This window comes from Micrococcus lylae NBRC 15355 (assembly GCF_001570885.1).
Classification (GTDB): Bacteria; Actinomycetota; Actinomycetes; order Actinomycetales; family Micrococcaceae; genus Micrococcus; species Micrococcus lylae.
Genome location: NZ_BCSN01000016.1, coordinates 1 through 52,882, shown reverse-complemented (window position 1 = coordinate 52,882; position 52,882 = coordinate 1). Strand labels below are relative to the sequence as shown.

Below are 52,882 nucleotides of genomic sequence, written 5' to 3'. Positions count from 1 at the left end.
GCAGCAGGGAGGCCACGGCGATCACCGCGCCCACCGCACCGGCCGTGTAGAAGCCGGCCACCGGGGAGAAGGCCTCGATCGCGGCACCGCAGAGCGGGGCGCCTGCCGCCGAGCCGGCCGTCATGCAGGAACCGTAGAAGCCCATCGCCTCACCGCGGCGCTCCTCCGGCACCAGCCGGGACAGGCGGCCCGATGCCGCCGCCAGCGTGGGCGCGGTGAGCAGGCCGGACGGGATGGACAGCAGCGCCAGGGACCACAGATCCCAGGCCAGGGCCATCGGCAGGGAGGCCAGGGCGAACAGGCCCATCAGGACGGTCGGGGAGACGTCCCGATGCGTGGCTCCGTAGAACACCCCGCCCACCGCGGAGGCACCGCACCACAGGGCGAAGACCACACCCACCGAGGCGGCCTGCCCCGCGTGCTGCAGCGTGGCCATGATGGACACCTCGGTGCCGATCAGGCAGAAGCCGGCGCCCACGGCCACCAGCAGCGTGGCCACCGAGGCCCGGTTCATCCACCCGAACGAGTTCCGGCGCCACTGCCGCAGGCGCTCGGCGCGCCCGGTCCGGCGGGTCCGGGCATCCGGAGACACCGGCCCGGAGCCGTCCGCCTTGATCACCGGCAGGGCACCGGTCACGGCCGGGATGGCGGAGGTGACCACCGGGATCGCGCCGGTGGCCAGGTCCGCCGCCGCCACGTCCAGGTGCATGGGGGCGCCGGTGACCGCCTGGGCCACCGCCTGCTCACGGTCTTCTTCCTCCGTATAGGCGTCCTCGCGCTGCGGGCCGGCCTCCAGCTGCCAGGAGCGGGTCGGCGGGTTGAACCACATCAGCAGGGCGCCGCCCACCGCGCCGGACAGGCCCACGACCACCAGGCCCAGCGACGAGTTGCCGGTGGCCGCGATGATGCCGCCGAGCGTCGGGCCGATGATGAACACGCCCTCGGTGATGATCGAGTCCAGGGCGAACGCCGTCTGCCGGTCCCGGCCCTTGGCCAGCACGCCCAGCCCCTGCCGCACCACGGAGAACACCGGAACGGTGAGCACGCCGCCGAGGAAGACGCCGGCAAGGATGAACGGGAACGGCAGATACGCCACCACCGGCCAGATCAGCGCCTCACCGATCACCGAGGGGATCAGGGCGCGGCGCAGGCCCTTGTTGTCGATCACCCGGCCGCGCCAGGGGGCGCCCACCGCGATGCCCAGCGTCATGGCCGCGACCACGAAGCCGGCGGTGCCGTACCCCAGGCCCATCGTCGCCGCGACGTGGAAGGTCAGGATCACGCCCGCCGCACTGTGCGGGAAGCGCGCGATGAACCCCACGCCCAGCAGGTTCCGGATGCGCGAGTCCTTGAGAAGCCGAAAGTAGGCGCCGAAGTCCACCCGCGGCAGTCTAGTCCCGCCGGCGCGGTCAGCCGCCCGGGCGGGCCTGCCGGCGTCACGGTGCGGTCAGGGCGCCTACACGCCCCGGCCGAACCGACGACGACGTCCGCTCGCCTCCGTCTAGCTGCTCGACTGGTCCTTCGCCCGCATCAGGTCCAGGCCCAGGACGGTGCCGACCACGGCGCAGCGCACGATGGGCGGCATGGACGGGTCCAGCGTCACCTCGTAGCGGGAGTGCCCCATGAGTCCGCGGGACAGACCCGCCCAGCGCCGCTCGACGGCGGCGATCTGCACCCCGCGGGCGTGGACCTGGTAGGCCTTTCCCCAGGCGTTGCCGACGATCTCGAACTCGGTGCCGTCCACCACCTGGCAGCTCACCTTGGTGCTGAAGAACGCGTGCTCCCGGCGCAGGCGGGCCAGCGGCAGGCCCTCGGCGTCCACCATGGACATCCGGTCCCGGCCCCACGTGACCACGTCCTCGAAGCCGAACAGCGTGCGGCCGGTCTCCGCGTCCTCGATCACGAAGGACCGGTTGCCCATGAAGAAGCGGCTCGCGCCGGAGCCGGTGGTGCGCACCCGCAGCACCGGCCGCTCCTGGGCATCGGTGACCTCGAAGTCGTTGGACATGAAGGAGGTCGTCTGCTGCATGTGCAGCACGTCCGTGTGCGCCAGCCGTCCGGCGAAGAACCCAGAGTCCATGGACACCAGTGTGCCGCGCGGGCAGGCGGCAGGTCGAGCGGCCCGGGCGGTCCCGACTCACCGGGCCGCTGCCCGGCCTGATGTCCCGCCCCGCCCCGCCCCGTCCCGCTCCGCCGGTGAGGAAGGTCACGGCTGCGGTGGACGCGGCCGGGACGACCTCCTCCGGTCTGCCGGACCAGAACATCGTCGGTTCCCTCCTGATGTTCGTGTTCACCGTCGCCCACATCCTGCCCATGCTGGGCCTGGCCGTGCGTCGGCTGCACGATGCGAACATGAGCGGCTGGCTGGTCCTGCTGGGTCTGATCCCGGCCGTGGGATGGATCGTCATGATCGTGCTGTTGGTCATGCCGCCCAAGCCCGAGGGCGCCCGCTACGACTCCTGACCGACGTCCCGGGGGCGGTCCGGCCGTGCCCGTCGGCTCAGTTGTGCCCGTCGGAGCCCGAGCCGGCAGGGGCGTCCACCACTGACAGCATCCGCACCGGGGTGGCCAGCAGCTGGGCCACCCCGTGCGGAGCCTCCCCGTCGAAGTAGAGCGAGTCCCCGGTGCGCAGGTGATACCGGTGGTCGCCGTGGGCGTAGACCAGCGCGCCGGCCAGCACATGGATGAACTCGCTGCCCGGATGCTGGAACGTCTCTGAGATGTCAGCGCCCTCGGCGAAGGTGATCAGGGCCGGACGCATCGACTTGGTCCGGTGCGGCAGGGCCCCGAGGGTGCGGTACTCCACGCCCGAGGCGGAGCCGGAGCGGACCACCACGGCCCCCTCGGCTGCGGCGGTGTGCACCGCCTGGTGCTTGCGGTCCAGGCCTCGGAACAGCTCGGTGACCGGGATGCCCAGGCCGGTGGCCAGCAGGTCCAGGGTCTTCAGGGAGCAGGAGGTGGCGGCCCGCTCGATCTTGGAGATCATCGCCTTGGACAGGCCCGTCACACTGGCCAGCTCGGTGGCGGTCATCCCCAGCGCGGTGCGGTAGAACTTCACCTGGTCGCCGATGGAACGCTCCAGACGCCCGCCCACCGGCTCCTCCGGATCCTCCCCCACAGAGGAGTCCGCGGGGATCGCCGGGGCGGGATCCGCCGCAGGCGGCGCCGCCGTCGTCCCCTGCTGCCTGCCCTCAACGGGGGGCACCCGTCCGCCCAGAGGCACGGCGGCGGTCTCGGACAGCGGATCCGGCTCGCCGGGAGCCGGGGCGGAGGGAACCTGGGCAGTCATGGACAGCATTGTGCCCCATCCCGCCGGCCACGGGCCGAGCGGCACCGCCGGTCCACGTCACAGCCACGGCGCGGCGGACCTCCGGGGCGTGTCCTTCCGTGGTCCAGTGGTCCTGCGGAGCGGTGGTCAGCGGGTGCCGGGGATCCAGTCGGTGCCGGCCAGCGGGACCTTCGCCATGGCGGAGGCCTCCAGGGTCAGGGCCACCATGTCCTCCGGCTCGAGGTGGCGCAGGTCCGACTTGCCGCAGGCCCGGGCGATGGTCTGGGCCTCCATGGTCATCACCCGCAGCAGGTTCTCCACCCGCCGACCGCCCTCCACCGGGTCCAGCCGGGCGGAGAGCTCCGGATCCTGGGTGGAGATGCCGGCCGGGTCTCGGCCGTCCTGGAAGTCGTCGTAGTAGCCCGGGGCAGACCCCAGGGCGGCGTACTCGTCCCGGTAGCGGGGGCTGTTGTCTCCCAGGGCGATCAGCGCGGCGGTTCCGATGGACACCGCATCGGCGCCCAGGGCCATGGCCTTGGCGACGTCGGCGCCGTTGCGGATCCCGCCGGAGACCACCAGCTGGACCCTCCGGTGCATGCCCATGTCCTTCAGGGCACGGACGGCCTCGGGCACGGCCGCCAGGATCGGGATGCCGACGTGCTCGATGAACACCTCCTGGGTGGCGGCGGTGCCGCCCTGCATGCCGTCCAGGACCACGACGTCCGCCCCGGCCTTCACCGCCAGGGAGGTGTCGTAGTAGGGGCGGGTGGCGCCGACCTTCACGAACACCGGCTTCTCCCAGTCGGTGATCTCACGCAGCTCGCCGATCTTGATCTCCAGGTCGTCCGGGCCGGTCCAGTCCGGATGTCGGGAGGCCGAGCGCTGGTCGATGCCCTGCGGCAGGGTGCGCATCTCGGCCACCCGCTGGGTGATCTTCTGGCCCAGCAGCATGCCGCCACCGCCGGGCTTGGCGCCCTGGCCCACGACCACCTCAATGGCGTCGGCCCGCCGCAGGTCGTCCGGGTTCATGCCGTAGCGGGAGGGCAGCAGCTGGTAGACGAGGGTGTCGGAGTGGTCGCGCTCCTCATCGGTCATGCCGCCGTCGCCGGTGGTGGTGGAGGTGCCCACGGCCGAGGCTCCGGTGCCCAGGGCCTCCTTGGCGTTGGCGGACAGCGCGCCGAAGCTCATGCCGGCGATGGTGATCGGGATGTCCAGATGCAGCGGGGTCTTCGCGTGCCGGTCCCCCAGCACCACGTCGGTGGCGCACTTCTCCCGGTAGCCCTCCAGGGGATAGCGGGAGACGGAGGCTCCCAGGAAGAGCAGGTCGTCGAAGTGCGGGACCCGCCGCTTGGCACCCCATCCTCGGATGTCGTAGACACCGGTCTCGGCGGCACGCTGGATGGCGTGGATGGTGGCGCGGTCGAAGGTGGCCGACTCGCGCAGGCCATGGTCGCCGGGCCCGGGCACGGCGTCCGCGCGGACCTGGGCTGCGGTCTGGTTCTGCTGGGGCATGAGGGGTGTCCTCTCCGTGACGTCCCTGTACGGGGACAGGCGGGTGTGTCTGCTCGGGCGGGGCATCCGGGCCGCAGCGGGCGGCCCAGCCGGAACGGGCTCAGTAGGCCTTCGAGTTGTCGGCGGTGAAGTGGTAGAGCCGCCGAGCCGAGCCGTAGCGGCGGAACTCCTCCGGGGACTCGGTGCGCCCGGCCGCCTGCAGCAGCCCGGCGAGCTCCCGGCGGTGCTCGTCCCGCATCTGCTTCTCCACGCAGTCGGTGCCCAGCGAGGCCACCGACCCCTTCACGTAGAGGCGGGCCTCGTAGATCGAGTCGCCGAGGGACTCCCCGGCGTCGCCGCAGACCACCATTCGGCCGGCCTGGGCCATGAAGGCGGACATGTGGCCCACGCTGCCGCCGACGACGATGTCCACCCCCTTCATGGAGATCCCGCAGCGGGCGGAGGCGTTGCCGTCGATGACCACGAGCCCGCCCCGGCCGGTCGCGGCGGCGGACTGGGAGGCATCCCCGTGGACGTGGACACGGCCGGACATGATGTTCTCCGCCAGGCCCTGCCCGGCGCTGCCGGAGACGGTGAGGGTGGCGTGCTTGTTCATGCCGCCGAAGTAGTAGCCGACGTGGCCCTCGACGTCGACCCGCACCTCGCGGTCCACGCCGACGGCGATGGAATGCAGTCCACGCGGATGGGTCACGGTCCAGCGGGTGGCAGTGGCGGCGGGGTCGTGCAGGGCGGCGTTGAGCTCGCGGACGGACTGCTCGGCCAGGTCGACACTCACGTGCTCGGCGGCGTCGGCCTCGGCGGGATGCCGCGGTGCGGCGGTCGGGAGGGTGCTCATGCGGGGATCACTCCTGGAGGGGGTCTCGGATCGGGCGCGGCGGGGCAGTGCGTTCGGGACGGACATGTCCGACCCGGAGGTCACCAGGTGTAGACGCGGCCGGGCTCGGGTTCGAACACGCGGGCGGACTCGATGCCGGGCAGCTCGGACAGCGCCCGGAACTCGGAGGCCACCGCGACCCAGTCGTCGGTCTCGGCCACCACGCAGGGCTTGCAGGCGATGGGATCACGCACCACGGCCATCCCGTCCCGAGTGGTCACCACCAGGGTGTAGAAGCCGTCGAACACCTCGCCCAGGCGCAGCAGGGCGGTCTCGAGGTCCGCGCCCTCCTCCAGCTGGGACGCCACATACCGGGCAGCCACCTCGGAGTCGTTGTCCGAGCCGAAGCGCACTCCGTGGCGCTCCAGCTCGTCGCGCACGGTGAGGTGGTTGGAGAAGGAGCCGTTGTGCACCAGGCAGAGATCGTCCGCGACGGAGTAGGGGTGGGAGCCGGCGGCCGTCACCGCGGACTCGGTGGCCATGCGGGTGTGGGTGACGCCGCGGGTCCCGGACATCGCCTCCAGGCCGTGGGCGGAGGCGACCTCACGAGGATTGCCCACGCCCTTCATGACGGCCACATGGGAGCCCTGGCCGATCACCGAGGCCTCCGGGGCGAGCTCCTCCAGGGCCTGCAGCAGGGCGTCGGTGGACGCCTGGGAACGGACCAGGGTGGTGTGCCCCACGGCCTCCACGGTGGTCTCAGCGCCCTCGAGCCGCTCCGTCAGGCGGTCGGCGAGCTCAGCGGCCGGCAGCGGCAGATCGATGCCCAGCAGTGAGACCAGGCTGGCCGCACCCTGCATGGTCTGAGGATCGTCGTAGACGGCGAGTCCGGCGGAGTCCGGGCCACGCTCGATCAGGTCACAGGTCATGGAGTGCAGCAGGGTTCCCAGCTGCGGGCCCATCTCGGGATTCTTGATCTGCAGGGCGGCGATCCCGCACATCGGCGGTCTCCTCTCTCACGGTGGTCACTGTGTCGGCTCCGGCGCGGGTGCCGGTCCTGTGCCCCGGGGCCGGGCCGTCGCCGGCCCCGGGGGCGAAGCAGTCTCAGGACGAGGTCAGATCTGGGTGAGGTAGGTCTCGACCTCCCAGTCGCTGACCCGGTTGTGCCAGGTGAAGAACTCCGTCTCCTTCAGACTCGCGTAGTACTCGCCGATCTCCCGGTCACCGGAGAGGCAGCCCAGGATGGTCTCGTCGGCGCGGAGGGCGTCCACGGCATGGAGCAGGGTCATCGGCAGGCGCTTGGCGCCAGCGGAGTTGCCGCCCGGCTCGGCGGGGTCGCCCGGGTCCAGGCTGCGGTCGATGCCGTCCAGGCCGGCCTCCAGGGCGGAGGCCATCATCAGGTACGGGTTGCCGGCGCCGTCGCCGGTGCGCAGCTCTACTCGGTTGCCCTCCGGCACGCGGATGGACTGGGTGCGGTCGTTGCCGCCGTAGGTGGACATCTGCGGGGCGTAGGTGGCGCCGGAGACGGTGGTGGTGGCGTTGGCCCGTTTGTAGGAGTTGACGGTGGGCGCCAGGAAGACCTGCAGCGCCGGACCGTGCTCCAGCAGTCCGCCGATGAACCCGTAGGCGGTCTCGGACAGGCCCAGCCCGCGGTCGTCCTCGGCATCCGGGAACAGCGGGGTGCCACCGTCCCAGAGGGAGAGGTGCATGTGCAGGCCGGACCCGGCGCGCTCGGTGAACGGCTTGGGCATGAAGGAGGCGACGTAGCCCTCCCGGTGGGCGATCATCGAGATGATGTAGCGAGCCGCGATCACCCGGTCCGCAGTGGTCAGCGCGTCGGCGTACTTGAAGTTCTGCTCGAACTGGCCGGCGCTGTCCTCGTGGTCGTTGGCGTAGTTGTCCCAGCCCAGCTCGTTCATGGCGGCGGCCACGGTGGTGAGGTGGTCGAACATGCGGGTGACGCCGCGGGCGTCGTAGCAGGGGTTCGGGGAGGTGTCCTCGTCGTCGCCGGTGGCGATGCCGCCGTCCTCGGTGCGGCGCAGGATGAAGTACTCCAGCTCCGCGCCGACCATCGCGGTCATGTCCCTCGCCGCCAGACGGGCCAGGGTGTTGCGCAGGATCACGCGAGGGGCATAGGGCCACGGACGGCCCTCCACGTGCGGATCGCACTGGACCATGGCCAGGCCCTCCTGCAGGAAGTGCAGCGGCATCCAGGAGTCCGGGTCCGGCAGGACCAGCAGGTCCGGGTCCTGCGGGCCCTGTCCGATGTTGCCGGCGGCGAAGCCGGAGAACCCCATGCCGCCGGCCTCCAGCTCCTCGGCGGCGGAGACGGGCACCAGCTTGGAGCAGGCACGGCCGGTCATGTCCACGAAGGTGGCCAGGATGTAGTCCACGCTGTCGCGTTCGGCGAGCTCGCGGAGGGTGGGGCGGTCCGCGGCGGCGGGATCCTTCGGGACGTCGGTGGCCTCAGGGCCGGCGGCGACAGCGGTCATCGTGATCTCCTCACAGAGGTCGAGGTGTCGTGATCAAGAACAGGGTCCACTGTCAGTGGAACACGGGGACCAGCAGGAATGAAACCTGTGACGGACTGTGTCCTGGACCACGAAGAGACCGTGCCCGTGCAGAGCGTGTGACCGTCATCGGGCGGCGACGCCGGTCGTTCGGCCACAGGGGGCCGACGCACATCAGGCCCGGCGCCGGCCGCGGGCGCCCAGCAGCGCGGCCACGCCCACCAGCAGCAGGGAGACGGCCACGGCGAACACATAGCCGGCCTCCGGGGACACGGAGTCGATGAACACCCCGGCCAGCGGGGCGCCCATGGCGGATCCGGCGGTCATGGCCGAGCCGTAGAAGCCCATGGCCTCGCCGCGGCGCTCCTCGGCCACCAGCAGGGAGACCGTGGAGGAGGCCGAGGCCAGGGTGGGGGCGGTGAACAGCCCGGAGAGCACGGAGACCGCCGCGAGCACCCAGAGACCGTCCACGAGCGCCATGGGCAGGGTGGACACGGAGAACAGGGCCATCAGCACCAGCGGAGACACGGCCCGAGCCATCGCACCGTAGAGCAGGCCGCCCACCGCGGAGGCCCCGCACCAGAAGGCCAGCACGATGCCCACCGCCCCCTCCTGGCCGGTCTGCTCCAGCTCCGCGATGGCGGAGACCTCGGTGCCCACCAGCAGGATGCCGGCGGCCATGGCCACCGCGTAGACAGCGGCCACCCGCCCGGTCAGCCAGGAGAACTGGCCGCGCAGCAGGGCCATCCGCTGCCCGGCGGTCAGCCGGCGCCGCTGACGTGGAGCGCGGACAGCAGCCTGGTCCTGGGTGTCGGCGGAGACCACCGGGAGGGAGCCGGTGACCGCCGGCAGCGCCCCTGTGACCACGGGGAGCGCCCCGGTCATCAGCTCGGCCGCGCCGGCGCCCGGATTGACCGGGCCGCCCTGCCCGGCCTGCTCCACGGCGCGCTCCTGGTCCTCGGCGGCGGTATAGGCACCCGGCACGGAGGGTCCGGTCAGCTGGCTGGAGCGGGTGGGCGGATCCGAGACCATGAGCACGATGCCGCCGGCGGCCGCCGAGAGCCCGATGACGGTCAGCCCCAGGGCGGTGGAGCCCAGGGTGGCCACCACGGCCCCGAGGGCCGGACCCACCATGAACACCGTCTCGGTGATGATGGAGTCCAGGGAGAAGGCGGTCTGGCGGTCCCGTCCGCGGGTCATCACGCCCAGGCCCTGACGGACGATGGAGAAGATCGGCAGGGCCAGCAGCCCGGCCAGGAACACGCCCACCAGCATCAGCGCATAGGGCAGGTGCGGGACCACCGGCCAGAGCACGGCCACCGCGATCACCGAGGGCAGCAGGGTCCGGCGCACGCCGCGCCGGTCCAGCACCCTTCCGCGCCAGGGCGAGCCGATGGCGATGCCCAGGGTCATCACCGCGGTGGCGATGCCCGCCATGCCGTAGCCCAGCCCCAGGGTGGTGGCCACGTGCAGGGTCAACACCACGCCGGCGGCGGTGTTCGGGAAGCGGGCCACGAATCCCACGGCCAGCAGGCTGCGGATGCGCGGGTCCAGCAGCAGACGGCGGTAGGCGGTGAAATCCACCGGGCCATCCTAGGGCGTGGAGGGCGCTCTCACACCTGCGCCGGACGACCGGCGGACCGCCGAGCACGACGACGCCGCCCGCCGTCCTGGGCAACGCACCCTGGGGCTCCCGCGGGGGGCCGGGGCGGCTCAGACGCGCATCTGCGCCGCGGTACGGGTGAGGTCCAGGGCCAGGATGGTGCCCAGGATGGCCAGGCGCACGATGCGCGGGGCGACCGGGTCGATCGCGACGACCACCTGGGTGACCCCCGCGGTCCACTCAGGGTGGCCCGGAGCCGTGGTGCGCACGGCAGCGGCCACGCCGGGGCCCGCAGTGAGGTGGTAGGAGCCCTCCAGGGCGTCGCCGTGCAGCACCAGGCGAGTGCCGTCGCGGACCTCGGTGACGACCTCCACCCCGGCCAGGGTACGGGAGCGCCGGACCACGGCCAGCGGGCGGCCCCCGGCGTCCATGAGCTCCACCACGCAGCGGTCCAGGCCCAGCACGTCCCGGGCAGTGAAGGCGAAGGTGCCGTCGGCCTCCCACATGGTGAGGTCGCGAGCGCAGGACAGCCTCTCGGTGCCGGGGGTGTCCTGGATGCGGACCCGGCCCATCACGCGCCCCTCGACGTCCTGCACAGGGACCTCGCCCGAGACGTCCAGGGCCAGACGGGGCAGCACCAGGGTCCGCTGGGTCTGCCCCTCGGTGCCCTCCATCACCCAGGCATCCGAGGCCCGCGGCCGGGGGCGTCCGCCTGCGGGGTCGAAGACACGGGAGGCCATGCCCATCTTTATGCCCTTCCCCGCCCGATACCAGGGAATACCCCGCCCCTCCGCCTCGTTGGACCGCATAGTTCAGTTTTGGACAAGTTCCGCCCGGCCCCAAGGAGAGCGTGAGCACCATGCAGTTCGGCGTCTTCACCATCGGCGACATCACCACCGACCCCACCACCGGCACCACTCCCACCGAGCATCAGCGCATCAAGGACACCGTCAGGATCGCCCGTCACGCTGAACAGGCCGGCTTCGACGTCTTCGCCACGGGCCAGCACCACAATCCACCGTTCGTGGCGCCCGGCAACCCGCCGACCCTGCTGTCCTACCTGGCCGCGGCCACGCAGCGGATCATCCTGTCTACCGCCACGACCCTGATCACCACCATGGACCCGGTGCGCCTGGCAGAGGACTACTCCTACCTGCAGCACCTTGCGGACGGCCGGGTGGACCTCACCCTGGGCCGGGGCAACACCGGCCCCGTGTACCCGTGGTTCGGCAAGGACATCCGGCAGGGCATCGAGCTGGCCGTGGAGAACTACCACCTGCTGCACCGGCTCTGGCATGAGGAGTCCGTCACCTGGTCCGGCCGCCACCGCACGCCGCTGCAGGACTTCACCCTCACCCCGCAGCCTCTGGACGGCGTGGCCCCGTTCGTCTGGCACGGCTCCATCCGCTCCCCCGAGATCGCCGAGCAGGCCGCCTACTACGGCGACGGCTTCTTCCACAACAACATCTTCTGGAACAAGGAGCACGTGATCCGCATGGTCCGCCTGTACCGCCAGCGATACGAGCACTACGGCCACGGCGCCGCCCACCAGGCCTTCGTGGCCCTGGGCGGGCAGGCCTTCATGCACCGGGACTCCCAGGAGGCCGTGCGCCGCTTCCGCCCCTACTTCGACAACGCCCCGGTCTACGGCCACGGCCCGTCTCTGGAGGAGTTCAGCCGCCTGACCCCGCTCACCGTGGGCTCCCCGCAGCAGGTGATCGAGCGGACCCTCGAGTTCCGCGAATGGGTGGGCGACTACCAGCGCCAGATGTTCCTGATCGACCACGCCGGCCTGCCCACGGACGTGGTGCTGGAGCAGATCGACCTGTTCGGCGAACACGTGCTGCCGACACTGCGCCGGGAGTTCGCCGCCCGGAAGCCGTCGGATGTCCCCGAGGCACCCACCCATGCCTTCCTCGTGGAGCGGGCCCGCCGCGGGCAGGCTCCGGTGCCCGGCGGCACAGCGGACTCTCCTGCCGGTCGCGAGCGCGCCGCGGCGGCGGAGGCATGAGCATGAACACCCCTTCCTTCCCGACGGCGTCCCACGCCTCCGACGCGCCCGTCCGGCTGACCGCCGTGTCCGGCGGCATGGGCGAGCCGTCCCTCACCACCCGCCTGTCCACGCGCCTTCACGACGCCGCCCGGCGGGAGCTGGAGGCCCACGGCCTCGATGTGGAGACGGCCCAGGTGCCCCTGCGCCCGCTCGCCACGGCGGTGGCACAGGCCCATCTGGGCACGGTCCGCGAACCCCACCTGGACAGGGCGCTGGACACGGTGCTCGCCTCCGACGCCCTCGTGGTGGTGGCCCCCACCTACAAGGCCTCCATGGCCGGGATGGCCCGGGCGTTCTGGGAGCTCGTGGAGGACGGAGCGCTCCGGGGCGTGCCCGTCCTGCTGGCCGCGACCGGCGGCACGGCCCGCCACAGCCTCGTGCTGGACACCTCCCTGCGGCCGCTGTTCGCCCAGCTGGGGGCCACGGCCCTGCCGCACGGAGTGTTCGCCGCAACGGACGACTGGGGCGGCGGACCGGCCACGGCGGACGGCGCCGGGGCCCTCGACGTACGCATCGCAGGCGCCGGAGCGGACCTGGCCCATGCGGTGCTGCGGGAGCGGGCCGCACCCCGCCCGCCCGAGGCCTCTGTGAGGCTGCCGCCTGCGGACATGCCCACGGCACAGGCACCCTCCCCCACCGAGACACCGTTCGCGGCCATACTGGGAAGGCCCTGACACCGGCAGGGCACGGAACCGTCAGAGCCGGGAGGAGGACCATGGAGACCGTCGATGCCCCGTCGCCGTCAGGCCGCCGCGACGTGTGGCGCTCCTACTTCGAGTCCAGTGCCATGCTGACGCAGCGCCTCGAGCAGTCGCTGCGTGCCGAGACAGGCCTGTCCCTGGCGGACTACAACGTCCTGCTCCTGCTCACCGAGGCCCCGGAGCGCCGGCTCCGGATGGGCGAACTCGCCCGGAAGCTCGTGTTCTCACCGTCCCGGCTGACCTATCTGATCGGGTCACTGGCCCGGCGCGGGCTGGTCGTCCGGCAGGACGCCGTGGACGACGGCCGCGGCAAGGAGGCGTCCCTCACCGATGCCGGCGCCCAGGCCTTCCGGCGCGCGGCCGTCCTGCACGCCCGCGACGTGGACGAGCTCTTCCTCGACGCTCTGTCCGAGCAGGACCTGGCCGTCCTGGCACGGGTGTTCGCCCGCCTCGGCCGCCACCTGTCCTGACCGTACGAGGTCCCGGCGCGCGGGCAGCCTGCGCGCCGGCCATGCCCCGGCGGCGGACAGACACCCGTTCCGACCCCGCACCCGGTGTGCTCAGCGGCGCACGGTGATCTGCACGGAGTCCGCCCGCTCGGCCAGCAGCGGCAGGTCGGCCAGCAGCATCCGCAGGGTGGTGGTCATCAGACGCACGGAGGTCTCGTCCGCCCCCTTCTCCGGCATCGCGACGACCTGCAGCTCCGGGCCGGAGCCGCCGCCGTTCATGACCGTGCCGGAGGCGGACTCGGTGGCCACGCCGGTGCCCGGTGCCAGGCCCAGATTCAGCAGACCGGGAACAAGGTCCGCGACCGAACCGATCTCCTGGGCGATCTCCTGATCCCAGTAGGACGGGGTCCAGTCCTTCTGCTGGGCCAGCGCCCACACGGCGGGGCGGCGCACCACATAGGTATGCTCGGCACCGGCATCCACCACCACGAGCTCACAGCCCTCGTCCACGGCGGACAGGCAGGCGCGCGGCATCCACACCGCCACCGGCCGGGCCTGCGGATTCCAGGCCGTCAGCGCCGGGACGGAGGTGAAGACGGGCAGCGCCTGCCGGCCGTCGGCGGCGCGCATGGTCACCAGGGCGACGTCGGCGGCCTTGTCCCCCTCGGACAGGTCGTGCTCGTGGCCGGAGTGGTCCGCATGGTCGTGCACGTCGGACTCGTCCACGGCCAGGGTCGGCACCACGGCGGCGAAGACGCGGATCCCGGAGAGGACCTTCGTCACGTGCGTCTCGTCCGCCTCGCTGGTCTCCAGCCGAGCCATGACCTCGGTCCACTCGGCCGGGCTGGTGCCGTCGTCCTCGTCGAAGACGTGCAACGGGTTCTTCGACCCCTCGAGGCCGGGCCCGGAGAGGTCCCGCCCCTGCCAGGGGACGCCGGCGGTGTCCGCGGTGTTCTCCCCCGCGGTCTTCTCCCGCATCCGGTCCAGAGCGGCGCGGATGTGGCCCGGCAGCTCGCGGCTGCCCGGCTGCGGGACGTCGACGGTGTGCTCGGTGTCCCCGCCGGTCACTCGGCGGCCTCGAACGGGTGCGCGGCACGGGCCTCGTCCACGGTGGCCCCGGCGGCCACGGCCAGCGCCTGCTCCAGGGAGAAGCGGCCGGCGTAGAGGGCCTTGCCCATGATGGCCCCCTCCACGCCCTGGTCCACCATGGCAGCCAGGGCGGCGACGTCCTCCAGCGAGGAGATCCCGCCGGAGGCCACCACCGGCTTGGTGGTCGCGGCACACATCTGGGCGAGCAGCTCCGTGTTCGGGCCCTTGAGGGTGCCGTCCTTGGTCACGTCGGTGACCACGTAGCGGGAGCACCCGGCCTGCTCGAGGCGCTCGAGGACCTCCCAGAGGTCCCCGCCCTCCTTGGTCCAGCCGCGGGCGGCCAGCACCGTGCCGCGCACGTCCAGGCCGACGGCGATCTGCTCGCCGTACTGCTCGATGACGCGGGCGGTCCACTCCGGGTCCTCCAGCGCCGCGGTGCCGAGGTTCACGCGGGTGGCGCCCATGGCCAGGGCGTTCTCCAGGGAGGCGTCGTCCCGGATGCCGCCGGAGAGCTCGATCTTCACGCCCAGCTCCTCGACGACGCGCTTCATCACGTCCCGGTTGTCGCCGCGGCCGAAGGCGGCGTCCAGGTCCACCAGGTGGATCCACTCGGCGCCGGCGTTCTGCCAGTCCAGGGCGGCGGCCAACGGGTCGCCGTAGCCGGTGGCGGAGCCGGCCTCGCCCTGGACGAGGCGGACCGCCTGGCCGTCCTGGACGTCCACGGCCGGGAGCAGCTCGAGGGCCTTGCGGGAGGAGGTCATGGGGGTGATCCCTTCTTCGGGGGTTCAGGGGGTGGGACGGACACCGCAGGTGGGCGGCCGTCGTCGTGGTTCGTCAGGCGGGCCCACAGCCCGCAGACCCGTCAGGGGACGGTGAGGAACGCCGCGGCGATCGCCATCACGGCGAGCACCAGCGCGATCGCGACGGCCCACCATGGGGCGCGCTGGGAACGCAGCGACCAGGCGGCGCCGAGCAGGATGCCGCCGAGGCCGAGGTAGAGGATGGACCAGTACGGCATCAGAGGGACCCCAGCCAGTTGGCCAGCAGCTGCAGGCCGGCGTCCCCGGACTTCTCCGGGTGGAACTGCGTGGCCGAGAGCGGCCCGTTCTCCACGGCCGCCACGAAGTCCGTGCCGTGGTGGGCCCACGTGACCTGCGGCGGCTTCATGGCGGAGATGGACTGGTCGAACTGCCACCTCAGCACGCCGTAGGAGTGGACGAAGTAGAACCGCTCGTCCTCGACGCCGCGGAAGAGCACGGTGTCCTCGGGCGGGCGGACGGTGTTCCAGCCCATGTGCGGCAGCACGTCCGCCTGCAGCTCCTCGACGAGACCGGGCCACTCCCCCATGCCCTCGGTGCGCACGCCGTGCTCCACGCCCTCGTCGAAGAGGACCTGGTGGCCCACGCAGATGCCGAGCACGGGGCGGCCTCCGGCCACGCGGCGGCCGATCCAGCGGGTGCCCCCGGAGGCCGCGAGCGCCTCCATCACGGCGGAGAAGGCGCCGACGCCGGGGACGAGCAGGCCGTCCGCGTTCAGCACGGTGTCCGCGTCGTCGGTCAGCTCCACGGTCGCGCCGGCGCGTTCGACCGCACGGACGGCGGAGTGGACGTTGCCGGAGCCGTAGTCCAGGACGGCGACGGTCGGCCTCACGCCGGGGACGGAGGTCGGGCTCGCCATCAGAGGGCGCCCTTCGTGGACGGGATGTCGTTCACGCGCGGGTCGTCCTCCACGGCCGCGCGCAGGGCGCGGGCGAAGGCCTTGAACTGGGCCTCCACGATGTGGTGCGGGTCCCGGCCGCGCACCACGTCCATGTGCAGACAGATGGAGGCGTGGTACGTGATCGACTCGAACACGTGGCGGGTCATGGAGCCGGTGAAGTGGCCGCCGATCAGGTGGTACTGCTGCCCCTCCGGCTCGCCCTCGTGCACCAGGTACGGCCTGCCGGAGACGTCGACGACGGCGCGCGCCAGCGCCTCGTCCAGCGGCACCGACGCCTCGCCGAACCGACGGATGCCGCGCTTGTCCCCGAGGGCGGCCTTGAGGACCTCTCCGAGGGTGATGGCGACGTCTTCGACCGTGTGGTGCACGTCGATGTGGGTGTCGCCCGTGGCCCGGACGGTCAGGTCCATCTGCGAGTGCTTGCACAGCGCCGTGAGCATGTGGTCGTAGAACGGCACGGTGGTGGAGATCTCGGCGGTGCCGGTGCCGTCGAGGTCCATCTCGACGTACACGTCCGACTCGCTGGTGGTGCGCTGCATGCGGGCGCGGCGTCCGGAGACGAGCTCTGCTGCCACGGCGGTCCTCTCTGGGTGCGGTCGCCGGCGACGGGCCGGGCGATCGGGCGGTTCGGGGAATCGCCTCCCATCGTACGGAGGCGGGCGGTGCGGTGCCGCCTCGGTCTCAGCGGCCGAGCACCTCGGCCAGTGCGGTGAGGAACGCGGTGGTCTCCTCCTCGGTGCCGGCGGTGACGCGCAGATGGTGCGGGATGCCCACGTCCCGGACGAGCACGCCGCGCTCCAGCAGGCCCTGCCAGACGGCGTGCGCGTCCTCGAGGCCGCCGAAGAACACGAAGTTCGAGTCCGAGACGGCCGGGGTGAGGCCGTAGTCGCGGAGGGTGTCCACGATCCGGTCGCGCTGCACCTTGATCTCCTCCACGGTCTCCAGGAGCGCGTCCACGTGCTGCAGGGCCGCGTTGGCGGTCGCCTGGTTCACGGCGGAGAGGTGGTAGGGCAGGCGCACAAGGCGAAGCGCGTCGCAGACCGCCGGGTCCGCGGCCATGTAGCCGAGGCGGACGCCGGCGAGGGCGAAGGCCTTGGACATGGTGCGGGTGACGACCAGGCGCGGTCGGCCATCGAGCAGGGTGAGGGCCGGCTCGGTGCCGGCGAGGGCGAACTCGGCGTAGGCCTCGTCCACCACGACCATGGCGGCCGGACCGCCCGCGGCGGCGACCTCCTCCGTGGCGTCGTAGACGGCGCGGATGGTGTCCAGGGACAGCGCGGTGCCGGTCGGGTTGTTCGGGGACGCCAGGAACACGAGGTTCGGGCGGTGGCCGCGGATGCAGGCCGCGGCGTGCTCGGCGGAGAGCGTGTAGTCCGCGGCGCGGCCGCCGTCGATGAACTCGGTGTCCGTGCCGGAGGCCAGCAGCGGATACATGGAGTAGGAGGGCAGGAAGCTCAGCACGGAGCGGCCCGGGCCGCCGAAGGCCTGCAGGATCTGCTGGAGGACCTCATTGGAGCCGTTGGCCGCCCAGAGGTGCTCCGGGGTGAGGCCGTGGCCGAGGTAGTCCGCCAGACGCTCGCGCAGCTCCACGAACTCACGGTCCGGGTAGCGGTTGAGACCGCCGGCGACCCGGGCGACCGACTGCACGATGGCGTCGGCCACGATCGGAGGCACCGGATGCGTGTTCTCGTTGGTGTTCAGCGCGACGGTGACGTCCAGCTGGGGCGCACCGTAGGGACTCTGCCCCTTCAGGGACTCGCGGAGCGGGAGGGCGTCCAGATCGGTCATGGCGATCAGTCTAGGAACCGCCGCCGCCGGCGGCCGCCGCGTGACGCCCGAGGGCGCGGGCAGCGACAGAGGGGGAAGCACGCCGGGCGGCGGCGGGGTCTGGAGCAGGCCTGTGATCAGCCGGGAGCCGCGGGATCGTTCCTGCGCAAGAGGAGGATATGAAGGGATCGGGGGCACGACGTGCGGGGATCCAGCCGGTGCAGTCGGCCATGGCCGGCACGGGCGGGTCAGTCCGCCATGGCCGGCACGAAGAGGTCGTCGCCGGTCTCGAGGGTGCGGCCCTCGAGGCCGTTGAGCTCGGTGATGCGTTCCATGGTGGCGAAGCGGTCGGCCGCCGGATCCACACGGCCGGCGATGTCCCACAGGTTGTCACCGGGCATCACGGTGACCTTCTCCAGCTCCGCGCCGGCCTGATTGGAGGACACGGCCGCCGGGGACAGGGTGATGGACAGGGCCGTGGCCGCCAGAGCGGTGAGCACGGCCGCCAGCACCATCACGGGCAGGCCGCGCAGGACGAAGCGGCCGCGGCGGTTCAGCCGCCAGTCGGCGGCCTGGACGGTGCCGGTGCGGGTGACGGAGCGGGTGCGAGCGTTCATGGTGCTGCCTTGCCTTTCCACCTGCCGGAGCAGGCTGTTCGAACATCCGTTCGATCTGTTCGAACACTTTTCTAGCACACGTCTTCGAGACACGCCATGCCGAGTTCGAACATATCTTTGAACCGGTCGGTCTCCTGGGCTACGGTCGAGCCACGGGTTCCACCCGTGGACGACCCTCTCCAGGTGACGCCGGACAGCAGACCACAAGGGGCGGACACGATAGGGAACACCGCCGACGCCGCCGAGCAGGAACGGACCGCCATGGCCACTCCTCAGCCCCCTGAGCACCCCACCGGGACGCCGCAGACCCTCACGCCGCGCCAGCGCGCGATCGTGGAGACGATCCGCGCGTCCATCGCCGAGCACGGCTACCCGCCGTCCATGCGCGAGATCGGCGACGCCGCCGGCCTGGGCTCACTCTCCTCCGTGAAGCACCAGCTCACCCGCCTCGAACAGTTCGGCTACCTGCGCCGCCACCCGGGCCGCCCTCGTGCCCTCGAGGTGCTGCGGGACGAGGACGGGACACTCCTGGCCGCCTCCGGCGAGGCCGCCGGTGAGGCCGCAGCCGGCGCGACGTCCGCCGACGGCGACGCCGTGGTCTCGGCGCTGCCCACATGGCACACCGGCACGGAGGAGGGAGACTCCGTCCCCGTGCCGTGGGTCGGCCGCATCGCCGCCGGTGGGCCGATCCTCGCCGACCAGCAGGTCGAGGACGTCATGGCACTGCCCCGCCGCCTCACCGGCGAGGGCGAGCTGTTCATGCTCAAGGTCTCCGGTGACTCGATGGTGGACGCCGCCATCTGCGACGGCGACTGGGTGGTGGTCCGCCGCCAGAACACCGCCGTGAACGGGGACATCGTCGCCGCCCTGATGGACGACGAGGCCACCGTGAAGACCTTCCGTCAGCGCGACGGCCACACCTGGCTGCTGCCGCAGAACACCGCCTACGAGCCGATCCTGGGAGACCACGCCACGATCATGGGCCGCGTCGTCACCGTGCTCCGCGCCCTCTGAGCCGCACCGCCCGGCGCCACGAAGCCCCTCACCCGGGTGAGGGGCTTCGTGCAGGTGAGGAGCCGTCGTCGGGAAGGCGGCGTCAGCCGTCCTGATCCACGGACGCGGCGAGGCGGCCGAGGACGCCTTCCACCACCGTCGGGTCCGTGGTGCGCCAGAAGTCCGGCAGGGCCGAGGCGAGGAAGCCGCCGTAGCGGGCGGTGGCCAGACGGGAGTCGAGCACGGCCACCACGCCCCTGTCCTGCACGGAGCGGATGAGACGGCCGGCGCCCTGGGCCAGGCGGATGGCGGCGTGGGTGGCGGAGACCGCCATGAACCCGTTGCCGCCGTGGCTGCTGATCGCACGGGTGCGGGCCAGGGAGAGCGGGTCGTCCGGACGTGGGAACGGGATGCGGTCGATCACCACCAGGCGCAGCGAGGGGCCCGGGACGTCCACGCCCTGCCAGAGGCTCATGGTGCCGAACAGGCAGGTGTCCGGCTCCTCGGCGAACTGCTTGACCAGCGCGGAGAGGGTGGCGTCGCCCTGGCAGAGGATCTCGATGTCCTTCCCGCACCGGCGGCGCATGGCCTCGGCGGCGTCCTCGGCGGCCCGGCGGGAGGAGAACAGACCCAGCGCCCCGCCGCGGGAGGCGGTGATGAGCCGCTCGAGCTCGTCCAGGGACTCCTCGGAGGCGAAGCGGCCCGGCTTGGGAAGGTGGCGGGCCACGTAGAGCACCCCCTGCCGCGGATAGTCGAAGGGACTGCCGACGTCCGCGACCGTGAACCTCGGCGCGTCCGGTCCGGCCAGGCCCACGTCCCCGGCCACGGAGTCGAAGCGGCGCTCGCCCGTGCCCACGGTCAGGGTGGCGGAGGTGAGCACAGTAGTGGCGGCGCCGAACAGCCCCTCGCGCAGCTTGCCGGCCACCGAGAGCGGGGCCACGTAGAGCTGGGGCGGGTCCTCCTCGTTGCCGGGCTGCCAGCCGACTCCGGGCTCGAAGTGGCCGGGACGGGTGGCCCAGACGACCTCCGGGAAGTCGGCCTCGGGCCGTGCGGCGAGCATCCGCTCGGTCACCTCGAGCACGTCCAGAGCGCGGGCCCGGGCCATCTGACGGCCGCCGTCGGTCTCGGTCTCCTTGCCGGTGCCGAGGTCGGACAGGCACTGCCGGACGGCGGCGAGCACGGCGTTGAGCGCGGTCTCCTGCGCGTCGTCCAGGCCGGTGGCCAGCAGCCCGGAGGGGCAGGGGGTGAAGGCGGCGTCCAGGCTCGCTGCGGCCGCGACGAGGTCCTCCACGGCCACGGTGCCGTGGCGGCGCAACGACGTGGCCGCTCCCAGCACGATCGAGCCGGACAGCTGCCCGGTGACCGCGCCGGTGACCCGGTCCTGCAGCTCATGGGCCTCGTCCACGATCACCGCCGAGTACTCCGGCAGCACGGCCAGGCCCTCGAACGCGGAGATCGCGAGCATCGCGTGGTTGGTGACCACCACGTCCGCGTCGGCGGCGTTGGCGCGGGCGCGCTCGGAGAAGCACTCTTCGGCCACGGGACATTTGGAGGCGCCGAGGCAGTCGGTCGCGGAGACCGAGACCTGCCGCCAGGCGCGGTCCGTGACGGGGACCTCGAGGTCGTCCCGGTCACCGGTCTCCGTCTGCTCGGCCCACGTGCGCAGGTACACGACCTCGCGCCCGAGGGAGGTGGTGGGACCGGACTCGTCATCCGCCTCGGTGGAGAGCATGCCGCCGTCGTCCGCCACGGTGAAGAGGGTCTCGGCGTCCTCGTCCCCGGGGTAGCCGCCGTCCACCTTGTGTCGGCACAGGTAGTTGGAACGGCCCTTCACCAGGGCCACCACCGGCTCGCGCGGGAGCTCGTCCCTGAGGGCCTCGATCAGCCGGGGCGCGTCCCGGCGCATGATCTGCGCCTGGAGGGCGAGGGTCGCGGTGGCCACCACCACGGGGTCCTCCTGCTCCATGGCGTGCTGCAGCGCCGGGATGAGGTAGGCCAGCGACTTGCCGGTGCCGGTGCCGGCCTGCACCAGCAGGTGCCGCCGGGACTCCAGGGACCGGGCGACCTGCAGGACCATCTCCCGCTGGCCCTCGCGGTGCTGACCGCCGGTGGCCTCCACGGCGGCGTCCAGCAGCGCGAGGGCCTCGCGCTCGCGGTCCGTGCGCGGGGTGCTCTGCTGCGTCCCCATCAGTCCTGCCGGTCCACGCGGTAGGCCTCGATCTCCCCGGCCACATCCGGCCGGACGAGCACGTGCATGCGGGTGCCGCCCTCCTCATAGGTCTCGGAGAGGATCTCCGCGTCCGGGGAGTGCAGGCGGGAGACGAGCTCGCCGTGGGTGAAGGGGATGAGCACCTCCATCGGCACGTTCGGCCGCGGGATGGTGTCCGCGATCAGCTGCTCCAGCGCCTCGATGCCCTCGCCGGTGCGTGCGGAGACCACCGCGGTGTGCGGCTCCTTGGCGCGGATGCGGGCGATCACGGCCGGATCTGCCGCGTCCGCCTTGTTCAGGACGATGATCTCCGGGATGTTCTGCGCGTCCACCTCGGCGAGCACCCCGCGCACGGCGGCGATCTGCCCTTCCGGGTCCGGGTGGGCGGCGTCCACCACATGGAGGATCACGTCCGAGTCCGTGACCTCCTCCAGGGTGGAGCGGAAGGCCTCCACCAGCTGGGTGGGCAGGTTGCGCACGAAGCCCACGGTGTCCGAGAGGGTGTAGCCGATCCCGTCCGGGGTGACCGCCTTGCGGACGGTCGGGTCCAGGGTGGCGAACAGGGCGTTCTCCACGAGCACGCCGGCCTTGGTGAGGCGGTTGAGCAGGGAGGACTTGCCGGCGTTGGTGTAGCCGGCGATCGCCACGGAGGGCACCCTGTTGCGGCGGCGGTTGGCGCGCTTGGCCTCGCGGGCCGGCTTCATGCCCGCGATGTCCTTCTTCAGCTTGGCCATCCGGGTGCGGATGCGGCGGCGGTCCAGCTCGATCTTGGTCTCTCCGGGGCCGCGGGAGCCGATGCCCTCGCCGCCGGCGGCGCGGCCGCCGGCCTGGCGGGACATGGACTCTCCCCAGCCGCGCAGGCGCGGCAGCAGGTACTCGAGCTGGGCCAGCTCCACCTGGGCGCGGCCCTCGCGCGACTTCGCGTGCTGGGCGAAGATGTCCAGGATCAGGGCGGTGCGGTCGATGACCTTCACGCGCACCAGGTCCTCGAGCGCACGGCGCTGGGACGGGGCGATCTCGGAGTCCACCACCACGGTGTCCGCGCCGGTCATGGCGACGATCTCCCGCAGCTCCTGGGCCTTGCCCTTGCCGAGGTAGGTGGCCGGGTCCGGGGTGTGGCGGCGCTGGATGACGCCGTCCAGGACCTCGGAGCCGGCGGTCTCGGCGAGCGCGGCGAGCTCGCGCAGCGAGTTCTCGGCGTCCTCGGCGGTGCCCTCGCTCCAGACGCCGGCGAGCACCACGCGTTCCAGGCGGAGCTGGCGGTACTCGACCTCGGACATGTCCTCGAGCTCGGTGGACAGCCCGGCGACGCGGCGCAGGGCGTTGCGCTCGGCGAGCTCATCCTGGTCGCCGTCGTAGCCGGTGTGCCCATGGCCGCCGTCGTCGAGCGCGAGCGCCCGGCCGGACAGGGCGGAGCCACGCTCTGCCGAGCCGTCCTCAGCGGCGAGGTCGGCGGCCGCCGGCGAGCGGCCGTCGTCGTGGGTCTGGTCCTGAGCGCCGCCGTGGGTGGCGAGGATGCGGTCGATAACGGCCTGGATGTCGTCATCCCCCGGCTGCTGGGGGTCGACGTCCGGGGTGTGGCTGTTCTTCTGGGTCATGGTCTCCTCTGGGCCGGCCGGGGCGGCGGCATCGGTGCCGCGCGGGCGCCGGCGGGCCCGGGTCTCAAGCGTAGTGGGTGGTCTCTGCGGTGGACCGCCGGAGCGACAGGCTGTGGAAGCGGCGCACCCTGTGCAGGAGGAGATTGACGACGACGGACGGTCGCCTACTCCTGCTCGGGCATGCGGGGGTTCCTGGTCGCCTCCGTCAGCCGTGGCACGCGGGGCGCGCACGGGCGGCACCGGGTGGGTGCGGACGGGGCGGAGCTGTCGGCGAGCGGTGCTCGAGCCGTGGGCTCAGAGGTACATCAGGAACATGCGGGACAGCATACCGATCCGGCGCCTGGTGTGCACGGGGCGCCGGTTCGCCGCCCGCTCTGTCCGCGGACGGGTCCCGGTGGGGCGCCGGTACGATCGTGGCCGTGACCAGCAGCGCCCACTACTTCTCCGCAGACCCCGGCACCCCCGAACGCCGCCGCACGATCAGCGTCGAGCTGGCCGGGCGGCAGGTGCGCGTGCAGACCGCGAACGGGGTCTTCTCCCCCGAGGGGATCGACAAGGGCACCGGCGCCCTGCTGTCGGTGGTGCCGCAGCCGCCGGCGGAGGGATCGTTCCTGGACGTGGGCGCCGGCTGGGGTCCGATCGCCCTGAGCATGGCGCTGCAGTCCCCGGCCGCGACGGTGACGGCGGTGGAGGTCAACGAGCGCTCGTTGGCGCTGTGCCGGGACAACGCCGCCGCCGTGGGCGCGGGCAACGTGACGGCGGTGCGTCCGGAGGAGGTGGCCGAGGATGCCGGCTTCGACCTGATCTGGTCCAATCCGCCGATCCGCATCGGCAAGCCGGCTCTGCATGCGCTGCTGCAGCGGTGGCTGCCGGCGCTGAACCCGGGCGGGCAGGCGTGGCTGGTGGTGCAGAAGAACCTCGGGGCGGACTCGCTGCTGCCGTGGATCCGCACGATGCTCCAGCAGCGGGCGCCCAGCGAGTTCACCGCCGAGCGCGCGGACAGCGTGAAGGGCTTCCGGATCCTGAAGGTGAGCAGGAAGAGCTGATCGCCGCCCCGAGCGTTTTCGTTCGGGAAACGGTCGAGTTCCAGAGCGCTTTCGTTCGGGAGAGCGTCGAGTCTCGGAACACCTGCATTCGACGAAGAGACCGAGCACCGACGGGGCGGGAGGCGCCGAGGGCTCAAGCGACCTGCAGGGGCTGGATCTCCTCGAGTTGCCCGTCGAGCACCCGATGCTGCATGCGCAGCTCGTAGTCGACCTGAAGGTTCATCCAGAACTGTTCCGATGTGCCGAAGTAGCGCGCCAACCGAATGGCGGTGTCGGCGGTGATGCCGCGCTTGCCGAGGACGATCTCGTTGATGCGGCGCGGCGGGACGCCCAGGGCGACCGCCACGCGGTTCTGAGACAGGTCGAAGCCCTGGATGAAGTCCGCCAAGAGGATCTCGCCCGGATGGACGGGCTCGATCAGGTCCAGGTCAGTGGCAGTCGACGAGTTCGACATCCTCCGCTCCTCCTTCAGTCCAGACGAAGCAGAGCAGTCCAGACGAAGCAGAGCCGCCACTGCGTATTGACACGGATGCTGTACTGACCACGTCGGTCACCGACGAGCTGTTCCAGGCGGTTCCCCGGTGGAATCCGGAGATCGTCCACCACATGGGCGGCGTTGATCATCTCCAACTTCCTCAGGGTCGCGCGCTGCACCGTTCGATCGATGCGCTTCACGTAGGCCCCGTGCCAGATGCGCTCGGTGTCCTTGCTTCCGAACGATCTGATCATGCACTCGGAGTATAACGCTCTGCGTCATGGATGGGTCGGGTGTGGAAAACCTTCGCCGTCTGCGCGACGGCCCCGCTGCCCCACAGCCGGGCGGTCGCAGGAGCGTCGGGTTGGCTGCACGACGAACCCGACGTTCTTCCGAACGAAAGTACCCCGGAACGCGACGTTCTCCCGAACGAAAGCGCTCCGGGACTCGACGGTTTCCCGAACGAAAGTGCCAGGGGTTCAGCCGAGGGTGCCGCGGAAGACCAGTTCGGCCGGGCCGGCGAGGACCACGTGCTCGGTGCCGTCGGCGTGGGCGAGGAAGTCGACGGCCAGCAGGCCGCCAGGGACCTCCACGAGCCAGGAGTCGCAGCCTTCGGTGCCGGCCCAGGCGCGCATCGCGGTGGCGGCGGCGCAGGCGCCCGTGCCGCAGGACCGGGTCTCCCCCACTCCGCGCTCGTGCACACGCATCTTCACCCGGCCGACGCCGTCGCGGATCATCGGCTCGAAGGCGGCCACGAACTCCACATTGGTGCCTCCCTCCGGGGCCGGCTCCACGTGCGGGGCGCGGGTCAGGTCCAGCTCGGCCAGGTCCTCGAAGGACTGCACGGGCACCACGGTGTGCGGATTGCCCATGGAGATGCTCAGCGCCGGACGGGGATCCTGCAGGCCCGCGGCCTCCACCACGGAGTCCGACGCCGCTTCCTGCGCCAGCTCCGGGTCGATGTAGCTCCACGGACCCATGTCGATGGCGTAGCCGTGGTCCAGGCGGGTCACGTGCTTGACGCCGGCGCGGGTGCCGATCGCCAGGGTCTGCCCCGGCTCGAGGGGCACGAGCTGCTCGGACACCAGGAAGTGCACGAACACGCGCACCCCGTTGCCGCACATCTCGGACACGGAGCCGTCCGCGTTGCGGTAGTCCATGAACCACTCGGCGTCCGGATGCTCGGCCAGCAGAGCCTGCCCCTCGGCGAGGTGCTTCGAGGGCACCGCACGGATGACGCCGTCGCCGCCGATGCCGTGGTGGCGGTCGGCCAGCGCGGCCACCTTCTCGGCCTCAAGGGCCACGGTGCCGTCCGGGTCGGCGATCAGGACGAAGTCGTTCCCGGTGCCGTGCCCCTTGGCGAAGGTCAGTCCGGACAGGGCGTCGAGGGCGGCACGGTGCTTGCTCATGCCGCCCAGTCTAGGGGCCGCAGCCGGCCCGGGACGGCCGCCGGCTCGGGATGTCCCCGTCGGCCGTCGGCTCGGGATGTCCCCGCCCGCCGCCGGCCCTGGTCCCGGCCCTCACTCCTGAAGCAGCGAGACCGTCCCGGCGGAGCCGTCCACGCGCACCTTCTGCCCGTTCTCCAGCCGCTGCATCACGCCGCGGATCGCCATGACGGACGGCAGCCCGAGCTCGCGCGCGGTCACCGCGCCGTGGGAGAGCGCGCCGCCGGACTCCGTGATCACCCCGGAGGCCTGGTAGAACAGCGCGGTCCAGGCCGGGTTGGTCGTGCGGGCCACGAGGATCGCTCCGGAGGGGAAGGACGCGAAGTCCTCCGGCCCGTGCACCAGGAACACCTCGCCCTCGACCGAACCCGGGCTTCCGGCGGCGCCCACGAGCGCGTCGTCGTCGAACTGCTCGGCCTCCGACTTGCCCCACACCCAGTCCGGGGTCCCTGCACACGCGGCCTCGTAGGCCGCCTTGTGTTCGGCGGCCACCGCCGTCAGCGGCGCCAGATCCTGCTTCCCGACGGCGGCGCCCTCGCCGTCCGAGGGCGTGTGGCCGTCGTCGTGCCCCTCGCCGGTGACGCCGAAGGCGGCGTCCAGGTCCGCGACCGGCAGGAAGAACGCGTCCATGGGGTCGCTGAGCACGCCCTCGTCCACCAGGCCGGCGCCGAGGGAGCGGACGGCGCGGCGCAGGATCGGACTCATGCGGGTGGTCTGATAGTGCTCGAGGTCGTCCAGGGCGGTGTACTCGCGGGCCAGGCGGATGACCTCCTGCACCAGGTAGCGCAGCGGGTCCGGGACCTCGGCCAGCACGGCCAGCTCGGTCTCCATGGCGGTGACCTTCGCCCGCCGGTCCGCGGCGGCGTGGTCCTCGTCCTCGCGGTCGGCCATGAGGCGGATCTGGTCCAGGACGATGTGCGGGGCCTCCACCCAGGTGGGATGGTAGGCGTCGAAGTCGAGCTCACGGTGGCCGTGCCGCTGCAGGAACCGCGTGAAGGCGGCGGCGAACTCCGGCCACGTCTCGAGGCGGTCCACCACGGCGGCCGCACCGTCCGCGGCGAGCGCGTCCAGTAGCTCCGGGGTGGCGCGCAGGGTGCGGGAGAGCTCCCACAGCTCGGCGTTGACCTGACCGGTCTTGGTGTCCGTGGCGGAGAGGAGCTGCTCGAACACCTGCTGCGCCTGCTCCGTGCTCAGCGCCATGGACAGCATGCGCTGCAGGGCGCCGTAGAGGGTGCGCTGGGTCAGGGAGATGGCGATGTTCGGCAGGAAGTAGGCGTTGCCGGCGGCGGCGATGGCCTTGACGTGCTCCCAGCGGGCCGGCAGGCCCAGTGCGTCCGGGTCCACGGCGTCGAGCCGGCCGAGGGCGAGCAGGTAGGTGTCCAGGTCCCGGGCCCACTGCAGGGGCAGCTGCTGCACCCAGGAGTAGTCGCGGATGATCTCCGGGATGGCGGCCTCGAGGGACTCGGCGTCCGTGAGCATGCGCAGCGGCAGCCGGTCCGCGTAGAGCTCCACGGCGGTCTGGTTGCCGTAGATCCAGGAGTCCTTCATCACGAACCACTTGTCGTCGAACGGCGGCAGGCCCATGAGGTCGAAGGAGTGGTTCAGGGAGCGGTGGAAGCCGTCCTCCACCAGGTCCCAGGTCAGCGGGGCGATCGGCGTGGGGAAGCGCTCCGCGGACTCATCCCGGGTGAGCCGGGCGGCCACGCGGGTGACGGGGCGGGACTGCAGCAGGAACAGCCGCCCCTGCGAGTACGCCCATTCGATGTCCTGCGGGAACCCGGCGTGCACCTCGGCGGCCACGGCCAGGTCCGCGACCTCGGCACGCTGGTCCTCGGTGAGGGCCGGGCGGGCGCCGTGCTCGGCGGAGAGGTCCACCTCCTTCGTGCCGCCGTCGGGCAGGGAGACGAGGGCGTGGGGCTTCTCCGCGATCGTCTCGGCCACCTGCTCGTGCCCGTGGCGGGCGACGATGTACTCGTCCACCGGCTCCTCTCCCCCGACGACCGTCTCGCCCAGGCCGAAGGCCGCGTTGATCAGCACGTGCCCCATCTGCCCGCGCACCGGATCCACGGAGAAGGCGACGCCGGCCGCCTCCTCGGCGCCCACCTCCACCATCTGCTGCACGACGACGGCCATGGCCGCCTCGAGATGGTCCACCCCGAGCCGCTGCCGGTACCGCATGGCATGGGCGTTCCAGAGCGAGGCGTGGCAGGCAAGCACCTTCGCCAGCACGTCCTCCACGCCGCGCACGCCCAGGTGGGTGTCGTGCTGGCCGGCGAAGGCGGCGCCGGGCAGGTCCTCCATGGTGCCGGAGGACCGCACCGCCACCGCGTGGTCTGCCAGCCCCGACTGCTCCATCAGCGCGGCGAGCCGGCTGCGCCAGGCCTCCGGGACCTCGGCGGCCAGGATCAGCTCCTGGGCTTCGGCGGCGGCGGTGTCCACGTCGGTCTCGCCGGCGTCCAGGCGGGCCAGGACCGCCCGCAGGTCCGCGGCGATGTCCTTCACCAGGTCCCGGTAGGCCTCGGCGGTGACGATCAGCCCCGGCGGCACCGGCAGCGCACGCGCCGTCCGGGCCAGGGACGCGCCCTTGCCTCCGGACACGGCCAGCTCGGCGGCGTCCTCGTGGTGGAAGTCGATGATCAGGGCCATGGCGTCTCTCCTGGTGGCGGGTCGGGCGTCTGGTTGAGGAACGGTCGGGACGAGGTGGCGGGCAGACCCGGGGCTACAGCCGCCAGCGGTTCACACCGAGCAGTGCCCACCCGGCGGCGCTCGAGGCCAGCGCGGCGGGACCTGCGGCGGGCTTGGCCACGGTGAGCCCGGCGAGCACGGGGGCCCACAGCAGGGCGGCGGCCGTGCCGCCGAGCACACGGAAGAAGCTGACGGTGTTCACGGCGTCCGCCTTCTTCCCCACCGCCCAGGCGGTGAGCAGGACCGGGGCGATCGGAGCCTGCAGGGTCAGGCCGAGCAGCCGCGGCCAGCGCGGCGCCGGGGCTCCGGGCAGCGGCGGGCGGCCGGCGCGAGCCTGACGCTGATGGTGCAGAAAGGACTCGGTGAAGCCCTCTGCGGCGCGGGCGTCGGCGCCGGCGGCCGTGAGGACAGCGTGGAAGGACTGATCGTCCGGGCAGTCCACGGACACCTCGTCCAAGGCTGTGGACAGCACCTGGTGGATGCGGTCGACCTCGGCGGGGTCAGGCGCTCCGCCGGCGCCGGGCACCGGGGCGCGCGACGGCCCAGGTGAGGCGGCATCGGACGCCGAGGTGCCGTCGTCGGGAAGCGGGACAGGGTCCCCGAGGAGGACCTCCACGCGGGAGCGGTAGCGGTCCGGGGCGGAGTAGAACAGGCCCACCGGGACGACCTCCACGTCCACGCCCTGGGCTCGGCAGGCGGCGAGGATCCGGGCGGCGCCCTTCCGGTAGGGCTGCGGGGCGTGCGACCACTCGGAGGTGCCCTCGGGCAGGACCACGAGGTCTCCCCCGGCGGCCAGGTGGCGCACCCCGGCGGTCACCGGGTCCGCGACCTCGGCCGGGTCCATGCCGTAGCGCTCCACGTCCTTCGGCCGCACCACGGGGATGCCGGTGAACAGCAGGCGCAGCAGCGGATGGCGCAGCAGCTGGGCCGAGACGAGGAACTGCGCGCCGGGGGCGGCGGAGGCCAGGGCGCAGCCGTCGATGGCGCCGTTGCGGTGGCTGGCGAGGTAGAGGCGGGGACGGTGGCCGTCGTCGGTGGGCCGGGTGCTGCGCGAGCGGCGCGAGCCGCGCGGGCCGCGGCGCAGGGCACGGGCAGGGCGGACCTCTCCCAGGATCCGGGGCCGGCCGAAGGCGACCGTGCCGAGCGTCGTCACCAGGCCGCGGTGCCATGCGCTGGGGGCGCTGCCGGGCTTCGGTGTGCTGAAGGCCATGACGATTCCGCTCCTTCCCTCTGCTTTCCAGCACCGTAGCGGCGCCTGTGTGAGCCGCGCCACCGCAGGGAGCGCTCCGGGGATGCGCTCAGAGCGAAGGGCGGCTGTGCAGGAGAGGACGCCCGGGGCACGAGCTCAGTCCCGCGACGAGTCAGAGCACCGCCAGCGCCTGCTCCACCACGTCCTCGGCCAGCGCCTCCACCCAGTGCACGCGCGGGTCGGCCCGGAACCAGGTCTCCTGGCGGCGGGCGAAGCGGCGGGTGGCCACGATGGTCTGCTCGATCGCCTCGGCCTCGGTGATCTCCCCGTCCTGGACGGCCAGGAACGGGGCGTAGCCGATGGCCCGCGAGGCCGTCCTGCCCTCCCGCAGCCCGGCGGCCTCCAGGCGGCGGACCTCCTCGGCGAGCCCGGCGTCCACCATGGCGTGGACGCGGGCGGCGATGCGCTCGTGCAGCACGGCCCGGTCGATCTGCAGGCCGATCTGCACCGCCGGCGCGACGTCCGGGTGGGTCTGCCGCTGCGGCATGAACGCACTGAAGGGGCGGCCGGTGATGCGGTGGACCTCCAGGGCGCGCACCAGGCGCCGCTCGTCCCTCACGTTCTGCGCGGAGGCCGCGTCCACCGCGGCGAGCTCGGCCCGCAGGGCTGCCGCTCCCCGCGCGGCCAGCTCGGCCTCCACCTCGGCACGCACCGCGGGATCGGTGGGCGGGAACTCCAGCACGTCCAGGGCGGCGCGGACGTAGAGGCCCGAGCCGCCCACGAGGATCGGGGTCCTCCCCCGCCCGCGGATCTGCGCGAACAGCTCCCGTGCCTGCGCCTGGAACGCGGCCACGGAGGCCTCCTCGGTGACGTCCAGGACGTCCAGCAGGTGGTGCGGCACCCCCTGCTGCTCGGCCGGCATGGTCTTGGCGGTACCGATGTCCATGCCCCGGTAGAACTGCAGGGCGTCCGCGTTGACGACCTCCCCGCTCAGGCGCTGTGCCAGCGTCACGGCCAGTGCCGACTTGCCGGTGGCCGTGGCCCCGACGACGGCGATCACCGGGCGCTGCCGGCTCGCCTGGGTGCCGGAGGACATCAGGAGCGCGGGCGCAGCGACGGCATTCCGAGGCTGGTGGCGCCGCCGGCGCCCGGGGTGGGCACGCCGCAGGACTCGGCCTGCGCGCGGTCCCAGGCGTCGCCGGCCCGGCTGCGGCGGACCAGGTAGTCCTCGGCGGTCGGGTCCGCGATGGCGAAGAACGCGGCGGCGTCCGTGACGGTGACGGTCACGAAGTCGCCCGGGCGCGGGGTCTCACAGCCGGCGGGCACCGAGAAGTGCACCAGCCGGTGGTCCGGGGCCCGGCCGGCCAGGCGGCCGGTCTCCCCGGCCTTGGAGCCGGACTGCTCGGTGACCATCAGCTCCTGGCGGGTGCCCACGAGGGTCTTCATCTCCTCGGCGGAGATGCGGTCCTGCAGCGCCACGAGGCGCTCGAAGCGCTCCTGCACCTTCTGCTTGGGCACCTGGTCCTCCATCTCTCCGGCGGGGGTGCCGGGGCGGATGGAGTACTGGAAGGTGAACGCCGAGGAGAAGCGGGAGGCCTCCACCACGCGCAGGGTGTCCTCGAAGTCCTCGTCGGTCTCACCGGGGAAGCCCACGATGATGTCCGTGGTAATGGCCGCGTGCGGCATGCGCTCACGGACCTTCTGAAGGATCCCGAGGAACTTCTTGGAGCGGTAGGACCGGCGCATGTCCTTGAGGACCTTGTCCGAGCCGGACTGCAGCGGCATGTGCAGCTGCGGCATCACGTTGGGGGTCTCGGCCATGGCGTCGATGACGTCGTCCGTGAAGGACGCCGGATGCGGGGAGGTGAAGCGCACCCGCTCCAGCCCCTTGATCTCGCCGCAGGCGCGCAGCAATTTGGCGAAGGCTCCGCGGTCTCCGAACTCCACGCCGTAGGTGTTCACGTTCTGCCCGAGCAGGGTCACCTCCACGATGCCCTCGGCCACCAGCGCCTTGATCTCCTGCAGGATCTCGCCCGGGCGGCGGTCCTTCTCCTTGCCGCGCAGGGACGGGACGATGCAGAAGGTGCACGTGTTGTTGCAGCCCACGGAGATGGACACCCACGCCGAATGGGTGGACTCGCGCTTGGTCGGCAGCGTGGAGGGGAAGACCTCGAGGGACTCGAGCAGCTCGACCTCGGCACGCTGGTTGTGGCGGGCGCGCTCGAGCAGGGTCGGCAGCGAGCCGATGTTGTGGGTGCCGAACACCACGTCCACCCACGGCGCCTTCTGAACGATCACGTCCTGGTCCTTCTGGGCCAGGCAGCCGCCGACGGCGATCTGCATGCCCTCGTGGGCCTGCTTCACGTTCCGCAGGTTGCCGAGGTTGCCGTAGAGACGGTTGTCCGCGTTCTCACGCACGGCGCAGGTGTTGAAGACGACCAGGTCGGCCTGGTCGCCCTCGGCGACGGGCCTGTAGCCGGTGGACTCGAGCAGGCCGGAGATGCGCTCGGAGTCGTGGACGTTCATCTGGCAGCCGAAGGTGCGCACCTCGTAGGTGCGGCCGGTGTTGTCCGGCACGATGGGTGCGGTCGCGGCGGGGGTCTGCGGGGCGTCAGCGGTGGTGGTCATCGCAGGTCATTCTAGTGGCGCGGCCCCTCCCGACGGCGGCCCGGCACCGTGGGTGCGCGGCCGGCGGTCCTCAGAGGGCCGGCCTCAGCCGTCCTGGGCGTCGATGGCGTCGCGGACGACCGAGAATGCCAGGCCGGGCGCGTAGCCCTTGCGGCCGAGCATGGCCACGAGCCGCCGCACGTGCCTGTCCCGCTCGGCCCGGGACTCCGGGTCCGGGCCGGTGGGCACGGGACGGGTGCGGATCTTCTTGGCGACGATCTCCGCGGCGGCGGCGCGCTCGTCCTCCCCGGTGACGGCCTCCAGGGCCTCCTCTGCGGTCTCGCCGTCCACGCCCTTCTCCTTGAGCTCGCGGCGCAGGGCGCTGCGGGCCAGGCCGCGGCCGCGGTGGCGGGAGCGCACCAGGGTCTCGGCGAAGGCGGCGTCGTCCACCAGACGGACGGCCTCCATGCGGTCCAGGACCTCGGCGCCGACCTCCTCCGGGATGCCGCGGTCCGCCAGGCGCTCCTCGAGCTGGTGGCGGGAACGGGGCGCACCCGTGAGGTGGCGCAGCGCGATGTTCCGGGCCAGCTCGCGCAGCTCGTCCGGGTCGGACGGCAGCGGCGCCGGCTCCCGGCGACTGCCGCTGCCGCGACCGCGGGGGCCACCGCCGGCCTCGGCGCTCGTCCTGCGGCGGCTGCGGCGCGGCTCGGGCAGCCCAGAGCCCACCACGTGTTCGCGCTCGGCCTGCGCACGGGCGCGCCGGGCAGCGCTGCGGGCGCGGGCCGCGGCGAGGCGATCGGGGTCGACGCCGTCCGGCAGATCCTCCTCGAGACACTCGGTGTCCGCGGCCGTCGTCTCGTCACCGGTTTCCCCGCGGCGGGCGTCCCGTTCTCGGGCGGCCTTCACGGAAGGGGCCTCGATCCAGATGGCGTCGCCCCACGAAGGATCTCCCTGGGGCTTGCCGCGGCCTCGCCGCTCACTCATGCGCTGATCCGTGCGGTGCGGCGGATCAGCCGGCGTCCGGGACGGCTGTCAGCGCGGGCTCCTCGCCCTCCGCCTCGGCGTCCTCGTCCGGCACGATGCCGAGCTTCTGGAGGATCCGGGTCTCGATCTCGAGGGCCAGGTCCGGGTTGTCCTTGAGGAAGCGGCGCGCATTCTCCTTGCCCTGGCCGAGCTGGTCCCCGTCATAGGTGAACCAGGCACCGGACTTGCGCACGATGCCCTCCTCGACGCCCATGTCGATCAGGCCGCCCTCCTTGGAGATGCCCTCGCCGTAGAGGATGTCGAACTCGGCCTGCTTGAACGGCGGGGCCATCTTGTTCTTCACGATCTTGGCGCGGGTGCGGTTGCCGACCGGGTTGCCGGCCTCCTTGAGGGTCTCGATGCGGCGCACGTCGATGCGGACCGAGGCGTAGAACTTCAGGGCCTTGCCGCCGGTGGTGGTCTCCGGCGAGCCGAAGAACACGCCGATCTTCTCGCGCAGCTGGTTGATGAAGATCGCGGTGGTCTTGGACTGGGCCAGGCGGCCGGTGATCTTGCGCAGCGCCTGCGACATGAGGCGGGCCTGCAGGCCGACGTGGGAGTCGCCCATCTCTCCCTCGATCTCGGCGCGCGGCACGAGCGCGGCCACGGAGTCGACGACGATGATGTCCAGGGAGCCCGAGGAGACGAGCATGTCCATGATCTCGAGGGCCTGCTCGCCTGTGTCCGGCTGGGAGACCAGCAGGGCGTCCGTGTCCACGCCGAGCTTGCGGGCGTAGACCGGGTCGAGCGCGTGCTCGGCGTCGATGAACGCGGCGATGCCGCCGTTGCGCTGGGCGTTGGCCACCGCATGCAGGGCGACCGTGGTCTTGCCCGAGGACTCCGGGCCGTAGATCTCCACGACGCGGCCGCGGGGCAGGCCGCCGGTGCCGAGGGCCACGTCCAGGGCGACGGAGCCGGTGGAGATGGTCTCGACCGGGGTCTGGGACTGTTCGCCCAGACGCATCACGGAGCCCTTGCCGAACTGCTTGTCGATCTGGGCCAGGGCGGCGTCGAGGGCCTTCTGACGGTCGTTGCCGGTGTCGGTGCTCATCTTTCACCTCTGGATGTGTGGTCTTCGGTCCGGGCCGCGGGGCCCGGCGCGGGTCCGTCCGATCCGCTCGTGGACGACACTACGGACGGGCGCCGACACGATAGGGCGCGCCGGCGGATCTGTGGACGGCAGCCCGCATTCGGTCTGCTGTGGAGGACACTACCGCACATCTTCGAACATGTGTTCGATACACGGTGCGGCGTGTCCGGCGCTCACCCCTTCGGCGGGATGTCCCGGCCGAGCCGGCGCTCCTCCGGCACGTCCTGCAGGTCGCAGATCGCCCGCCAGACGTCCCGCGGGTCCACCCCCTTCGCCAACGCCTCGGCGCCCGTGCAGTCGAGCCCGGGCAGGTTCAGGGTGTCCACGATCACCGGTCCCCGGGCGGGGCCGAACTCCTCGGCCACGAGGCGGGTGAACTCGCTGCGGCGCATGCAGGTCCTCTCGGATCGTCTCTCGGTCCGCGGCGCGGAGCCACGGGAGCGCGCCCTGCCCGGGCGTGCGGTGTCGATGATGTCACGGCGGCGTGCCGCCGTGACGCGACGACGGGCGGTCGCCTTCGTGTGAAGGCGACCGCCCGTCGTCGTGGAGCAGCGGATCCGACGATCAGTGGGCGAGGGTGCCCACGCGGCCGGAGCCGCCGAGGTCTGCGGTCAGCTCGTCCGGCACGGTGTCCGGGACGATGACGCCCTCCTGCTCGGCGATGCGGTCCGAGACCTCCCGGAGCATGGCGGACAGCGGCACGTCGAGTGCGTCGCAGATCGAGGCCAGCAGCTCGGAGGAGGCCTCCTTCTGGCCGCGCTCCACCTCGGACAGGTAGCCGAGGGAGACGCGGGCGTCGTGCGACACCTCGCGGAGCGTGCGGCCCTGGCGCTGGCGGACGTCGCGGAGGACGTCGCCGATCTCGTGACGGAGGATGGGCATGGAGCGCTCCTTGATCTCGGGGGCGGCGGGGGTCTGGTGGGCCTCATCCTGCGGTCCGTCCTGGACCCAGCGGGTGATGCCGTTGGTGTGGATGGGGTGCCTCATCATGTCTATCGGTACCTCCTGGACGTTCCCTGGACCACAGCGCTGAGGTCGCCCGGTCCGATCGCGCCCTCTGTTCTTGACTCGTTCAGGACAACCACGCCGGTGCGGTGATCATTCCCGCCGGGGCGAACTTTTCCGTTCCGTGACGTTCGCGCGCTCCGTCACCGGCCGACGGCATCGCACCGGCGGCGCGGCAGGCGTGGGTCCGCGCACGTCAGCGGCCGAGCAGCTCGGCCACCATGGCCAGCGCGGCCTGCGTGGACTGGGCCCGGATCTCCTCGCGGTCCCCGTCCAGCCGGAGGAGCCGGGCCGCCGTGACCGTCCCGTCCGCCTGGGGCTCACCGCGCTCGCCCACGACGACGGCCGCCCGATCCGCCAGATCCTCACCGACGGCCAGGCCCACCCAGACCGTCCCCACGGCCTTGCCCTGGTGCGGTTCCGGACCGGCGACGCCGGTGGTGGAGACCCCGATGTCCGCGCCGACGAGGCGGCGCGCGCCGGCGGCCATCTGGCGGGCGGTCTCCGGGTCCACGGCGCCGCGGGTGTCCAGCACCTGCGCGTCCACGCCGAGCACCTCGTGCTTCACGCGGTTCTGGTAGGCCACCACCCCGCCCTGCAGCACGGCCGAGGCCCCGGGAACGTCGGCCACGGCGGCCGCCACGCGGCCGGCGGTGAGGGACTCGGCGCAGGCCAGGGTCAGGCCCTGCTCCCTCAGCCCCCGGACCAGGGCGAGGAGGAAGGCGGAGGGCTGTGCCGTCGTCGTCATGTGGGTCTCCTCAGGGCACCGGCACCGGCACCGGACTCAGCGGGTCACGCGCCCGGAGGCGAGGGCCTCGCGGCGCAGCAGCACCGCCTGGCGGACGTAGTCGACGCCGGTCACCACGGTCACCACGAGCGCGGCACCGAGGAAGAACCAGCCGACATAGGCCCACCAGAAGCCGAGGACCTCGAACAGGGGCATGGACAGGAAGCCGATGCCCGCGGTCTGCAGCACCGTCTTGAGCTTTCCGCCCTTAGAGGCCGGCATGACGCCGTACCTGATCACCACCAGGCGCAGCAGGGTGATCCCCCATTCGCGCACGAGGAACAGGACGGTGACCCACCACCACAGCTCGCCGAGCAGGGAGAAGACCACCAGGGCGGCGCCGGTGAGCAGCTTGTCCGCGATGGGGTCGGCGATCTTGCCGAAGTCCGTCACGATCCCGCGGGCCCGGGCGATGTCCCCGTCCAGCTTGTCCGTGTACATCGCCGCGGCGAAGAGCACGAACGCGATCCAGCGGGCGGCGGTGGAGTCCTCGCCCCACGGGCCGCCGGCCCAGAGCGCCCACACGAAGAACGGGACCATGACGATGCGCACCGCGGTGAGCACGTTCGGCAGGTTCCAGTTGGAGTGCTGAGGCGGGGTCTGCGAGGCCGCCGCCTGCTCGGAGGCGTCCGGCGGGGTCGGCGCGTCGGCACCGTTCACAGAGCCGCTCATCGGCCGGTCAGCTGCCATGCGTCCTCAGACCCCTCCGCGTCGTCCTCATCGTGCCACTGCTGGGCCTGAGGACGATTGTCCAGGTCCTCGGCCACCAGGTCACGGGCGCCGTCGCCCCCGGCGGCTCCGGCACCCGCGCCGGCACCGCCGGACGGGGCCTCGCCGGCCGGCGCGGGGGCAGGCTCCGGCGGGGCGTCGCCGCTGATGGTGGCGAGCACACCGGCCAACTCGTCCGGCTTGACCAGCACGTCGCGGGCCTTGGAGCCCTCGGACGGGCCCACCACGCCGCGGGACTCCATGAGGTCCATGAGGCGGCCGGCCTTGGCGAAGCCCACGCGGAGCTTGCGCTGCAGCATGGAGGTGGAGCCGAACTGGGTGGTCACCACCAGCTCCACGGCCTGCAGCAGCAGGTCCAGGTCGTCTCCGATGTCCTCGTCGATCACCTTCTCGGCCTTCTCCGGCACCACGTCGTCGCGGTACTGGACCTGCATCTGGGACTTCACATGCTCCACCACGGCGTGGATCTCGGACTCGTTGACCCAGGCGCCCTGCACACGCATCGGCTTGGACTTGCCCATGGGCAGGAACAGGGCGTCGCCCTGGCCGAGGAGCTTCTCGGCACCGGGCTGGTCCAGGACCACGCGGGAGTCGGTCACCGAGGAGGTGGCGAACGCCATGCGGGAGGGCACGTTGGCCTTGATCAGGCCGGTGACCACGTCCACGGACGGCCGCTGGGTGGCCAGCACCAGGTGGATGCCGGCGGCACGGGCCAGCTGGGTGATGCGCACGATCGCGTCCTCCACGTCACGCGGGGCGACCATCATCAGGTCCGCGAGCTCGTCCACGATCACCAGCAGATACGGGTACGGGCGCAGCTGACGCTTCGAGTCCGGCGGCAGCTGGACCTTCCCGGCGCGGACGGCCTTGTTGAAGTCGTCGATGTGCTTGAAGCCGAACGCGGCGAGGTCGTCGTAGCGGGTGTCCATCTCCTTCACCACCCACTGCAGGGCCTCGGCGGCCTTCTTCGGGTTGGTGATGATCGGGGTCACCAGGTGCGGGACGCCCTCGTAGGCGGTGAGCTCCACGCGCTTCGGGTCCACCATGACCATGCGGACGTCGTCCGGGGTGGCACGCATGAGGATCGAGGTGATCATCGAGTTCACGAAGGAGGACTTGCCCGCACCGGTGGCGCCGGCCACGAGCATGTGCGGCATCTTCGCCAGGTTGGCCACCACGTAGCCGCCCTCCACGTCCTTGCCGACGCCCATGATCATCGGGTGCTCGTTGCGCTGGGCGGCCTGCGAGCGCAGGACGTCGCCGAGAACGACGACCTCCTTGTCCGTGTTCGGGATCTCGATGCCGATCGCCGACTTGCCCGGGATGGGGCTGAGGATGCGCACATCAGAGGACGCCACCGCGTAGGCGATGTTCTTCTCCAGGGCGGTGACCTTCTCCACCTTGGTGCCCGGGGCGACGTGCACCTCGTAGCGGGTCACGGTGGGGCCGCGGGAGAACCCGGTGACCTTCGCGTCCACCTTGAACTCCTGGAAGCAGGTGGTCAGCGCCTCCACGATCCGGTCGTTGGACTCCGAGCGCTCCTTCGGCGCCGGTCCGGCCGGCAGCAGGGAGGACTCGGGCAGCGTGTAGGACACGTCCCCGCCGAGCTCGAGCTGCTCGGTCTTGGCCGGGACGGACGGCACGGCCGGCACCGGCTCCGGGGTGGAGACGGACTGCACGGCCGGGGCGCCGGCGGCATCCGCGGACGACGACGGCCCCCTGCCGTCCGCGTCCGCCTCGCCGGGCGCGTCGGTCCAGTCCTCGCCGGCATGCTTCGCCACCGGGCGGGCGGAGACGTCCGCCTCCGCGGGGCGGGAGGCCTGCTGGGCACGGGCGTGCTCGCGGACCTGCTCGAGCGCGCGGTCCGCGGCGGTCGGGCGCTTCACGCCCGCCGGGACAGTCGGCAGCTCCTCGGTGTCCGGGCCGGCGGCCTCGTCCTCGGCCTCAGGGAAGTCCGCGGCGGCGTCGAAGACGTGGGAGCCGGAGCGGCGGCCGGCGTCGTCGAGCGGACGGGACAGCGCCTGGGTGGGCTGCTCGTCCGCGGGCACGGCGGCGGTCTCCTCCTCGTCCACGAGGGCCGAGTCGTAGGCGCGGGTCTGCGTGTACTCCGGCTCCACGGGCTCCTCGGCCCGGCGGCCGCGGCCGAACAGGCGGGCGAACAGACCGGGGCGCCGGGCCGGGGCCGGCGCGTCGGCGGCGCGGGAGGTGGAGTCCAGGTAGGACTGGTCGTGGTCCGGGTGCGTGCGACCCTCAGAGCCCTCGGTGCCGTCCTCGTCCGCGTGGCCCTCGCGGCGGGCCCGACGGGCGGCCTTGCGCTCGCGGGCGACCTCGGCGGCGGCCTGCGGGTCCTGCCCGGTGAGCCAGGCGTAGCCGGCGCGGAGGCGCTCGCCGATGGCCCCCAGCGGGGTGGCCGTGATGATGAGGAGGGAGAAGAACGCGAGGGCGATCATGACCGCCCACACGGGGACGGCCGTCAGCAGGGAGGCGAGCGGGCTGGTGGCGAGGTAGCCGACCATGCCGCCGGCGCGAAGCATGTCCTCGAAGGACTCGGCCGCCGAAGGCAGTCCCCCGGCGAGGTGGGCGATGCCGGAGCCTGCGACCGTGGCGACCAGCAGCCCGATGATGATGCGTCCGTTGGTCCGGTGCTCGGTGGGCGTGCGGAAGCAGCGTACGGCGATGATCACCAGGACGAAGGGGACGAGGAAGGCGAACCAGCCGACGGTGCCGGCCACCACCGCGTTGACGATGCGGCCGAACTCGGTGACGTCCCGCAGGCCCCACCACTCGACGGCGGCGACGAGCGCGGCCAGGAGCACGAGCAGGAAGCCGGTGCCGTCCCGGCGGTCCTCACGCGGGATGCGCACGTCCGGGCCGAGCTTGCGCACGACGGCGCCGACCGGGGTGGCCAGGGCCATCCAGATCGCGTGGAGGACCCGGACCGGCAGCGGCGGCCGGTCCAGGTCGACGGTGGTCTTGGTGGTCGCGCCCTTGCCTCGCGTGGAGCCCCCGGACCGGCCGGAGCCGGAGCGGGAACGGGTGGAGGAGGACGACGAGCGCGCGGGGGAAGTACGAGTCGCCATATCGCTCCTACGGTACCGCGAAGCCCCGCGGCGTCCCAGGAGGACACCGCGGGGCTTCGGGCGGCCGGCGTGCGGGCCGGCGGGGCCGGGCGGTGCTGCCGGCGCGCGGCCCGTGTGGCGAGCGACGCGCGGCCGGCGCTGCCAACACGCGACCGGCGTGCGGGCGACGCGCGGCCGGCTGCGTCCCGGTCAGGCCTCGATGACCACCGGGACGATCATCGGGCGGCGGCGCAGCTTGCGGTTGATCCAGGTGCCGATGGTGCGGCGGACGACCTGCTGCAGCTGGTGGGTGGTGTGCGTCTTCTCGGACTGCACGGCCTCCTCGAGCGCGCGGGCGATCTTGGGCTTGATGCCTTCGAACACCTTGGCGTCCTCGGCCACGCCTCGGACGTGGATGTCCGGGCCGGAGATGATCTTGCCGGACTGGCGGTTCACCACGGTGATGACGGAGACGAAGCCCTCCTCGCCGAGCACCATGCGGTCCTTCAGGTCCGCGTCCGAGATCTCGCCGATCGAGGAGCCGTCCACGTAGACGTAGCCGCAGTCGATCTCGCCGACGGCGCGGACGCGGCCGTCCGCCATGTCCACCACGGTGCCGTTGGCGGCCAGGACGATGTTCTCCTCCGGCACGCCGGTCTTCTGCGCGATGCGGCCGTTGGCGATCAGGTGGCGGGTCTCGCCGTGCACCGGCATGACGTGACGCGGCTTGACGATGTTGTAGCAGTAGAGCAGCTCGCCCTCGGAGGCGTGGCCGGAGACGTGCACCTTGGCCATGCCCTTGTGCACCACCTGCACGCCCAGCTTCATGAGGGCGTTGATGATGCGGAAGACGGAGTTCTCGTTGCCCGGGATCAGCGAGGAGGCGAGGACCACGAGGTCGCCCTCCTCCAGCTGGACCTGGTGGTCGCCGTTGGCCATGCGGGACAGGGCGGCCATCGGCTCGCCCTGGGAGCCGGTGCACATCAGCACGACCTCGTCGTCCCGGTACTTGTCCACCTTGCGGGCGTCGATGAGCAGGCCGTCGGGCACGTCCAGGTAGCCGAGCTTCGAGGCGATGCCCATGTTGCGGATCATCGAGCGGCCGACGAAGGCGACCTTGCGGCCGTGCTTCGCGGCCGCGTCCAGGACCTGCTGCACACGGTGCACGTGCGAGGAGAAGGAGGCCACCACGATCCGCTGCCTCGCGTCCGCGAAGTAGCGCTCGATGGTCGGGCCGATCTCCTTCTCGGTCATGGTGAAGCCCGGGACCTCCGCGTTGGTGGAGTCCGTCATGAACAGGTCCACGCCCTCCTCGCCCAGCCGGGCGAAGGCGCGCAGGTCCGTGATGCGGCCGTCGAGCGGCAGCTGGTCCATCTTGAAGTCGCCGGTGTGCAGGATGGTGCCCGCGGCGGTGCGGACGAACACGGCGAGCGCGTCCGGGATGGAGTGGTTGACGGCCACGAACTCGCACTCGAAGGGGCCGAACCGCTCGGTGTCCCCCTCCTTCACGGCGAGGGTGAGCGGCTTGATGCGGTGCTCCTCGAGCTTGGCCTCGATCAGGGCGAGGGTGAGCTGGGAGCCGATCAGCGGGATGTCGGACTTGAGCCGCAGCAGGTACGGCACGGCACCGATGTGGTCCTCGTGGCCGTGGGTGAGCACGATGCCCACGATGTCCTCCAGCCGGTCCTTCAGGTAGGAGAAGTCCGGGAGGATCAGGTCGACGCCGGGCTGGGTGTCCTCGGGGAAGAGGACGCCGCAGTCGACGACGAGGATCTTGCCGTCGATCTCGAAGGTGACCATGTTGCGGCCGACCTCTTCGAGACCTCCGAGCTGCACGATCCTAAGTGCGCCCTTCTTGAGCTTGGGCGGGGTCTGCAGGCGTGCGCCTGAGGGCATGGTGTGGGTTTCCCTTCTAGAAGGTGATGCCGGCCTCCGCGAGGTCGGCGCGGATGATCGAGAGCTCGTCCGAGGTGGCCTCGACGAGCGGCAGCCGCACGGTGGCGGCCGGGATGACGCCCTGGGCGGCGAGGACGGCCTTGGCGGCGACCGCGCCCTGGACGTGGGTCATGATTGCGCGCTGGACCGGGTCCAGCTCGAAGTGGGCCTTCCGGGCGGCGGCGATATCGCCGGCGTTGGCGGCGTCCACGAGCTCGCGGTACTTCGCGGGGGCCACGTGGGCGGACACGGAGACGACGCCCACGGCGCCCAGGGACATCAGCGGCAGGGTGGCGCCGTCGTCGCCGGAGTAGACCACCAGGTCGGTCTCGGCCAGGACGGTGGTCGTGGACTGCAGGTCGCCCTTGGCGTCCTTGAGAGCCACGATGTTCGGGTGCTCGGCCAGGGACAGGAGCGTCTCGGCCTGGATCGGCATCACGGAGCGGCCCGGGATGTCGTAGAGCATGATGGGCAGGTCGACCTTGTCCGCGACCGCACGGAAGTGCGCCGCGATGCCGGCCTGCGGGGGCTTGTTGTAGTACGGGGTCACCAGGAGCAGGCCGTCCACGCCGGTCTCCGCGGCCGCCTGGCTCAGGTGCAGCGAGTGGTTCGTGTCATTCGTGCCGGTGCCGGCGACGACCTTCGCGCGCCCGCCGACCGCCTCCACGACGGCGCGGAACATGGCGACGTTCTCCTCGTCCGTGAGGGTCGAGGTCTCGCCGGTGGTGCCGGTGACCACGAGACCGTCGGCGCCGTTGTCCACCAGGTGCTCGGCGAGCGCCTGGGCGGCGTCCAGGTCCACGGAGCCGTCCGGCCGCATGGGCGTGACCATGGCGGGCACGACGGTGCCGAACACGGGGTCGACGGGTGCGAGGCTGGCGCGGATCTCACTCATGGGCCCAGCCTACCGCCCGCCACCTGGGAGAATGAGGCTGTTCCGCCATGCGGAGACACACCGCCCGCCGCCCGCCGCCGTCTCGGGAGCCTGCCGTGACCTCTGCCTCCTCCCCCGCCTCCCGGCGCGGCCCCGCGTCGGATCGCCCGGCCCGTCGTGTGCGGGGCGTGGACGCCGTCCGCGGGCTGGCGGTGCTGGGCATGGTGGCCGTGCATGTGGGGAACCCGACCGCAGCGGACGGCTCGCCCTCCTGGGAGCACCTGGCGTTCGCCGGGCTCGCCTCGGCGGTGTTCGTGGTGGTTGCCGGCGTCTCCCTCGCACTCAGCTGGCCCTCCCCCGGCTCCGCCGGCCTGCCGACGACGGACCCTCACCCCCGGCGGACCACCCGCCTCCTGGTCCGCGCGGGGCTGCTGTTCCTGCTCGGGCTGCTGCTGGGCCTGCTCGAGTCCCCCGTGGCGGTCATCCTGTGCCACTACGGCGTGCTGTTCGCGCTGGCTCCTGCCCTGCTGCGGCTGCGGGTCCGGACTGCGCTGGCCGCCGGCGTGGCCTGGACCCTGCTCGGACCCGTGGCCGTGTTCGCCCTGACCACACTGGGCTGGTCCTTCCTCGGCCGGACCGCCGTGTCCGTGGACGGCCGGCTCTGGACCTCGCCGGCTCCCGCCGACCTGCTCCGGCCCGGCGTGCTGCTCTCGGACCTGCTGCTCACCGGCTACTACCCGGTGCTGGCCTGGGGCGGCTTCCTGATGCTGGGCATCGGCCTGGGCCGCGCCGTCGAGGCCGCCCGGGACCGGGGAGAGCTGCCGCGTGCCGCGGGGCGGATGCTGGCGGCAGGCGCGGCGGCCTGGGGAGCCGGTGCCGCCGTGTGGCTGGCCCTCCCCCGCGACGAGTCCCTGCGGGTGCGGATCTCCACGGCCACGGGCGTGGACCTTCAGACGCTGCGGGCCACCCTGCTGACCGGAGAGCACGCCCTGGTCTGGCTCATCCCGGACCCGCTGTGGCTGGCGCTGGCCGTGCCCCACGGCGGCGGCATGGGCGAGGCGGTGCGCGTCGCCGGGGCGGCCACGGCCCTGCTCGGTCTGGCCGTGCTGCTCGCCGACCGCACTGCGACCGTCGTCCCCTCAGCCGTGGCCTCCGGGCCGCTGCGGGAGCGGGCGTCGGGGCGGGTTCCGTTGCGGGAGCGGGCACCGGGGCGGGTGCCGCTGCGGGAGCGGGCGTCGGGGCGGGTTCCGTTGCGGGAGCGGGCGTCGGGGCGGGTGCCGCTGCGGGTCCTGACCGCGCCGCTCGAGACGGTGGGACGGATCCCACTCACCCTCTACGTCGGACACCTGATGGTGCTCGCGCCCCTGGCCGACGCGGGGCTGCGGGGCCCGTCCGCATTCTGCGCAGACCCCGGCTGGTGCTGGAACACGGACGTGGCCGTGCTCGTGGCGTGGGCCGGCTGCCTCGCCGTGGCGCTGGCCTTCCGCCTGTGCCGGAGCCGGGGACCGCTCGAGGCGGGTCTGCAAGCGGCGGCGAGTGCCGTCGTCGGGAAGCGGGGGCCCGGACCACGCTGAGGCCGGCCGGCAGCACCTGCCCCACAGGCGGACGCCCCGGACGGGCCGGAACGGGGCGGGGAGGCTGAGCGGTCAGCGGCGGGCGGTGCGGGCATCCTCGGTGAAGAGGCGGCCGGCGGTCTGGATCGCGCCGCGGGCGCGGCGACGGTCCCCGGAGGCGTCGTAGGCCAGGCCGAGCCGGTACCAGGCACGCCAGGACTGCGGGGCGGCCTCGGCCTCGATGCGGTAGGTCTCGAACTCGGCGTCCGCCGAGGCGCGGTCGATGCGGCCGCCGGGCGAGCGCGGCAGGTCGTCCACCGGCAGGTTGCCCTCGGCGGCGAGGATCGCGGCCATGCGCTCGGAGAGCAGGCCGAAGCGGATCTCGCGCCACAGGGCCCACAGACCGACCGCCACGATGCCGAGCACGGCCACGCCGATCAGCTTCGCCACCGGCTGCGGGGCCATGACGAAGCCGATCGCCGAGTACACGGCCACGCCGGCGAAGAACAGCAGCAGCAGGGTGACCGCGGCCACCCCCACCTTGGTCAGCAGGGGACGCTGCGGCCGGGGCTCGCCGCCGGTGGCGGCGGCGTCCCGGCGGTCGGGAGCGTCGGCCGGCTCGTGCGGGGTGTGCGGGTCAGTCAAGGTCGAGGTATCCGTCCAGTCCGTACGTCAGGCCCGGGTGCGCGGCCACCCGGCGCAGGCCCAGCAGCACGCCGGGCATGTAGGCGCCGCGGTCGAAGGCGTCGTGGCGGACGGTGAGCTGCTCGCCGGGGCCGCCCATGAGCACCTCCTGGTGCGCCTCCAGCCCGCGCAGGCGCACCGCGTGCACACGCACGCCGTCCACCTCCGCGCCGCGGGCGCCGTCCGGGTCACGCTCGGTGGCGTCCGGGCTCGGGGCCACGCCCGCCTCCGCGCGGGAGGCGGCGATCATCTCCGCGGTGCGCACCGCGGTGCCCGAGGGGGCGTCCAGCTTCGCCGGGTGGTGCAGCTCGACGACCTCCACCGACTCGAAGAACCGGGACGCCTTCGCGGCGAAGGCGGAGGCCAGCACGGAGCCGACCGAGAAGTTCGGGGCGATGAGCACGCCGACCTGCGGGTGCTGGGCAAGCTGGGCCTGCAGGCGCTCACGGCGCTGCTGGACCCAGCCGGAGGTGCCCACCACGGTGTGCAGGCCGTGCTCCACCGCGAACGCCACGTTGTCCGGGGAGGCGTCCGGGACCGTGAGGTCCACCACGTGCGTGGCGCCGGCCTCGAGGACGCGCTCGAGGGGGTCCGTGGAGGTCAGCTCGGCGACCAGCTCCATGTCCTCGGCGGCGGTGACCGCCTCCACGGCACGGCGGCCCATCTTCCCGGAGGCACCCAGCAGGGCGACGCGGATCCGGTCATTCTCGGCTGCGGGGGTGTACTCGGCACTCATGCGCACCAGCCTACGCGCCGGATCAGGCTTCCGGGCCGACCACGACGGACGCCCGCTCCCCCTCCACCAGGCGGGCGGCGACGGCTCGGACGTCCTCGGCGCCGACGGCACGGACACGGTCCAGGGAGCCGGTGAGGTCCACGAACTCGCCGAGCACCAGCTCGGACCGGCCGAGGCGGGACATGCGGGCACCGGTGGACTCCATGCCGAGCACGGTGCCGCCGCAGATCTGGCCGTGGGCGCGGTCCAGTTCCTCCGCGGTGACGTGCTCGGTGGCCATCCTCTCCAGCTCGGCCACCATGAGGTCTGCGACCTCGCTGACGCGGGAGGGCTGGCAGCCCGCGTAGAGGCCGTAGTAGCCCAGGTCCGAGTAGCCCGCCGAGAACGCGTAGGTGGAGTACGCCAGCCCGCGACGCTCGCGGATCTGCTGGAACAGGCGGGAGGACATGCCGCCGCCGAGGATCGCGTTCATCACGCCTAGAGCGAAGCGGTCCTCGTCCGTGGTGGACAGCGAGCGGCCGCCCACCAGCACGCTGGCCTGCTCCACCTGCTTGGCGAAGCGGTGCATGCCGGGGTCGATCGACGCGGCCGCGGCAGCGGTGGTGTCCACGGCGCGGCGCGGGGCCGGGGAGGCTCCCTCGGGCAGGTCCCAGCCGGACCGGGACAGGGCTTCGAGGACCAGGCGGCAGACCTCGTCGTGCTCCAGGCCGCCGGCGGCGGTCACCACGATCTCGTCCGGGCGGTACCAGTGCGCGTAGTGGTCCCACACGTGCTCGCGGGTGACGCCGCGGATGGTGTCCGGGGTGCCGCCGATCGGGCGGGCCAGCGGGTGCGCCCCGAGCAGGACCTCCGCGAGGCGCTCGTGGGCGTAGTCCATGGGGTCGTCCGCGTCCATGGCGAGCTCTTCGAGGATCACGCCGCGCTCGGTCTCCATCTCGGCCGGGTCGATCACCGAGGAGGCCAGCATGTCCGTGAGGACCTCGATCGCCATCGGCAGGTCCTCGTCCAGCACGCGGGCGTGGTAGACCGTGGACTCCTTCGCCGTGCCGGCGTTGGACTCCCCGCCGACGCGGTCGAAGGCCGCCGCGATGTCCATCGCGCTGCGGGTGGGGGTGCCCTTGAACAGCAGGTGTTCAAGGAAGTGGGTGGAGCCGAACCCCTGCGGGGACTCGTCGCGGGAGCCGACCGCCACCCAGTAGCCGATCGTCACCGAGCGCTGGTTCGGCATCGCCTCGGTCAGCACGCGCACGCCGCCGGGCAGCACGGAGCGGCGGATCTCACCGGCGCCGTCGTCCGCGAGCGTGCCGGTGTAGTCGAGGGGGATCTGCTGGATGGACGTCACCGGCCCCATTGTTCCGGACCCGGCGCGAGGGTGCGAACCGGGTGACCCGGTGCCGAACCCTCTGGCTCGCCGAACCAGAGGAAGTGGGCACTTCCCGAATGCACGAAGGGGCCGAACCTTCTGGCTCGGCGATCACCCCGGCCCCACCCCGCGCCGAACCAGAACAAACGGCTACTTCAGCGGGCCGTCAACCGGCCAAACCCTCTGGCTCGCCGAGCCAGAGGAAGTGGGCACTTCCCGAGCGCGCGAAGGGGCCAAACCCTCTGGCTCGGCGATCACCCCTGCGCCACCCCGTGCCGAACCAGAGGAAGTGGGCACTTCCCGAGTGCACGAAGGGGCCAAACCTTCTGGCTCGGCGCAGCGCGCGGGGTGGCCAGCGGACGAGCCGCCCGAAGCGCACCCTCCTCCGGGCACGACGACGGCCCCGCACCGACGAGCTGTCCGCTCGCCGGCACGGGGCCGCGCGTCAGGGCCGATCAGGCCGAGGGACCGTGCAACCCCTCCCCTCACCGGGGCGGGCCGATCAGGCCTCGGTCGACTCCGAGGACTCGACGGCGTCGGCGGTCTCCGCCTCGGCGCCGTCCTCGGCGACCACCGGGGCGAGCGAGAGCTTGCCGCGGTCGTCGATCTTGGTGATCTCGACCTGGACCTTCTGGCCCACGCCCACGACGTCCTCGACGTCGTCCACGCGCTTGCCGTCGTTGAGCTTGCGCAGCTCGGAGATGTGCAGCAGGCCGTCCTTGCCCGGGGTCAGGGACACGAAGGCGCCGAAGGTGGTCAGCTTCACCACGGTGCCGAGGTAGCGCTCGCCGACCTCGGGGACCTGCGGGTTGGCGATAGCGTTCACGGCGGAGCGGGCGGCCTCGGCGGAGGCGCCGTCGGTCGCGCCGATCAGCACGGTGCCGTCATCCTCGATGGTGATCTCCGCGCCGGTGTCGTCCTGGATCTGGTTGATCATGGCGCCCTTGGGGCCGATGACCGCACCGATCTTGTCCTCCGGGATGCGCACCGCGATGATGCGCGGCGCGGTCGAGGCCATCTCGTCCGGGCCGTCGATCGCGGCGTTCAGCACGGACAGGATGTGCAGGCGGGCCTCACGGGCCTGGGTCAGCGCGGCGGCGAGCACGGAGGCCGGGATGCCGTCGAGCTTGGTGTCCAGCTGGATCGCGGTGACGAACTCGGAGGTTCCGGCCACCTTGAAGTCCATGTCCCCGAACGCGTCCTCGGCGCCGAGGATGTCGGTGAGGGCGGCGTACTGGGTCTGGCCGTCCACCTCGGCGGAGACCAGGCCCATGGCGATGCCGGCGACCGGGGCGCGCAGCGGCACACCGGCGTTCAGCAGGGACAGGGTGGAGGCGCAGACCGAACCCATGGAGGTGGAGCCGTTGGAGCCGAGGGCCTCGGAGACCTGACGGATCGCGTACGGGAACTCCTCACGGGAGGGCAGCACCGGCACCACGGCGCGCTCGGCGAGGGCGCCGTGGCCGATCTCGCGGCGCTTGGGAGAGCCCACGCGGCCGGTCTCGCCGGTGGAGTACGGCGGGAAGTTGTAGTGGTGGATGTAGCGCTTGGAGGTCTCCGGCGCCAGGGAGTCGATCTGCTGCTCCATCTTGAGCATGTTCAGCGTGGTGACGCCCATGATCTGCGTCTCGCCGCGCTCGAAGATCGCGGAGCCGTGCACGCGCGGCAGGACCTCGACCTCGGCGGTGAGCTTGCGGATGTCGGTGAGGCCGCGGCCGTCGATGCGGACCTGCTCGCGCAGGATGCGCTGGCGCACGATCTCCTTGGTGACCGAGCCGAACGCCTTGGCGATCTCGCTGCGGCGCTCCTCGAACTCCTTGCCCTCTCCGGCGAGCTCCTCGATGACCTCGGCGTGGTAGGCGTCGGAGGCGGCCTCGCGCTCCTGCTTGTCGCCGATCGAGAAGATCTCGGTCAGGCGCTCGGAGGCGAGCTTCTCCACGGCGGCGTAGGCGTCGTCCTCGTAGTCCTTGAAGACCGGCACGTCCACCGGCTCCTTGCCGGCGCGGGCGGCCAGGTCGGCCTGGGCCTCGCACAGGGTGCGGATGAACGGCTTGGCGGCCTCGAGGCCCTCGGCCACGACCTCCTCGGTCGGGGCGCCGGCGCCGTGATCCTTGATGAGGGTCCAGGCGTCCGGGGTGGCCTCGGCCTCGACCATCATCACGGCGATGTCGTCACCGGCGATGCGGCCGGCCACGGCCATGGTGAAGACGGCGTCCTTCAGCTGGGAGTGCTTCGGGAACGCCACCCACTGGCGCTCGCCCATGCCGTTGTCCAGCAGGGCCATGCGCACGCCGCCGATCGGGCCGGAGAACGGCAGGCCGGAGAGCTGGGTGGACATGGACGCGGCGTTGATGGCCACGGTGTCGTAGATCTCGTCCGGGGCGATCGAGGTGACGGTCACGACGACCTGGACCTCGTTGCGGATGCCCTTGGTGAAGGCCGGGCGCAGGGGGCGGTCGATCAGACGGCAGGTGAGGATCGCGTCGGTGGACGGGCGGCCCTCGCGGCGGAAGAACGAGCCGGGGATGCGGCCCGCGGCGTACATGCGCTCCTCGACGTCCACGGTGAGCGGGAAGAAGTCGAAGCCCTCGCGCGGGGACTTGCCCACGGTGGTGGCGGACAGCATCGACGTCTCCTCGTCGATGTACACCATCGCGGCGCCGGCGGCCTGCTGGGCGAGGCGGCCGGTCTCGAAGCGCACGGTGCGCTTTCCGTAGGAGCCGTTGTCGATGACGGCTTCGGCGAATGTGATCTCAGGACCTTCCATGGTCCCTCCTTTCAGAGACGACGCCCTGCGCGTCCGGAGGCACCGTCCTGGTCTTCGATCGAGGCCCTCGGCGTCCGTCCGCCCGAAGGGGCGGCGGGTCCGGGAGCCACTGTCGAGGACCGCGAAGGGTGCCGGCAGGGGCGTCGGGTGCTTCAGTTGTGGTGACGCGGCAGCGCCAGGTGCGCGGCCGTCGTCGTGGAACAGACTAGAGGCGGCACCGCTACGGGTGGGAGTCCCACGCCGGAGCGGCACCGCCTCGTCATCGCCTGTTCAGCGCTGCGTCACTTGCGCAGGCCGAGGCGCTCGATCAGCGAGCGGTAGCGCTCGATGTCGGTGTCCTTGAGGTAGCCGAGCATGCGACGACGGCGACCGACCATGGCCATCAGGCCGCGGCGGGTGTGGTGGTCGTGCTTGTGCTCCTTGAGGTGCTCGGTCAGGTCCTTGATGCGACGCGACAGGACCGCGATCTGCACCTCGGGCGAACCGGTGTCACCCTCGTGGGTGGCGTACTCCGTGATGATCTGCTGCTTGACAGCCGGATCCAGGGCCATGATGAACTCCTTGAGAGTTGTACCGCGAACAGTGGGCCCGGACGCCGGGCGTCCGGGATGCCCGCCACCGCGGACTGCAGCGGGCACCGACCCTCCAGCCTACACGACGACGGCGCCTCGCCCTTTCGTCGCGGGTGCGCCTCCGCCTCAGGGCGGCTCCGCAGCGTCCGGGTGCGTTGCTAGCGTCGTCCGCATGAGTCAGCCGCCGTACAACCCCGCCCTCTTCCCGGATGAGCCGCCGCGCCGCCCGGTGTCCCCCGAGCAGGCGCCCTCCGGGGTGCCGCCGCAGGGCATGCCTCCGCAGCAGGCGCCGTACGGCGTCGCCCCGCAGGGCGGGTCCGGGCCGGGCGGGGCTCCTCCGGCCGCTCCCCCGTTCCCGCCGATGCCGGTGCCGGCGAAGCCCCTGGACCTGCCGCTGATCGGCGCCGACTACTCCCAGGTGCTGCGCACGCCACGGCACCGCTGGTGGCATCCGCTGGGCTCGTCCGGCATCGCCCTGGGCCTGACGATCGTGGTGATGGTGGTGGGCACCCTCGCCATGCTCCCCGCGCTGTTCGCCTCGGCCGGCCCGGACGTGCTCGACGCCCCGGATGCGGTCTACGACGCCGCCTTCGAGTCCGCGCCGATCATGGCGATCAACAACCTGATGCTCGCCGCGCTGATCCCGGTGGCCCTGCTCGCAGTGCGCTGGGGCCATCCGGTGGCGGCCCGGTTCCTGCACTCGGTGACCGGACGGGTGCGCTGGGCCTGGATGCTGCGCTGCACGCTGGTGCTGCTGCCGATCTACCTCGTCTACGTGGTGGGTGCCTGGGCGCTGACCGGGGCGGTGGCCCTGCCGCGCTCCGAGGACTGGGTGTGGATGCTCGTGATGGCGTTCGTGCTCACCCCGTTCCAGGCCGCCGGCGAGGAGTACCTGTTCCGCGGCTGGGTGCTGGCCTCCGTGGGCTCCTGGTTCCGCCACCCGATCGTCGGCTGGATCGTCGGCGGTCTCGTCTCCACGGCGATCTTCGCCCTCGCGCACGGGTCCCTCGACGTCTGGATCCTGCTGGACCTGGGCGCGTTCGCCGCGGCCGCCGTCTGGCTGACGTGGCGCACCGGCGGGCTCGAGGCGGCGATCGCCCTGCACGTGGTGAACAACGTGGTGGTGATCGCCGTCGGCACGCTGATCGGCACCGTGACCGACTCCTACGTGGACCCGTCCACCGCCGGCGACCCGGTGACCGCGCTGGTCTCCGCGGTGTTCTCGCTCGGCTGCGCGGCGCTGCTGGGCTGGCAGGCCTCGCGCGCCGGCATCCAGCGGACCGTCCCGGCGGAGGTCGGCGCCCGCCCCTGAGGCACTTTCGCTCGTGGAACGGGAGGCGGGTCAGGGCCTCAGAGGGACGCTTCGAGCAGGGCCGCCGCCTCGTCCGCGCAGCCCCAGGACAGGGTGACGCCGGCGCCGCCGTGGCCGTAGCAGTGCACCACCGGCGTGGCCCCCAGCGTCTCGGCCGCCAGCCGCACCGCCGGGCGCACCGGCCGCAGTCCCACCCGGTGCTCTCGGACCTGCGCCCCGGCCAGCTCCGGCACCAGCTTCACGGCGCGGTCCAGGACGGCCGCCCCGATGGCCGGGTCCGGGTCGATCCGGGTGTCCGCCGGGTCCGAGGTGCCGCCCACCACGATGTCCTTCTCCCGCGGGAACACGTAGACCGGCTGCTCACCGGTCTGGTCCAGCGTCCAGCGGGTCAGCCCGAACTGCCGCAACAACAGGATCTGCCCGCGCGCGGTGGACATGCTCGGATCCGGCAGCAGCTCGCGCGCCCCCAGCCCGGCGGCCACCACGGTGGGCACGCCGTCGTCCGGGACCGCCTGAAGCCGCCGCCTCTCGATCCGCCCGCCGAACACCTCGACCCTCCGCACCAGCCAGCCCAGGTAGACGCTCATGTCCGCCAGCGGCGCGGCGAAGGCCCAGCCTCCCCCGGGCTCTCCGCCCCGCCCGGCCACGCGACGGAAGTCCAGCACGTCCGCCGCCCACGCAGGGTCCGGCAGCTCCCCCACGCCGACCTCCGTGCCGTCCACGAGGTGCACGCCGGACTCGGGCTCGGATTCGGCCAGCCGGATCAGCTCGGCCAGCGTCCGCACGCCCCAGGCGGTCACCCGGTCCACGGGGGCGGCCAGGTAGGGGTACCAGAGGGCGCCGGCCACCCGGGAGGTGGTCTGCTGCGGGTCCTGCTCCGTCAGCACGGTCACCTCGTGCCCGGCCTCGAGCAGGCGCACCGCGCAGCTCAGTCCGATCACGCCCGCACCGATCACCCGCACCCCTGCCATGTCCGTCCTCCTCGTCTCACGGTCTCCGCCTCAGCGGCTCCGGCCGTCGCAGCGGCCCTGCTCCCAGCCTGCC

Annotated in this window: 48 protein-coding genes; 8 read left to right on the top strand and 40 right to left on the bottom strand. The window is 72.4% G+C overall.

The window, feature by feature from the left end:
• Both MLY01S_RS05100 and MLY01S_RS05095 read right to left on the bottom strand, forming a co-directional pair.
• Positions 1 to 1,381: MFS transporter (locus tag MLY01S_RS05100; protein WP_067189935.1), on the bottom strand; the 1,381-nt coding region annotated here is incomplete at its 3' end.
• Positions 1,382 to 1,501: 120 nt separating this feature from the next.
• Positions 1,502 to 2,080, bottom strand: a complete 579-nt coding sequence (locus MLY01S_RS05095; RefSeq protein ID WP_067189933.1) for an LURP-one-related/scramblase family protein — start codon at positions 2,078 to 2,080, stop codon at positions 1,502 to 1,504.
• A gap of 116 nt (positions 2,081 to 2,196) precedes the next feature.
• Between MLY01S_RS05095 and MLY01S_RS05090 the strand changes: the two genes are divergently transcribed.
• A complete protein-coding gene (locus MLY01S_RS05090; RefSeq protein WP_167635516.1) occupies positions 2,197 to 2,463 on the top strand; it encodes a DUF805 domain-containing protein in 267 nt (88 codons plus the stop codon).
• Between the two features lie 37 nt (positions 2,464 to 2,500).
• Here the strand turns inward: MLY01S_RS05090 and MLY01S_RS05085 are convergent, their stop codons facing one another.
• From MLY01S_RS05085 to MLY01S_RS05055, 7 genes are all read right to left on the bottom strand, one after another.
• Positions 2,501 to 3,289 (bottom strand): helix-turn-helix domain-containing protein, encoded by a 789-nt coding sequence (locus MLY01S_RS05085; RefSeq protein ID WP_082739732.1) that lies wholly within the window; start codon positions 3,287 to 3,289, stop codon positions 2,501 to 2,503.
• 126 nt (positions 3,290 to 3,415) lie between these two features.
• On the bottom strand, positions 3,416 to 4,780 hold the full coding sequence (locus MLY01S_RS05080; protein ID WP_082739727.1) for an FMN-binding glutamate synthase family protein: 1,365 nt from the start codon (positions 4,778 to 4,780) through the stop codon (positions 3,416 to 3,418).
• 100 nt (positions 4,781 to 4,880) lie between these two features.
• A complete protein-coding gene (locus tag MLY01S_RS05075) occupies positions 4,881 to 5,615 on the bottom strand; it encodes a GltB/FmdC/FwdC-like GXGXG domain-containing protein (RefSeq protein WP_082739726.1) in 735 nt (244 codons plus the stop codon).
• Between the two features lie 80 nt (positions 5,616 to 5,695).
• Complete coding sequence (locus tag MLY01S_RS05070; RefSeq protein WP_067189929.1) at positions 5,696 to 6,595, bottom strand: class II glutamine amidotransferase domain-containing protein; 900 nt, start codon at positions 6,593 to 6,595, stop codon at positions 5,696 to 5,698.
• A gap of 114 nt (positions 6,596 to 6,709) precedes the next feature.
• The gene (glnT, locus tag MLY01S_RS05065; RefSeq protein ID WP_067189927.1) at positions 6,710 to 8,086 is read right to left on the bottom strand and encodes a type III glutamate--ammonia ligase; all 1,377 of its coding nucleotides are present in this window, start codon (positions 8,084 to 8,086) and stop codon (positions 6,710 to 6,712) included.
• 192 nt (positions 8,087 to 8,278) lie between these two features.
• Positions 8,279 to 9,688 carry an MFS transporter gene (locus tag MLY01S_RS05060; RefSeq protein ID WP_067189925.1) on the bottom strand — a complete coding sequence of 470 codons (1,410 nt, stop codon included), beginning with the start codon at positions 9,686 to 9,688 and terminating at the stop codon, positions 8,279 to 8,281.
• A 129-nt stretch (positions 9,689 to 9,817) separates the two neighbouring features.
• Complete coding sequence (locus MLY01S_RS05055) at positions 9,818 to 10,447, bottom strand: hypothetical protein (protein WP_135103356.1); 630 nt, start codon at positions 10,445 to 10,447, stop codon at positions 9,818 to 9,820.
• A gap of 119 nt (positions 10,448 to 10,566) precedes the next feature.
• On the opposite strand from MLY01S_RS05055, the gene MLY01S_RS05050 reads away from it, so the two are divergent.
• The 3 genes from MLY01S_RS05050 to MLY01S_RS05040 are packed head-to-tail and all read left to right on the top strand — an operon-like array spanning position 10,567 to position 12,931.
• Positions 10,567 to 11,718, top strand: a complete 1,152-nt coding sequence (locus MLY01S_RS05050) for an LLM class flavin-dependent oxidoreductase (RefSeq protein ID WP_067189946.1) — start codon at positions 10,567 to 10,569, stop codon at positions 11,716 to 11,718.
• A 2-nt stretch (positions 11,719 to 11,720) separates the two neighbouring features.
• Complete coding sequence (locus MLY01S_RS05045) at positions 11,721 to 12,434, top strand: CE1759 family FMN reductase (protein ID WP_067189921.1); 714 nt, start codon at positions 11,721 to 11,723, stop codon at positions 12,432 to 12,434.
• 41 nt (positions 12,435 to 12,475) lie between these two features.
• Positions 12,476 to 12,931: a MarR family winged helix-turn-helix transcriptional regulator gene (locus tag MLY01S_RS05040; protein WP_067189919.1), complete on the top strand. Its 456-nt coding sequence runs from the start codon at positions 12,476 to 12,478 to the stop codon at positions 12,929 to 12,931.
• Between the two features lie 90 nt (positions 12,932 to 13,021).
• On the opposite strand, the gene MLY01S_RS05035 is transcribed toward MLY01S_RS05040, so the two are convergent.
• The 7 genes from MLY01S_RS05035 to MLY01S_RS05010 form a co-directional block, all read right to left on the bottom strand.
• The gene (locus MLY01S_RS05035) at positions 13,022 to 13,978 is read right to left on the bottom strand and encodes an SseB family protein (protein ID WP_067189914.1); all 957 of its coding nucleotides are present in this window, start codon (positions 13,976 to 13,978) and stop codon (positions 13,022 to 13,024) included.
• Entirely contained in the window at positions 13,975 to 14,760 is a 786-nt protein-coding gene (gene priA, locus MLY01S_RS05030; RefSeq protein ID WP_067189909.1) for a bifunctional 1-(5-phosphoribosyl)-5-((5-phosphoribosylamino)methylideneamino)imidazole-4-carboxamide isomerase/phosphoribosylanthranilate isomerase PriA, read from the bottom strand. The genes MLY01S_RS05035 and priA overlap by 4 nt, the downstream gene beginning before the upstream one ends.
• Before the next feature lie 101 nt (positions 14,761 to 14,861).
• Entirely contained in the window at positions 14,862 to 15,017 is a 156-nt protein-coding gene (locus MLY01S_RS12615) for a CG2302 family histidine operon protein (RefSeq protein WP_167635517.1), read from the bottom strand.
• On the bottom strand, positions 15,017 to 15,676 hold the full coding sequence (hisH, locus tag MLY01S_RS05025; RefSeq protein ID WP_067189907.1) for an imidazole glycerol phosphate synthase subunit HisH: 660 nt from the start codon (positions 15,674 to 15,676) through the stop codon (positions 15,017 to 15,019). The genes MLY01S_RS12615 and hisH overlap by 1 nt, the downstream gene beginning before the upstream one ends.
• Positions 15,676 to 16,257 (bottom strand): imidazoleglycerol-phosphate dehydratase HisB, encoded by a 582-nt coding sequence (gene hisB / locus MLY01S_RS05020; protein ID WP_174520637.1) that lies wholly within the window; start codon positions 16,255 to 16,257, stop codon positions 15,676 to 15,678. Before hisB ends, hisH begins: the two co-directional genes overlap by 1 nt.
• Before the next feature lie 142 nt (positions 16,258 to 16,399).
• Entirely contained in the window at positions 16,400 to 17,506 is a 1,107-nt protein-coding gene (locus MLY01S_RS05015) for a histidinol-phosphate transaminase (RefSeq protein ID WP_067189903.1), read from the bottom strand.
• 227 nt (positions 17,507 to 17,733) lie between these two features.
• Complete coding sequence (locus MLY01S_RS05010) at positions 17,734 to 18,102, bottom strand: LysM peptidoglycan-binding domain-containing protein (protein ID WP_067189902.1); 369 nt, start codon at positions 18,100 to 18,102, stop codon at positions 17,734 to 17,736.
• A 261-nt stretch (positions 18,103 to 18,363) separates the two neighbouring features.
• Here MLY01S_RS05010 and lexA point away from each other — a divergent pair, with 261 nt between their 5' ends.
• The gene (gene lexA / locus MLY01S_RS05000; RefSeq protein WP_067189898.1) at positions 18,364 to 19,116 is read left to right on the top strand and encodes a transcriptional repressor LexA; all 753 of its coding nucleotides are present in this window, start codon (positions 18,364 to 18,366) and stop codon (positions 19,114 to 19,116) included.
• Between the two features lie 82 nt (positions 19,117 to 19,198).
• Here lexA and MLY01S_RS04995 read toward each other — a convergent pair whose 3' ends face one another.
• Positions 19,199 to 21,283 carry an ATP-dependent DNA helicase gene (locus MLY01S_RS04995; protein ID WP_067189896.1) on the bottom strand — a complete coding sequence of 695 codons (2,085 nt, stop codon included), beginning with the start codon at positions 21,281 to 21,283 and terminating at the stop codon, positions 19,199 to 19,201.
• On the bottom strand, positions 21,283 to 22,902 hold the full coding sequence (hflX, locus tag MLY01S_RS04990; RefSeq protein WP_067189894.1) for a GTPase HflX: 1,620 nt from the start codon (positions 22,900 to 22,902) through the stop codon (positions 21,283 to 21,285). The genes MLY01S_RS04995 and hflX overlap by 1 nt, the downstream gene beginning before the upstream one ends.
• A gap of 410 nt (positions 22,903 to 23,312) precedes the next feature.
• Between hflX and MLY01S_RS04985 the strand changes: the two genes are divergently transcribed.
• On the top strand, positions 23,313 to 23,948 hold the full coding sequence (locus MLY01S_RS04985) for a class I SAM-dependent methyltransferase (RefSeq protein ID WP_067189944.1): 636 nt from the start codon (positions 23,313 to 23,315) through the stop codon (positions 23,946 to 23,948).
• A 133-nt stretch (positions 23,949 to 24,081) separates the two neighbouring features.
• On the opposite strand, the gene MLY01S_RS04980 is transcribed toward MLY01S_RS04985, so the two are convergent.
• The 16 genes from MLY01S_RS04980 to dapA all read right to left on the bottom strand — a co-directional run bounded on the left by MLY01S_RS04980 (position 24,082) and on the right by dapA (position 42,872).
• Positions 24,082 to 24,402, bottom strand: a complete 321-nt coding sequence (locus tag MLY01S_RS04980) for a HigA family addiction module antitoxin (RefSeq protein WP_067189892.1) — start codon at positions 24,400 to 24,402, stop codon at positions 24,082 to 24,084.
• A gap of 14 nt (positions 24,403 to 24,416) precedes the next feature.
• Complete coding sequence (locus MLY01S_RS04975; protein ID WP_067189890.1) at positions 24,417 to 24,677, bottom strand: type II toxin-antitoxin system RelE/ParE family toxin; 261 nt, start codon at positions 24,675 to 24,677, stop codon at positions 24,417 to 24,419.
• A gap of 225 nt (positions 24,678 to 24,902) precedes the next feature.
• Positions 24,903 to 25,832, bottom strand: coding sequence for a diaminopimelate epimerase (gene dapF, locus MLY01S_RS04970; RefSeq protein WP_067189888.1), 930 nt, complete (start codon positions 25,830 to 25,832; stop codon positions 24,903 to 24,905).
• Between the two features lie 111 nt (positions 25,833 to 25,943).
• The gene (locus MLY01S_RS04965) at positions 25,944 to 28,514 is read right to left on the bottom strand and encodes a PEP/pyruvate-binding domain-containing protein (RefSeq protein ID WP_067189886.1); all 2,571 of its coding nucleotides are present in this window, start codon (positions 28,512 to 28,514) and stop codon (positions 25,944 to 25,946) included.
• 73 nt (positions 28,515 to 28,587) lie between these two features.
• The gene (locus MLY01S_RS04960) at positions 28,588 to 29,763 is read right to left on the bottom strand and encodes a lysophospholipid acyltransferase family protein (RefSeq protein ID WP_067189884.1); all 1,176 of its coding nucleotides are present in this window, start codon (positions 29,761 to 29,763) and stop codon (positions 28,588 to 28,590) included.
• A 151-nt stretch (positions 29,764 to 29,914) separates the two neighbouring features.
• Complete coding sequence (gene miaA, locus MLY01S_RS04955) at positions 29,915 to 30,838, bottom strand: tRNA (adenosine(37)-N6)-dimethylallyltransferase MiaA (RefSeq protein ID WP_067189880.1); 924 nt, start codon at positions 30,836 to 30,838, stop codon at positions 29,915 to 29,917.
• Positions 30,838 to 32,370, bottom strand: a complete 1,533-nt coding sequence (gene miaB, locus MLY01S_RS04950; RefSeq protein WP_067189878.1) for a tRNA (N6-isopentenyl adenosine(37)-C2)-methylthiotransferase MiaB — start codon at positions 32,368 to 32,370, stop codon at positions 30,838 to 30,840. Before miaB ends, miaA begins: the two co-directional genes overlap by 1 nt.
• A gap of 84 nt (positions 32,371 to 32,454) precedes the next feature.
• Positions 32,455 to 33,333, bottom strand: coding sequence for a regulatory protein RecX (locus MLY01S_RS04945; RefSeq protein WP_082739724.1), 879 nt, complete (start codon positions 33,331 to 33,333; stop codon positions 32,455 to 32,457).
• Between the two features lie 25 nt (positions 33,334 to 33,358).
• Positions 33,359 to 34,423, bottom strand: a complete 1,065-nt coding sequence (gene recA, locus MLY01S_RS04940) for a recombinase RecA (protein ID WP_067189877.1) — start codon at positions 34,421 to 34,423, stop codon at positions 33,359 to 33,361.
• 212 nt (positions 34,424 to 34,635) lie between these two features.
• Positions 34,636 to 34,854, bottom strand: a complete 219-nt coding sequence (locus tag MLY01S_RS04935; RefSeq protein WP_067189875.1) for a DUF3046 domain-containing protein — start codon at positions 34,852 to 34,854, stop codon at positions 34,636 to 34,638.
• 172 nt (positions 34,855 to 35,026) lie between these two features.
• On the bottom strand, positions 35,027 to 35,452 hold the full coding sequence (locus MLY01S_RS04930; RefSeq protein ID WP_067189872.1) for a helix-turn-helix domain-containing protein: 426 nt from the start codon (positions 35,450 to 35,452) through the stop codon (positions 35,027 to 35,029).
• Between the two features lie 211 nt (positions 35,453 to 35,663).
• Complete coding sequence (locus MLY01S_RS04925) at positions 35,664 to 36,215, bottom strand: CinA family protein (RefSeq protein ID WP_067189870.1); 552 nt, start codon at positions 36,213 to 36,215, stop codon at positions 35,664 to 35,666.
• A gap of 36 nt (positions 36,216 to 36,251) precedes the next feature.
• Positions 36,252 to 36,926, bottom strand: a complete 675-nt coding sequence (locus MLY01S_RS04920) for a CDP-alcohol phosphatidyltransferase family protein (protein WP_135103357.1) — start codon at positions 36,924 to 36,926, stop codon at positions 36,252 to 36,254.
• Positions 36,923 to 40,063: an FtsK/SpoIIIE family DNA translocase gene (locus MLY01S_RS04915; RefSeq protein ID WP_067189866.1), complete on the bottom strand. Its 3,141-nt coding sequence runs from the start codon at positions 40,061 to 40,063 to the stop codon at positions 36,923 to 36,925. Before MLY01S_RS04915 ends, MLY01S_RS04920 begins: the two co-directional genes overlap by 4 nt.
• Before the next feature lie 189 nt (positions 40,064 to 40,252).
• A complete protein-coding gene (locus tag MLY01S_RS04910; RefSeq protein ID WP_067189864.1) occupies positions 40,253 to 41,938 on the bottom strand; it encodes a ribonuclease J in 1,686 nt (561 codons plus the stop codon).
• A 16-nt stretch (positions 41,939 to 41,954) separates the two neighbouring features.
• A complete protein-coding gene (gene dapA / locus MLY01S_RS04905) occupies positions 41,955 to 42,872 on the bottom strand; it encodes a 4-hydroxy-tetrahydrodipicolinate synthase (protein ID WP_067189862.1) in 918 nt (305 codons plus the stop codon).
• Between the two features lie 95 nt (positions 42,873 to 42,967).
• Here dapA and MLY01S_RS04900 point away from each other — a divergent pair, with 95 nt between their 5' ends.
• On the top strand, positions 42,968 to 44,425 hold the full coding sequence (locus tag MLY01S_RS04900; protein ID WP_167635518.1) for a heparan-alpha-glucosaminide N-acetyltransferase domain-containing protein: 1,458 nt from the start codon (positions 42,968 to 42,970) through the stop codon (positions 44,423 to 44,425).
• Between the two features lie 72 nt (positions 44,426 to 44,497).
• Here the strand turns inward: MLY01S_RS04900 and MLY01S_RS04895 are convergent, their stop codons facing one another.
• The 5 genes from MLY01S_RS04895 to rpsO form a co-directional block, all read right to left on the bottom strand.
• The gene (locus MLY01S_RS04895; RefSeq protein ID WP_369804916.1) at positions 44,498 to 45,049 is read right to left on the bottom strand and encodes a hypothetical protein; all 552 of its coding nucleotides are present in this window, start codon (positions 45,047 to 45,049) and stop codon (positions 44,498 to 44,500) included.
• Positions 45,042 to 45,824 carry a 4-hydroxy-tetrahydrodipicolinate reductase gene (dapB, locus tag MLY01S_RS04890; protein ID WP_067189858.1) on the bottom strand — a complete coding sequence of 261 codons (783 nt, stop codon included), beginning with the start codon at positions 45,822 to 45,824 and terminating at the stop codon, positions 45,042 to 45,044. The genes MLY01S_RS04895 and dapB overlap by 8 nt, the downstream gene beginning before the upstream one ends.
• Before the next feature lie 22 nt (positions 45,825 to 45,846).
• Positions 45,847 to 47,175 (bottom strand): M16 family metallopeptidase, encoded by a 1,329-nt coding sequence (locus MLY01S_RS04885; RefSeq protein ID WP_067189856.1) that lies wholly within the window; start codon positions 47,173 to 47,175, stop codon positions 45,847 to 45,849.
• Between the two features lie 514 nt (positions 47,176 to 47,689).
• Positions 47,690 to 49,954, bottom strand: coding sequence for a polyribonucleotide nucleotidyltransferase (locus tag MLY01S_RS04880; protein WP_067189854.1), 2,265 nt, complete (start codon positions 49,952 to 49,954; stop codon positions 47,690 to 47,692).
• A 281-nt stretch (positions 49,955 to 50,235) separates the two neighbouring features.
• The gene (gene rpsO, locus MLY01S_RS04875; protein ID WP_067189852.1) at positions 50,236 to 50,505 is read right to left on the bottom strand and encodes a 30S ribosomal protein S15; all 270 of its coding nucleotides are present in this window, start codon (positions 50,503 to 50,505) and stop codon (positions 50,236 to 50,238) included.
• 193 nt (positions 50,506 to 50,698) lie between these two features.
• On the opposite strand from rpsO, the gene MLY01S_RS04870 reads away from it, so the two are divergent.
• A complete protein-coding gene (locus MLY01S_RS04870) occupies positions 50,699 to 51,838 on the top strand; it encodes a CPBP family intramembrane glutamic endopeptidase (RefSeq protein WP_227718756.1) in 1,140 nt (379 codons plus the stop codon).
• A 38-nt stretch (positions 51,839 to 51,876) separates the two neighbouring features.
• Here MLY01S_RS04870 and MLY01S_RS04865 read toward each other — a convergent pair whose 3' ends face one another.
• Positions 51,877 to 52,809, bottom strand: coding sequence for an NAD(P)/FAD-dependent oxidoreductase (locus MLY01S_RS04865; protein WP_067189850.1), 933 nt, complete (start codon positions 52,807 to 52,809; stop codon positions 51,877 to 51,879).
• Positions 52,810 to 52,882: the final 73 nt, after the last annotated feature.

Excerpts from the sequence above, each read along its gene's own strand:
- glnT (WP_067189927.1), bottom strand. The coding sequence starts at position 8,086 with ATGACCGCTGTCGCCGCCGGCCCTGAGGCCACCGACGTCCCGAAGGAT.
- MLY01S_RS04930 (WP_067189872.1), bottom strand. The coding sequence starts at position 35,452 with ATGATGAGGCACCCCATCCACACCAACGGCATCACCCGCTGGGTCCAG.
- MLY01S_RS12615 (WP_167635517.1), bottom strand. The coding sequence starts at position 15,017 with ATGCCGTACTGGTCCATCCTCTACCTCGGCCTCGGCGGCATCCTGCTC.
- MLY01S_RS05085 (WP_082739732.1), bottom strand. The coding sequence starts at position 3,289 with ATGACTGCCCAGGTTCCCTCCGCCCCGGCTCCCGGCGAGCCGGATCCG.
- MLY01S_RS05055 (WP_135103356.1), bottom strand. The coding sequence starts at position 10,447 with ATGGCCTCCCGTGTCTTCGACCCCGCAGGCGGACGCCCCCGGCCGCGG.
- MLY01S_RS04945 (WP_082739724.1), bottom strand. The coding sequence starts at position 33,333 with ATGAGTGAGCGGCGAGGCCGCGGCAAGCCCCAGGGAGATCCTTCGTGG.
- miaB (WP_067189878.1), bottom strand. The coding sequence starts at position 32,370 with ATGACCACCACCGCTGACGCCCCGCAGACCCCCGCCGCGACCGCACCC.
- MLY01S_RS04880 (WP_067189854.1), bottom strand. The coding sequence starts at position 49,954 with ATGGAAGGTCCTGAGATCACATTCGCCGAAGCCGTCATCGACAACGGC.
- MLY01S_RS05010 (WP_067189902.1), bottom strand. The coding sequence starts at position 18,102 with ATGAACGCTCGCACCCGCTCCGTCACCCGCACCGGCACCGTCCAGGCC.
- hisH (WP_067189907.1), bottom strand. The coding sequence starts at position 15,676 with ATGGCGAGCCCGACCTCCGTCCCCGGCGTGAGGCCGACCGTCGCCGTC.
- MLY01S_RS04925 (WP_067189870.1), bottom strand. The coding sequence starts at position 36,215 with ATGACGACGACGGCACAGCCCTCCGCCTTCCTCCTCGCCCTGGTCCGG.
- hisB (WP_174520637.1), bottom strand. The coding sequence starts at position 16,257 with ATGCAGCGCACCACCAGCGAGTCGGACGTGTACGTCGAGATGGACCTC.
- dapA (WP_067189862.1), bottom strand. The coding sequence starts at position 42,872 with ATGAGTGAGATCCGCGCCAGCCTCGCACCCGTCGACCCCGTGTTCGGC.
- MLY01S_RS05040 (WP_067189919.1), top strand. The coding sequence starts at position 12,476 with ATGGAGACCGTCGATGCCCCGTCGCCGTCAGGCCGCCGCGACGTGTGG.
- MLY01S_RS04965 (WP_067189886.1), bottom strand. The coding sequence starts at position 28,514 with ATGGCCCTGATCATCGACTTCCACCACGAGGACGCCGCCGAGCTGGCC.
- MLY01S_RS04975 (WP_067189890.1), bottom strand. The coding sequence starts at position 24,677 with ATGATCAGATCGTTCGGAAGCAAGGACACCGAGCGCATCTGGCACGGG.
- MLY01S_RS04870 (WP_227718756.1), top strand. The coding sequence starts at position 50,699 with ATGAGTCAGCCGCCGTACAACCCCGCCCTCTTCCCGGATGAGCCGCCG.
- MLY01S_RS04920 (WP_135103357.1), bottom strand. The coding sequence starts at position 36,926 with ATGAGCGGCTCTGTGAACGGTGCCGACGCGCCGACCCCGCCGGACGCC.
- MLY01S_RS05015 (WP_067189903.1), bottom strand. The coding sequence starts at position 17,506 with ATGACCGATCTGGACGCCCTCCCGCTCCGCGAGTCCCTGAAGGGGCAG.
- MLY01S_RS05080 (WP_082739727.1), bottom strand. The coding sequence starts at position 4,780 with ATGCCCCAGCAGAACCAGACCGCAGCCCAGGTCCGCGCGGACGCCGTG.
- miaA (WP_067189880.1), bottom strand. The coding sequence starts at position 30,838 with ATGTCCTCCGGCACCCAGGCGAGCCGGCAGCGCCCGGTGATCGCCGTC.
- MLY01S_RS05095 (WP_067189933.1), bottom strand. The coding sequence starts at position 2,080 with ATGGACTCTGGGTTCTTCGCCGGACGGCTGGCGCACACGGACGTGCTG.
- MLY01S_RS04935 (WP_067189875.1), bottom strand. The coding sequence starts at position 34,854 with ATGCGCCGCAGCGAGTTCACCCGCCTCGTGGCCGAGGAGTTCGGCCCC.
- MLY01S_RS04865 (WP_067189850.1), bottom strand. The coding sequence starts at position 52,809 with ATGGCAGGGGTGCGGGTGATCGGTGCGGGCGTGATCGGACTGAGCTGC.
- MLY01S_RS04960 (WP_067189884.1), bottom strand. The coding sequence starts at position 29,763 with ATGGCCTTCAGCACACCGAAGCCCGGCAGCGCCCCCAGCGCATGGCAC.
- MLY01S_RS05050 (WP_067189946.1), top strand. The coding sequence starts at position 10,567 with ATGCAGTTCGGCGTCTTCACCATCGGCGACATCACCACCGACCCCACC.
- MLY01S_RS05075 (WP_082739726.1), bottom strand. The coding sequence starts at position 5,615 with ATGAGCACCCTCCCGACCGCCGCACCGCGGCATCCCGCCGAGGCCGAC.
- lexA (WP_067189898.1), top strand. The coding sequence starts at position 18,364 with ATGGCCACTCCTCAGCCCCCTGAGCACCCCACCGGGACGCCGCAGACC.
- MLY01S_RS05070 (WP_067189929.1), bottom strand. The coding sequence starts at position 6,595 with ATGTGCGGGATCGCCGCCCTGCAGATCAAGAATCCCGAGATGGGCCCG.
- MLY01S_RS04995 (WP_067189896.1), bottom strand. The coding sequence starts at position 21,283 with ATGGGGACGCAGCAGAGCACCCCGCGCACGGACCGCGAGCGCGAGGCC.
- MLY01S_RS04980 (WP_067189892.1), bottom strand. The coding sequence starts at position 24,402 with ATGTCGAACTCGTCGACTGCCACTGACCTGGACCTGATCGAGCCCGTC.
- rpsO (WP_067189852.1), bottom strand. The coding sequence starts at position 50,505 with ATGGCCCTGGATCCGGCTGTCAAGCAGCAGATCATCACGGAGTACGCC.
- dapB (WP_067189858.1), bottom strand. The coding sequence starts at position 45,824 with ATGAGTGCCGAGTACACCCCCGCAGCCGAGAATGACCGGATCCGCGTC.
- hflX (WP_067189894.1), bottom strand. The coding sequence starts at position 22,902 with ATGACCCAGAAGAACAGCCACACCCCGGACGTCGACCCCCAGCAGCCG.
- MLY01S_RS04915 (WP_067189866.1), bottom strand. The coding sequence starts at position 40,063 with ATGGCGACTCGTACTTCCCCCGCGCGCTCGTCGTCCTCCTCCACCCGT.
- MLY01S_RS05045 (WP_067189921.1), top strand. The coding sequence starts at position 11,721 with ATGAACACCCCTTCCTTCCCGACGGCGTCCCACGCCTCCGACGCGCCC.
- recA (WP_067189877.1), bottom strand. The coding sequence starts at position 34,423 with ATGAGCACCGACACCGGCAACGACCGTCAGAAGGCCCTCGACGCCGCC.
- priA (WP_067189909.1), bottom strand. The coding sequence starts at position 14,760 with ATGACCTCCTCCCGCAAGGCCCTCGAGCTGCTCCCGGCCGTGGACGTC.
- MLY01S_RS04885 (WP_067189856.1), bottom strand. The coding sequence starts at position 47,175 with ATGGGGCCGGTGACGTCCATCCAGCAGATCCCCCTCGACTACACCGGC.
- MLY01S_RS04910 (WP_067189864.1), bottom strand. The coding sequence starts at position 41,938 with ATGCCCTCAGGCGCACGCCTGCAGACCCCGCCCAAGCTCAAGAAGGGC.
- dapF (WP_067189888.1), bottom strand. The coding sequence starts at position 25,832 with ATGAGCAAGCACCGTGCCGCCCTCGACGCCCTGTCCGGACTGACCTTC.